Here is a 57341-nt window from a genome sequence, read left to right as displayed (position 1 = left end):
CACCAGCTCGCCGCGACGTTCACGACGATCCCCACCAGCGCCGTCACCAGCACGAGCGCGCCCTGCACCTGCGGCGGATCGATCAGCCGGGTCACCGCCTCGTAGAGGAACCACGCGGTCAGCAGCAGCAAGGTGATCCCGTTGGCCTGCGCGGACAGGATCTCCGCGCGTTTGAGCCCGTAGGTGAACCCACCCTTCGCCGGACGCGCGGCCAGCCGGATCGCGACGAGCGCGAGCACGATCGACGCGGCGTCGGTCAGCATGTGGCCCGCGTCGGTGATCAGCGCGAGCGACCCGGCGATCAGGCCGACGACCAGCTCGACGGCCATGAACCCGACGATCAGCACCAGCGCCCGCACCAGCCACTTGCGGTCCGCGCCCGCCGACACCCCGTGTCCGTGGCCGTGCCCCGTGTTGTGCTCGCTCACCCCGCACCGTCCCTGACATATAGTGAAACGTGCATACATTGTCGCGCACGCTCCGGCGGACGTCCACCGAGGGTCACCCGCCCGGCTCGATCCGCACGCCGAGCCCCCGCAGCCAGCGCAGCGGATCGGTCTTGCGCTCCCCCTCCGTCCACACTTCGAAGTGCAGATGCGGCCCGGTCGACCGCCCCCGGTTGGCCCACCTCGGCGATCACCTGCCCGGCCACCACCCGCTGCCCGGCGGTGACCGAGTAGCGATTGAGATGGCCGTACACCGTGACGGTCCCGTCCTCGTGCCGGACGCGCACCCACAACCCGAAGCCGCTCGCCGGACCGGCCTCGATGACCGTCCCGGCGAGCGGCGTCCGGACCGGAGTGCCGATGGCGTTCGCGACGTCCAGGCCGTAGTGGGTCGTTCCCCACCGCGAGCCGTAGTTCGAGGTGATCGTACCGGTCACCGGCGCGTAGGCACGGGGTTTTTCGGCTTCCTGACGGGCTTTCTCTCGCGCTTGTTCGTCACGCTCAAGCCGGTCGTCGCGGACTTTGACCGCGGACTTCAGCACCGCGAGTTCCCTCTCCGGCGGACGCGCGACCGTCGGCAGCACCTCATGCCCGGTACCCGTCGGAGGCTCGTTCGCCCGCTCCGCCGGAGCAGCCCGCGCCGCGGCCGCGAACGCCGCCCCGCCCGCGAACCCGGCCAGGACGAGCCCCGCGCCCAACCCGCCGCGAGCACCAGCGGAAACCCGGCTCGAACGCCGCCTGCGGGCACCCGCCATGGTGTTCCTCTCGCCGAACCTCGGGACCAAGTACTACGCCGTATAGTAGATGAGGCCGGTGTCAGTACGCGGTGAGCCCGCCGTCCACGACCAGTTCGGTGCCGGTGACGAATGAGGATTCGTCGCTGGCCAGGAAAAGCATCGCGTGCGCGATCTCGGCGGGGCTGCCCGCGCGGCGCATCGGCGTGCGGACGATGTCGGGCTGCTGGTCGCCCTGGTCGTCGAGCAGGTCCTGAATCATCGGCGTGGCGATGACGCCCGGATGCACCGAATTGACCCGGACCCCGCGAGTCGCGTACTCGACGGCGGCCGTCTTGGTCAGCAACCGCACCGCGCCTTTGGACGCCTGGTACGCGGCAGCCGCACCGCTGCCCACCAGGCCCAGCACCGAGGAAGTGTTCACGACCGATCCGTTGCCGGAGGCGCGCAGCAGCGGCATCGCGGTCTTCATCCCGAGCCAGGTTCCGGTCTGGTTGACCGCGATCACCCGATCCCAGCTCTCCGGCGCGGTGTCCTCGATGCCCGGCCAGTCCACGATCCCCGCGATGTTGACCAGGACATCAAGACGGCCGAAGCGCTGCCGGGTCCGTTCGACGGTTTCGCGCCAGTTTTCCGGCGAGGAGACGTCCAGCCGGTCGGCCAGCACGTCGGTCTCCAGTCGCGCCGCGAGCTTCTCCACGGCCTCCCGGTCGACGTCGGTGACGACCAGGCTGGCTCCCTCGCGGGCGAACAATTCCGCCGTGGCCTGTCCGATTCCGCCGGTCGCTCCGGTGAGCAACGCGACCTTGCCGCTGAGTCGCATGGGATATTCCTTTCTGCGTAAAGAAATCAGGCCGCGGTGTAGCCGCCGTCGGCGGCGACGACCGCACCGGTGACGAACGCGGACCGCGGAGAAGCCAGAAAGCCGATCACCTCAGCGATCTCTTCGGGCTGCGCGACCCGGCCGAGCGGATGGGCGTCGCCGAAGGACCGCAGGTAGGCCCGGCTGTCGGCGCGGAAAGTGTCGAGCAGATCGGTCTCGATCACGCCCGGAGCGACGACATTCGCGCGAATTCCGTGCGGACCGCCTTCCAGCGCGAGCACCTTCGTCAATTGCGCCAGCGCTCCTTTGGACGCGCTGTACGCCGCCGCTTCGACCAGCCCGACCGTGCTGGCGAACGAGCCGACCGTGACGATCGCTCCCCCGCCGTTGTCGCGCATCACCCGAAACGCCTCTCGCGCGTGCAAAAACGCACCGCGAGCGTTGACGGACATCACCTCGTCCCAGTCCGCCGCGGTCGTCTCGGTGACCGGCTTGTTCACCGAACGACCGGCGTTGGCGACCAGGATGTCGAGCCCGCCGAACCGCTCGAGCGCCGCAGCCGCCGACCGCACCGCGACGTCCTCTTCGGACACGTCGCCGACCAGCGCGGCCACGCCGTTCTCGTCGGCCAACTGCTCCACCTCGGACCGGATGTCCGTGGCCAGCACTCGTGCCCCGCGGGCGTGCAGCCAGGCGACCGTCGCCGCACCGACCCCGCGCGCGGCACCCGTGACCAGCGCGACCTTTCCTGCCAGTTCTTTCGTCATGCCGACCAGTCTCAGCGGCTGCGGGTCTCGTTGACAGGACGTGCCACACCCACCCAGCCGCCGCCTACCCTGATCCGCATGGGCAGTACGGAACTGGGCGACTTCCTGCGGGCACGCCGCGCACAACGCTCCCCGGAGGACGCCGACGTGCGCTACTCCGGCCGGCGGAAGGTCAAAGGACTGCGCCGCGAGGAAGTCGCCGTGCTCGCCGGAGTGAACGTCGACTATTACGCACGCTTGGAACAGGGCCGCGAAACCCGCCCGTCCTCGCAGATGCTCGACGCCCTCAGCCGCGCACTGGACCTGGACCCCGACGCCCGCGAACACCTGTACCGCCTCGCCGGCGCCGCCCCGCCCGACGTGATGTCCCCCACGCCCCAGACCGTGAGCCCCGAACTGCGGCAGCTCATGGACAGCCACCCGCACGCGCCCGCGTTCGTGCTCAACCGCGTCCTGGACATCCTGGCCGCCAACACCCTCGCCGACGCACTGTTCTCCCCGTTCAGCACCGCCGACAACCTGGCTCGAATGACCTTCCTAGACCCGGCGGGGCGGCAGTTCTACGCTCGCTGGGACTGGACTGCCCAGGCCACTGTGGCGAATCTGCGCGCAGCCGCCGCCTCGTCCGAACCCGGCCTGCCGCAACTGGTAGCGGAACTCAGCGAGGGCAGCGAGCAGTTCCGGGCGCTGTGGGAAACCCATCAGGTCCGCGGGAAAACCCGAGAGCCCAAACATCTCGTGCATCCGGCAGTCGGGCCGCTGACGCTGACCTATCAGGCGTTCGACGTGCGCAGCGCGCCTGGGCAGCAGCTGATCGTCTATCAGGCCGAGCCGGGGAGTGCCAGTGCTGACGCGCTGTCGTTGTTGCGGAGTGTTCCGTTGCGGGTGCGCCGATAGCCGGACATCATCACCGGGAAAGCCGCGCGACGAGCACGTCCAGGTGCGGCCGGAAAGCCGAGAACCAGATCTGGTAGCCGAGCGAGTTCACGTGCGTGAAGTCGGCGGCGAACACGTCGAACCGGCGGGCGGTGCGGAACGCGCGGGCGAAATCCGCGTGCGCGACCTTCGCCCCGTCCGCGACCTCGGCGAGCGCTTGTTGATACGGCTTGCTTCCCCGCTGCAATGGCACGTCGGACAGAATCGTCCGGTCCGCCGGAACGCGCTCGACGAGTTCGCGCACGTTCGCCCGGAATTGGCCGAGCGGCACGCGGGCGATGGCATCCGCGGAACCCGCCACGACGATCACCGCGTCGGCATTGGCCAGATCGGCCCGATGCAACTGTTCCAGGACGGTGGCGACCCGGCCGCCGCCGGTCGAGAAGTTCGTCAGGTGCACCGGCCGTCCGGTGCGCTCGGCGAGGTATTCCCCGATCCGGGCGACCAGGCATTCCGCCGGCCGTCGCGCACCGATGCCCATGGCTGCCGAATCGCCGAACGCGACCACTCGCAACGCGTTGGGTGCCAATGGCTCTGCGGCGCGGGCGGCCCAGTATCGCGGATACGTTCCGGTCTGCCGCCACAGCGCCAGCAACCTGACGATCTCGGCGAAGACCAGCGCACCGACGGCTGCTCCAGCGAGCCTACGGCGACGGCGACTCGCCTGATTACCTTCAGGTGAGGTCGGCTTCATCACTGCGCAATTCCCGCGAACGCGCCGCGCTGCCGCGGGATTTCTTCGCGGTATTCCATCGAACCGCCCCCATTCGCACGCGGCCGAGCACAACGACGGCGGCGAACAGACTTCGCCGCGTCACCGTCGGTTCCCAGCGCGTTTTCGACTCTACTCGCGAAACGCACCGGCTAGACAGCCAGCGAACTTGCGCTCGAATCTCCGCCTGCTCGCTATGGGTAGCCCGCGTGCAGGGCTAGCGTTCTCGGTCCTCAAGGCTAGCGGGCGGCACGGACTTGCCTGCACTTCCGCGAAACAGTCCGCGTCAGCGCTCTCGCCCTCATGGCAAAGCGCGCGGCACAAACCTGTCTCACTCACGCGAAACAGTCTGCCTCCGCGTCCTCCGCCCTCGCAGGAGGCGCGCGGCTCAACCCTGCCCGCGCTCCCGCGAAACAGTGATCCACCCTCACGGCAAAGGTGCGCAGCGCAAACCTGCCGCACTCGCGCGAAGCGGTCTGCGTCATTGCTCTCGTCCGCACGGCAAGACGTGCGGCGCAAACGAGCCCGCACCCGTGCGAAACACTCCGCCTCAGCGGTCTTCGGCGCGCGGCGCAAACGGGCTCGCACTCAGGCGAAACACTCCGCGCCAATGCTCTCGCCCTCGCGGCAAGGCGTGCGGCGCAAACGGGCCCGTGTTCCCACAAAGCAGGCCCGTCCGCTCCGCACGCCGGCCGCCGGGGCGCGCGTGCGGTGCCCGAGCGCACTTTCGCGCGCGCGTGCACCGGCGGCCGCCGGCAGGGGCGCGTCGCCCGGGGGAAAGCGACGCGGCCCCGGCCGGGGCCTCAGCGAGGGTTACTTCGTGACGATCTTCTGGCCGACCAGGATCAGGTTAGCGTCCGGGATGAACTTCTGGTTCAGCTGCTGCAGGTGCTGCCAGCCGCCGTCCACGTTGAGGTTCTTCGCGATGCCGGACAGGGTGTCGCCGGCGGCGACGGTGTAGCTGCCGTCCGGGTTCGAGGTCGGCGCGGCGTGCTTCGGCGCGGACTTGACCTTCGTCTCGGCCTTGACCTCGACCTTCGGCTTCGCAGCCGCCGCCTCGACCTCGGCGGAGCCGCCGGAGGTGTCGCCGCCGAAGTCCGCGTAGCTGCCCGGGCCGGAGCCGCCGCGGCACTGCCACGGGGCCGAGCCCTGCTTCGCGTAGATCCGGTCCGCGACGGTCTGCTGCTGCGCGGGGGTGGCCTTGTCGGCCGTCGGGGCGAACTGGCCGCCGCCGTTCGCGAGCCAGGTCTTCGTGACGATCTGGAACAGGCCGGCGGGGCGGCCCGCGCGCTGGCCGGCCGCGGTGTTGTTGACCGCGGTCGGGTTGCCGCTGCTCTCGCACTTGACGATGCCGGCCTGCCCCGGGAAGGCGTTGGCCGTGCCCGCCCCGGCGAGGCCGATGCCGCCGAGGGTGGCGCCCGCGAGAGCCGCGGTCGCGCCGGTGCGCTGGAGGACTGTCTTCGTCTTGCTGGGTTTGCTGTGCCGTCCCACGGGGGGTCCTTCGCTGTCTCACCGCGCAGCCGTCCTCGTGCCTTGACCAGGCAGCGAGCAGCGACGGTTCGCGGCGGCTTCGGGTCGCTGATCCTCGGGGTAGATCGCAGGTCACCGCAAAAGCTCGAGAAGATTACGAAACGGAAACAGCAGGTGTACAGAGGCAGTGGGATCGGCCACAGATCGCCTCGGGGCGTAGCAGTCAGGCGACGGTGCGTCATGTCCACCGCACACTACCTAGTTAATCAATCACCGCTCAACGGCAACATTCTTGCCGCTACACCACCACATAAATCCCTCGAATCAGCCTCGTTGGCAAATTTCGAACCATCAGACCAGTTAGACTCTTAACTACTATCCCGGCGTTACGTTCAGGATGAACGCCGCTTTGCCGACCGCGTTCACTCCGCGCTACGACACCCGGCCGGGCGGCGCGCGCCCCGCCGGACCAGGCCCGCCTCCCCCGGACGCGCACTCGACTGCCCTCCGCCATGGTCTAAACCAGTCGAACGGCGGTCTGGACCACTGGCCTGGTCTGCACCACCTCACCGGCAGTCCCACCCGCACCACCGCCGAAACCGCAGTCCGACACCCGTCCTCCGCGGAAAACAGCACCCGCAACCGGACGCGGATGGTTAAACCGCCGAAACAACCCGGCGACCTCGACAATTCTCCCAGCCGACATATCCCCGAACGCCTTCGGCAACCCTCCCGAAAACATCCCGCCATGCGGTCCGCCTCCCCCGATTCACACGCCGGAAACGGAGCGTGAATATTCACGTTTCGTTTCACGGGTCCGCGAACACCGTTGCCGTTTCAGTCGTTCAGCCCAGTACAGCGAACTCCGCGAAATCGCCGCCTTCACTCGCCTGGCGCATTGCCTTGCCTAATCTTGGCCGATTCTTTTCTTTCCGGAGCCGGACGCGGCGCGCCCGCCGCCGACGCGCCGGTGCGGCACAACCGGCTGCGCTACGCTGTGCCCCGCGGTATTCCAGTGAGGTCAACCGAGGGAGGGCTGCGCCCGGCGCGGCCCTCCCTCGGTCTGCCCGCGAAAAACCGTTTCCTTCCTCGCCGGCCGTTTTTCGGCGGCCCGCGAATCCCTGCGAAAAGGAGGAGGAGTGCATGACGGACGCGCCGCGCGACGTCGACAGCTCACATCCGAGGGCCGGACCCGAGTCGATCCGTCCCGGGGAAGGCAGCACAATACCGCGGCGCCCGAGAGAACGGCTGCTCCGTTTATTCGCGGAGAAGCTCCCCCGGCACTTCTCCGCGAACACCGGGCAAGAACAGGCCGCCCCGAACACATTTGCCCATTGCGGACCCAGAAATAACGGACCGAACGCTGCGCGCCGGAGCGGTCATCCCGCGGCCAGGCTGGGCCGTGCCACCACCACTGTCAGGGGAGAACAGGCAAGATGACCATCCTCGAGCACCCCTCGCCGCTCACCGGACCCGCCGTCTACTGCGATCTGCCCGGTCCGCGCTCGGCCGAGTACCTCGCCCGGCAGGACCGCCGCGAGCCGGTCCCCCGCGGCGGCCCGCGGCGGCTGCCGATCGCGATCACCGAGGGTTCGGGCAGCTTCGTGCGCGACGCCGACGGCAACGTCTTCATCGACTTCCTCGCCGGCGCGGGCGTGCTCTCCCTCGGGCACAACCATCCCGAACTGGTCGCGGCCATGACCGCGCAGCTGAGCAAGCTGACCCACGCGCTCGACTTCGCGAGCCCGGTCAAGGACGAGTTCTCCGAGGCCCAGCTCGCGATGCTGCCCGAGGCCCTGCGCTCGCGGATGAAACTGCACTTCTGCGGGCCGGCCGGGACCAACGCGGTCGAAGCCGCGCTGAAGCTGTGCAAGACCGCGACCGGACGCGGCGGCGTCGTGTCGTTCCAGGGCCGGTTCCACGGCAGCGCGCACGCCGCGCTGGGCCTGACCGGGCTGGCCGGCCAGCGGCGGTCGGTCGCGAATCCGCTGCCCGGCGCGCAGTACCTCCCGTACTCCTCGTGCCCGGCCGGGCACGAGCCGGCCGCCTGCGCCGCGGACTGCCCGGACCAGCTCGAACACTCCCTGCACGATGCCGACGGCGGACTCCCGCTGCCCGCGGCGGTGGTGCTCGAACTGGTGCAGGGCGAGGGCGGCGTGGTCCCCGCGCGGGCGGACTTCGTGCACCGGGTGCGCGAGCTGACCCGCGAACTGGGCATCCCGCTGATCGTCGACGAACTGCAGACCGGCTGCGGACGGACCGGCACCTGGTTCGCCTTCGAGCGCTACGGGATCGAACCCGACGTGATCGTCGCGTCGAAAGCGCTCAGCGGAATCGGCTCGCCGGTCTCGCTGATCATCTACGACGAGCGCCTCGACAACTGGGCTCCCCGCACGCACACCGGCGCGTACCGCGGCAATCAGCTCGCGTTCGCCGCGGGCGCGCGGGCGATCGAGGTCGTCAACCGCGACAGCGTGCTGGACAACGTCGTCGAGCGGGGAGACCAATTCGAAGAACTGCTCTCCCCGCTGGCCAGCCATCCGTGGGTGACGGACGTGCGCGGCGCCGGGCTGATGTGGGGCATCGAACTCGCCGACCCGCGCACCGGAGCGCCGGCCTCGGAACTCGCGCTCGCCGTGCAGAATCACGCGTTGCGCCGCGGGCTCATCGTCGAACTGGGCGGACGCGGCGACAGCGTGGTGCGGTTGCTGCCGGCGCTCAACGTCACCGCGGAAGTCGTGCGCACGGCCGCCGGGATCCTGCTGGCCGCGCTCGACACCGCGACCCGGGAGGCTCGCTGACCGCCGAATGACCGTGCCTGCGCCACCGCCTCGGTTCTGGCAGTGGCGCAGGCGCGGTCAGCTCTACTGTCAGTACGGATTTCGGGCGGACGGCGGCCAAAGTCGTGTTCTGAGTAGGTTTTCGATCACCGAACCGATTGGTCCGGCCGCAATTCCGCTTCCCCCGCGCTCTCCCATTCTACTGACCGTAGGCTGAGAATTCGCACTGCGCGGGAATGGAAAACGCCGCGGTGTCCCCGAGTGCACAGAGTGACCTCCCCCAGCAAGGGGAGCCGTGGATCTTGCTCCGCCCGCTCCCGGGATTGCGGCGTCTACCTGCGCACCGCTCCCCGGCTCAACGACCAAGATCACCGTCTGTCACTCACTCGAACGGGGAGTAGGGAAATCATGATCTAGTGCTCGTTGTCACTATTTGCCAGACTGGGAACAACGCACCGTTTCGCCGGTGATTAATCGCTGATCGCGAACGTACGCACCGTTTCCGGGAGGCCTCGTCATGAGGTGTGGCAGCACGGCCGAAATGCAGGCGAGCCAAGCGGCTTGCTGGGCCGTGCGCGCCCTGTTCACGGTGGGCGCGGTCGCGGGCGGACTGCTTCTGAGCTGGCTGATTTCGACCTCTTCCGCGGCGGCGGAGCCGATGCCGCCGACTCCGGACATTCCTTCCCTGCTCGCGGACACCGGCGTTCAGCCCATTGTGGACAGTGTGCCACGACCCGACGTGACCGCGGTCGGCAAGGAAATCGTTGGCACAGTGGAGAAAACCGTCTCCCGACTGACGCGACCGGTGACACCGACACCAACACCAGTCATTGCTCAACCTCACCAACCCGTCACCCAGCCGAAGAGACCAGCGACCGCCGGACAACCGGCAAAGTCGACAGCGCGCACAGCGGAAACAGCCAAAGCATCGTCGATCTCCGTCAAGCGACCGACACACGTATCGAGTGCTCCTGCACCGCAAGCCGCCACTCCGGTCAAATCGACAGCTCGGCACCCGATCCACCGGGCCTCCGCGCCCGAACACCGCAACCTCGCGCCGAAAACCAAGCGCGCACCCGCCCCGACGATTCCGACGTCGCCCGGCGTATTCCTCTGGCAGAACGGTTCGGCGCAGGGCGGATTGCAGTCGCCAGCACGGTTGACCGAGCCGACACCGGTCGCGATTCCGGCTCGGCCTGGCGACACGTCCTGCCCGGCAAGCACGAACGCCCGCCCCGGATACGACCCGGACTAGCGCGCCCCGTTCTCCCCAGTCTCACGACAGCAAACCCGTTTCTTCGCGGGCTGCTGCAGTCATGCCCGAAATATCCGTACGTCATTGCGAACAAGGGAATTTGTCATGCACATCTGGGTCAAACGCGGTATGCAGACGGCATTGATCTCGGGCGGCTTGTTCGTCCTGGGCACCGGGATCGCCTCGGCCGCCGACAACACCAGTCCGGACAAGCCGGCGAATCCGATCGACGCCGGGGTCACCGTGCCGATCGACATCGGCGACAACGTCCTCGGCACCCCGCTCGGGCAAACGAAACTGCCCGGGTACCAGGGCGAAGTGTCCACGAAAACGCTCACCAATCCGCTCCAGCAGGCCGTGAAGCCGAAGACCGGCAGTGCGTCGAAGCCAGCCGCCGCGAAACCGACGCAAACCGCAGCGGCCAAGGCCGCGCCGAGCAAAGCCGCCCACACCCAGGCCGCGCCGCCGAGCGATCCCCTGCGCGGCAACCGGGCGAACGCCGACCTGGCGGTACCGGTCCAGATCGCCGGCAACGCGTTCGCGGCGGGCGGTCCCGCCGAGGTCGACGGATCGAACCACCACCAGACCTACCAGGACAACCACGACATCACCACGAGCGGTGCCGGCACCCCGCTGGGCGGAAACGTGGTCGACGCGCGCTGGGCGGTGCCGGTGCAGTTCGCGAACAACGCGATCTCCTGGGCCGGTGCCGCGCGCACGAAGGGCGGCCGCGCCGAGCAGACCACCTCGACGACCGGGAGCGACACCACCGACGGCCGCGGCGGCGCCGGTTCCGGCAACGTTCTGGCCGGGCAGTGGGCGACACCGCTGCAGGTCACCGGCAACGCGGCGTCCTGGGGAGGTTCGGCCCAGACGACCGACTCGCAAGCGCGCAACACCACCTCCTCCGGCGGCCCGATTTCGAGCGCCGGAAAGGACGGCACGCTCGCGGGCAACGTCGGCGCGGCGCCGCTGGCGCTTCCCCTCGAATTCAACGGAAACGCGCCCACCTGGGGCGGAGTGTCCACAGTAGACTCCTCGAACACCACCGACACGGTGACCGCAGGCGGCACCAAGGAAGGGATCAACCACATCCCGTCCTACGTGCAGACCAACGGCGACCGCGGGACCGGATCCGGCAACATCGTGCAGCCGCAAGGCGCGGGCATCGCGAACGTGGCGAGCGTCGCGGCCGCGTGGGCGGGCAAGTCGAGCACCGGCGGCGTGCACGGCAGCCCGCTGGCGGACCCGCTTCCGCTGCCCGGCTACCCGTTCCCGACCGGCAACCCGCTGACCGGCGGGATCGACCCGTCCGCGCCGGCCCCGACCGGTCAGCCGACCCGTCCGGACGGTTCGCCGCTCTGGCCGGTCCCGATCCCGAGCCCGCAGCCGGTGTCCCCGGCGCACGCGCCGAAGTCGGCGTCCAGCTCGAAATCGACCGTCACGTCCGGCGGCTTCTCCTCGACGTCCGCGCAGGACGGCACCGGCTCGGGCAACATCGCCGACGCACCGCTGGCAGTACCGGCCGAGGTGTTCGGCGTCGCCGGGAACTGGGGCTTGGAGTCGTATGCCGGGCACGACAACACGTCCGACGTGAAGGCGGGCAGCGGCACCTACTCGAACGGCAACGGCGGGAAGCTGTCCGGCAACCTCGCGTCCGCGCCGGTCGCGGCCAGCCCGGACGTCTTCGGCTCCGGCTCCTCGTGGATCGGCAACAGCTACGGCCAGGCCACCAACGCCAAGAACGTGCAGGCCGGCGGCTACGACGGCACGCAGGGCAACAATTCGGAGGCGTCCGGCAACATCGTCACCGCACCGGCCGCACTGCCCGCCGAGGTGTTCGGCGTCGGCGGTTCCTGGATCGGCCAGGGCGTCGGGGTCGCCGACGAGCACAAGAAGGTCACCGCGGGCGGTGACGGAAACACCAACGACGACAACGGAAAGCTGTCCTCGAATGTCGTCGCGGCCCCGCTTTCCGCGCCGACGCAGGTCTTCGGCGTCGGGGCCGCGTGGATCGGCCGGGGCATCGGAGAAGCGAGCAACCACACCGATTCGAAGGCAGGCGGCAACTACCACGGCACCGGCGCGCTCGGCACCGTGGCCGGAAACATCGCGCAGGCCCCGATTTCGCAAGTCACCCAGGTCGACGGAACCGGCGCCGCGTGGGGCGGATACGGACAGGGCGTGTCCGACAACACCACCAATTCCCGTGCAGGAGGCAAGAACCTCGCCGACGGTACCGGCGGCACCCTCGCGGGCAACGTGGTCAACGCGCCGTCCGCCGGCACCGCGGGCGTGTTCGGATTGGCCCCGGCGTGGATCGGCCGAGTGACCGGCGACGCGACGAACAACGTCACCTCCACCGCGGGCGGCGACACCCGCACCGCAGGCGACCGCGGCCAGCTGGCCGGCGACGTCGTCTCGGCCGAGGCACTGCCGATCGCCCAGGTCTTCGGCGATTCGGCGGCCTGGATCGGAATGGTCGACGGCAGCGCGGTGAACCACACCAGTAACACCGCGGGCGGCGACATCACCAGCTCCGGCACCGGCACGTCCGGGGTCGTGCAGGATGTGCCGATCTCGGAGGTCGCGCAGGTCTTCGGCGACTCGGCGGTGTGGGGCGGCGTCGCGAACGCGTACGGCGACAACGTCACGCGCGGCAATTCCGGTGGCACCGTCACCACGACCGGCCAGCACAACCAGACGCCGGTCGGCGCGGTCGGGCAGGTGTACGGGCTGAGCCCGGCGCTGCTCGGGCAGGCGACGTCCATCGTGCCGGAGAACGTGACGCAGGTCGTGGACGGCGACACTCCGGCGCAGCTGGATCTACCGCTCAGCCCGTCGGCGTTGCCTGCCAACGGAATTCCGACTCTGCCGGGACTGCCCGGCTGAGCCTCGCGGGGTGCCCGGGAGCGCCACCCGGGCACCCCGCCTACCCGGTCAGAAGCTGAACCACTGCGAACTCGCCAGCACCAGCCCCAGCGAACACACCGCGACCACCACCAATCCCAGCGCCGCCACCACCAGCGGCCGCAGCCCGCTGCGCGCCATCTGCCGGAGGTCGAAGTTCAGCCCCACCCCGGCGAAGCACAGCAGAAAGGCCCATTTCGACAGATTCCCGAGGTTCGTGACCTCAGCCTTGGTGAACACATGCGCAGTCGCCAACGCGGAAACCGCAATGAACCCCAGCACGAACTTCGGGAAGGTGCGCCACACAAACCCAGCACGCCCTGCCAACCCGCCAGCGACGGCCTTGCCGCCGCGAGTCGACCAGTACGCCGCATACCCGAGCACGACGAGACCGATCAGCGCGTTCCGCGTGCTCTTCACCGCCACCGCAACGTCCTGCGCGTGCGGCGAGTACGCCGCGCCAGTCGCAGTGGTCTCCGCAGTGTTGTCCACCGCGAGCCCCGCCCATAGACCGAATTCGGTGTCGGTCAGGTTCAGCGCATGCCCAATAGCTGGGAACGTGAACAGCGCGACCGCACCCAACGCGAGGATCGCAGCGATGGCGTAGCCGGAATCCTCGTCGTCAGCGTCGATCGCGCCGCGGCCAGCGATGATCGCCGACACACCACAGATCGACGTGCCGATCGCCAGCAGTGACGACAGCTTCCCGCCGAGGCCGAAAGCCTTGCCCACCAACAGGATCACCGTCGTCGCGACAGCCATGTCGACCAGGATGAGCCCCAGGCTGAACCCGCCGAGCTTGGCCAGGTCGCCCAGCACGAACCGGGCGCCGAGCAGGACGATGCCGGTCTTCAGCCAGAACTCGTAGGTCCCGACGCCGGGCCGGAACAGCGCGGGGATGCCGATCGTGTTGCGGATGACCAGTCCGAGGACGATCGCCCACAACACGTACTCGATGTCCGGCAGCGCGGTCCCGGTCGCGTGGCCGAGGCCGCGCACCCCGTTCTGCGCCAGCGTTCCCGCAATTCCGACCGCTGCGAGCAACAGAAGGCCCGGCAGATATCTCACGACCGCGGGCACGGCGCGGCGGCCTTCCAGCGCGGCGGTCATTTGACGAGGAACGGAATCGTCGGCAGCACGCCGAACGCGGCCAGCACCACCAGAACGGCCGCGACCAGCACCGCGGCCCAGTCGGCGCTGATCCGCGCAGCGCCTCGCGGCTTCGAATCGGAACTCATGACCGCAGGACTGTAGGCGGACCGGCCGCGCCAGTCCCCAGCGTCCACCAGCTGAGAAACCTCCTTTGTGGACACCGGTGGAACAACACCGTCCGGCCGCCCACATCCTGAGCACCAGCGCGGCCCGCCCCGGATTCCGGCTACCTCTGGCACAACCGAATTGAGGGGGCAGCGCCCGCATGAGTTCGTTGAAAACCTTGCACCTCGCGGTCGAACTCGACAGCGAGGGAGCGCCGCCGACGCGGTGGTCGAGGCGGGCACCGCCGGGTTCCATCTGGCCAGCCAGTCGCAGGACGCGCTGGAGGAGTACCGGCCGATCTTCGAGTCCCGGCTGGCGTTGCAGCGCAAGCTCGGTCAGGAGACGGTTTTCCCGACGCTGGAGGATTTCGCCGAGCGCAGCTCCGCGTTGATCGGCAGCCCTGCTCAGGTCACCGAGAAGGTGTTGAGATACCACGAACAGTGCGGCCACGGCGTAACGCATCTGTCCGCCGACCGCGACGGCCGGACGCCATCGGAACGCCGTGCGGCGCTGGAGCTGTTCCAGGCTGAGGTGGCGCCAGCGCTGCGGCGTGCGATACCTGGACCGCCCTGGCCGTCGAACAGCCGAGCAGACTGATATCTCTGTCTCCCAGTACCTCAGCCCGTTAACATCTCTGGCCCGCTCCGGCCGGACTCGCGCAGCGGCGGCTCGGATATTCGCTGGACAGGGCTCGTGGCGGCGCGCAAGATCAAGAGACGTGACCGACTTCGCCGCTTTGCCCCTCGCCGACGCCCAGCTGTCCGAAGCCCAAGCCTCCGACGCCGCCGAACTCCTCGTGCTGCAACGGTGCTGCTGGGTCCCGCAGGCGATCGTCAACGACACCTTCGACGTGCCCGCCCTGCACGAGGACTTGGACACCGTCCGCGGCTGGATCGAAGCCACCCGCGTGTGGACGGTCCGGATCGGCGGACGGCTCGTCGCCGCCGTACGCGCCCACCTCGAAGAGGACCGCTGGGAGATCGGCCGCTTGATGGTGGCACCCGATCTTGCCGGTCAGGGCGTCGGCCGGTGGTTGCTCAGCTATGCCGAGCGGCAGGCGCCGCCGCGGGCGACGAGTCTGGTGCTCTACACCGGGTCGGGCAGCGAGCGGAACCTGACGATGTACCGGCGCGCCGGGTACCAGGTCGCCGAGCCGCCCGCGAACACGCTCGGGAAGCACATCCGCGGAGCGGTCTACCTGACGAAGAGCATCTAACGCTTTCCCTTACGCAGCAACGCAAACGCACCAACACAGATCAGCGCGACCGCGTCCACTCCGATCGCGGTCCGGATGGCGTCCAGCTCACCGGTCGTGACCGTCGTGAAGACCGCGCTCAGCAACGGAATCCCGATCGCCATGCCGATCTGCTGGCTCTGCGTGGCCATCCCGGTCGCGAGGCCCTGGGTGTCCGCGTCCGCCGCCGAAGTGGCGAGCACCAGGAACGACAGCATCGCCAGCATCGAGAAGACCGCGTTCACGAACTCGGCCGCGACCAGGACCGCCAGCCAGCCGTTCGTCGCGGCCAGCCACAGGCCGGGCAGCATGAACGCGCCCTGGCCGACCAGCGCCGCGCCGAGCATCGTGCGCGGCGGGACCTTCGCGAGAAGCCTCGGCCCGATGCTGCCCCCGAGGATCTGGCCGACCCCGATTCCCACCAGCACGAACCCGGCGACCAGCGACGAATGGCCTAGGACGTTCTGGACGTATAGGCCGGTGAAGAAGATCAGCGCAGTCTCGCCGCCGAAGAGGAACAAGGCGGCCAGGTTCCCGTAGGCGACGTCCGGGTGCCGGAGCATCGCGACAGGCACGAGCGGGTCGGCGGTCCGGCTCTCCACAAGCACGAACGCGATCAGCAGGACAACCGCCAGTGCCAGCGAAAAGAGCGCCGTGGAGTCCACACCGGACTCGGCGGTGCGGCTAATCCCATAAATCCCGGCGAACAACCCGGTGGTGATGAGCACCGCACCAGGCACGTCAAGCTTGCGGTGGGTTTCCGCGCGGCTTTCCGGGACCACAAGCGGCACGACCACGAGCGCGGCGAGCGCGACCGGCAGGTTGAGGAAGAACGCCCAACGCCAGGACAGCAGGTCGGTGAGCAGTCCGCCGAGGATCGAGCCGACGGTGAAACCGGAACTCATCATCACCCCGTTGAGTCCCAATGCCTTGGTGCGCAAGGAAGGTTCGGGAAACGCGACGGTGAGCATCGCGAGCGCGGCCGGGGTGACCGCGGCGGTGGCCAGGCCCTGCAACGTCCGGGCGACGAGCAGCACCGCGGGCGAACCAGCGAGGCCGCCGACCGCCGACGCGACCGCGAGCACAGCCATCCCGACAACGAAAATCCGGCGGCGCCCCAGATAGTCGCCGACGCGGCCGAACACCAGGGTGCAGCCCGCCGCGCACAGCGCGAACATAGTGGTGATCCATTGCAGATCGCCGGAGAGAAAGCCGAGGTCGGCCCCGACCCGCGGGAGCGCGACGTTCAGCACGGAGAAATCCGCCGCCAGCATGAACTGCGCGGCCAGCAGGACCACGAGCACCACCACGCGGCGGCCGGTCAGGCGGACGTGAGCCGTATCGGTCGTCATGCGGCCAACATTCGGGCCCGCAGCGGGAAACAGCCAGATCCCTGCTGTGACTAGCACTGCCAGTGGCAGGTTGTGCTTCAGCTCAGGCGACGAGTTCGGTTCCGTGTCAGGCCTGCGGCGGGATAGCCAGCCCCCTGCCGTGGCTAGCCATTGCCACGGCAGGCTGTAGCCAGCTCAGACGACGAGTCCGGTTCCGCGCGGCAGGCCCGCGGCGGGAAACAGCCAAACCACTGCCGTGACTAGCCATCGCCAGTGGCAGCCTGCGATCGGCCCAGCTCGGCGGCGAGAAGCTTCACCGCCGCCTCGCGCTCGGTTCCACGTGACCGGTAGGCAGCCGAGCCCTGCCGTGGCTAGCTCTGCCATCGCCACGCAGCGGTCAACTCAGATCTGTGGCAAGAAGACTCGCCCCCGCAGGCTGTGCTCAGCTCAAATCAGTGGCGAGGAGCTTCACCGCCGCCTCGTGCGGAGAACCCGGCTCCGCGTGATATATCTTCAAGATCGTCCCGTCGCCCAACTCGGCGGATTGATACATCAGGTCGAACTGCCCGACCATCGGATGCCGGAACGTCTTCGTCCCGGCCGTGCAATTCCCGACCGTCTGGCCGACCCACAGATTCGCGAATTCCTCGCTGCCCATGGACAACTCGCCGATCAGCTCGGCCAGCCGCGGGTCGTGCCGGTGGTCTCCGGCGATGTACCGCAGGTAGGAGACGTTCTGCTGCGCCTCCGACGGCCAGTCCGCATACAGCGCGCGCACGTTGTCGTCGAGGAAGTTCAACTTGATCACATTCGGCCGGTTCCCGTCCGGTGCGGCGAAATCGAGGTGTGCGGCGAACAGTTTGTGGAACAGCGAATTCCACGCCAGAATGTCGCAGCGGAAATTCAGCACCGCGACCACCGCGTCGCCGAGGGTGTTGACCAGCATCCGGGTCTGCGGGGTCAGTTCGTCGGTCGTGGCCGGCCGCACCGGCCGGGCGGGTGCGGTGGTGCCGATCTTGAGCAGATGCGCTTCTTCGGCCACGCTCAGGTCCAGCGCGCGGGCGATCGCGGACAGCACCTCCGGCGACGCGTGCGCGGTCTGCGCCTGCTCAAGCCGAGTGTAGTAGGTCGAGCTGACCCCGGCGAGCGCGGCGACCTCCTCTCGCCGGAGACCGGGCACCCGCCGGGAACCGCGGGTAGCCAGGCCGATTTCGGCGGGCTGGAGTCGCTCGCGCATTCGTCGCAGGTAGCTTCCGAGGTCGGTGTTCACAGGCTCTGGCACGGGTTCCATCCAAGATCGCCAGGGCGGCACCGTCAAGCGGCAGGGAAGCCGCGTCGACGCGCAAGCAGGACGACCGCCAGCACCGGTGCCATCAAGACCAGCACGGTCCACGGGAAGGAACCGCTGCCTGCCACGTCGAGCAGTACGCCGCCGACGACACCGCCGGCCGCCATCGCGGCGTTCCACAGCGTCACGAGCATCGCTTGGACCGTGTCCGCGGACTCGCCGCCCGCGTCCCCGGCCGCGGTCTGCAGCAAGGTCGGCACCCCGCCCCAGCCGAGCCCCCACAGCGCGGCGGCCAGGTAAACGAGCGCGGGTTCGGTCGCGAGCAGCGCCGCGGCGACCGCGACCAGCAGCGCGCTGACGATCATCAGCAACCGCAGCCGCCGGTGGATCTGCGCGCCGACGATCCAGATGCTCGCGATCGAGGCCAGGCCGAAGGTCAGCAGGACCAGGTCGGTGTCGCCGCCCATGCCGAGGCCGGTGAGGAAGGTGGCGAGGTAGGCGTACAGCACGGTGTGCGCCAGCACGAACACCAGCGTGACGAACAGGACCGCCGCAACTCCCGGGATGCGCAGCGCAGGCAGCATCTTCGGACGCGCTCCCCCAGCCTGACCGGGGAAATCGGGCACCGCCGCGCCGATCCACGCCAGCAGCACCAGGGTGAGCACGGTCATGGCGAGGAACGCAGTACGCCAGCCGGTGAGCTGGCCGACGAAGGTTCCGGCAGGGACGCCCAGGCACAGCGCGACTGGGATACCAGCCATGGCAATTGCCATGGCACGACCCTGCTGTGCAGGAGCGACCAGGCGTCGGGCATAACCGGCCAGCAGTGCCCACGCGAGACCAGCCGCGACGCCTGCGATGAAGCGCGCGACCATCGTCAGGCTGTACTCCGACGACACGGCGGTGACGGTGTTGGCCACGGCGAATCCGGCCATCGCGGCCAGGAGCAACCGTTTGCGTCGCCAGCCAGCGGTGATGGTGGACAGCGGGATCGCGGTCAGAACGGTGCCCAGCGCGTAGACCGTGACGGTCTGGCCGGTCGCGGATTCGCTGACGCCGAGCGAGCCGCTCATCGCGGGCAGCAACCCGGCGGGCAGCGTCTCCGTGAGGCTGGTGATGAACACTGCGGTGGCGAGGGACAACAGCGCGAAAAGCGGAAGCCGCTGGGTGGGAGCGACGGCGACTGAGGTGGGGCTCATGCGCCCACTGTGCGGACCTGGCCTTCGGGAATGCTTACGATCACCTGACGGTGACCTGACGGTGCGACGGGAGCAAGGCGATGCGGTTCGGGATGCTCGGCCCGCTCGCGGCGTGGGACGAGACAAGCGCGCTGCTCCGTGTAATGGCCCTGGTGGCGACCTGATGGCACAACCGGAACCACGCCTGCAGTTCGGGACACTCGGCCCGCTCGCGATGTGGGACGGGACACTCGTCCTGCTCCGCGTAAAGACCCTGGCGGTACCCAGATGACGCAGCAGGAGCCACGCCTGCGGTTCGGGATGCTCGGACCGCTCGCAGCATGGGACGGGACCCTCGTCCTGCTCCAGGTAAAGACCCTGGCGGTAACCAGATGACCCAGCAGGAGCCACGCCTGCGGTTCGGGATACTCGGCCCGCTCGCAGTGTGGGACGAGACCGGCGCGCCGGTCACCGTGCCCGAGGCGAAGGTGCGGGCGCTGCTCGCGACGCTGCTGGCGCACGACGGCGGACCAGTCACCGCGGACCGGCTCATCCAGGATCTCTGGGGCGACCACCCGCCAGGCAAACCGGCCGGTGCGCTGCAGGCCAAGGTCTCGCAACTGCGCCGGATCGTCGGCCGAGACGGCGTCGAGCGGCAACCGGCGGGCTACCGGCTGCGGATCGAGCACTCCGACGCCGCGCAGTTCCGCGATCTCGTCATCCAGGCTCGCGCGACGGCGGATCCCCGAGCCCGAGCGACGCGCTTCGCCGAAGCCTTGCACCTGTGGCGCGGCGAGGCGTTCGCCGACTTCGCTGACGAAGAGTTCGCGCGATCGGCCGCACATCGGCTGTCCGAGTTACGGCTGGCCGCAGTGGAAGAACAAGCCAAAGCCCAGGTCGAAGCGGGCGACTACTCCGCCGCGGACGATTTGGCGGACGTCATCGCGCGGCATCCGCTCCGAGAAGGCTTGCGGGCAGCACAGATGCGCGCGCTGTATTCGCGCGGGCGGCAGAGCGAAGCCGTTGCCTCCTATACAGATCTCCGCACCCGGCTCGCCGAGGAACTGGGCGTCGACCCGAGCCCGGACCTGCGCGCGCTGTACGAATCGCTGCTCCGGCAGGACTCCGGACTGGCTGCTGAGCCGCGCGGCAACTTCCCCCGCCCGCTGACGCCGTTGATCGGCCGGGAGGAGGCGCTCGCGCAGCTTGCCGGGCTATCAAGCAGGCTGGTGACGCTGACCGGGCCTGGCGGGGTCGGCAAGTCACGGCTGGCGGTGGAACTCGTGAGTGCCTATCCCGGTTCTAACCGGGATAAACACTCACGAGACGAGTTTCGAGACGGCTGCTGGCTGGTCGAACTCGCGGGCGTCCGCGGCACCGCCGCCGACCTCGCCGAAACAGTCGCCGCCGTACTCGGGATCCGCGACTCGATCGACACCGCCTCCCCTGCCCAGCGACTCGCCACCGCCCTGCGCGACCGGCGGATGCTGCTCGTCCTGGACAACTGCGAACACGTCGTCGAAGCCGTCGCCGAACTCGTCGAATCGCTCCTCCGCAACACCCGTGACCTGCGCATCCTCACCACCAGCCAGGAACCGCTCGGACTGCCGGGCGAAACCGTGTTCGCAGTGGAACCCCTGCCACCCGCGGACGCCGTGCGGTTGTTCACCGAACGCGCCATCGCGTCCGCCCCGGATTTCGCGGGCGATCTCGACACGATCACCGAGATCTGCCGCCGTCTGGACGGTCTCCCTCTCGCGCTGGAACTCGCGGCCACCCGCGTGCGCGGTTTGGGCGTGCGGGAACTGGCGGCCCGGCTCAACGACCGGTTCGCCGTCCTGACCCGAGGCTCGCGCGGCGCTCCCGCGCGGCAGCAAACATTGCGCGCCGTACTTGACTGGAGCTGGGAACTGCTCAGCGAACCGGAACGGACTGTCCTAAGCAGACTGGCCGTCCACCGTGACAGTTTCGATCTCGCCGCCGCCGAAGCCGTGTGCGCGGGAGACGGCGACGTACTCGATCTGGTGCTCCGACTAGTCGACCGGTCGCTGGTGGCCGTCACGAACGGACCGGCCGGGATCCGGTACCGGCTGCTGGAATCCGTCGCCGCCTATGCCGTCGAACGGCTGGCGGATCCGGCCGCCACGCGCGCACGGCACCTGCGCCATTACCTGGAAATCGCCGAGAGCGCCCAATTGCACGGTACCGAGCAGCGGGCTTGGCTCACTCGGCTGGACGTCGAAGCGGGCAATCTGCGCGCAGCCCTGGACGAGGCGATCTGCCGAGCACCGAGCGAGGCGGTGCGCCTAGCGACAGCATTGTCCTGGTGGTGGCTGCTGCGCGGCAGACTCACCGAAGGCCGCCGGATGCTGTCGGCAGTTTTGCTTGTCGCCGCACCGGATCCGGACCTCACTGTCCTCAATGGATCGTTCGCCCTCCTGACCGGCGAACAAGCCCCACCCGATTCCCCGGACAGCGCCCGTGCATTGTGGCTGCGCGCCTACAGCCTGTTCAGCGTCGGCGACCTCGCCGCCAGTCACGAGGTGAACGCGCGCGCCCTCGCGACCGCCGGAGACGACGAATGGGGCGTCGCCGCCGCGCTGGGCCTGCGGGCCATGCTCAGCCTGGTCCGCGGAGATCTCGCCGGCCTCGGCCGGGACGGTCTGCGCAGCGCCGAACTCTTCCGCCGCCTCGGTGACCGGTGGGGTGAAATGCAAACCATCCCGCCGCTGGCCGCGCTCGCCGAAATCAAGGGCGACTACGCCGAAGCCGCGCGCCGCCAGCACGAAGGACTCGCCATCGCGCGCGAACTGGACTTGCAAGCGGAAGTCTCGGCGAGGTTGTCCGGCCTGGGCCGTCTGGCCTTGCTCGAACGCGACTGGCCACGAGCCCGCGACCTACACGAACAAGCCCTCCGAATCGCAGCCGACCACGGCTACACGTACGGCCGGATCCACGCCGAAATGGGCCTGGCGCTGGGTGCCCGCCGCTCCGGCGACCTCGACGCCGCCGAACACCACCTGACCCACATCCGCGACGAGTACCGCGGCCTGTCCTCGACCGCAGGCGACCACCTGCTGTACGCGGAACTCGGTTTCGTCGCCGAACTCCGGGGCGATGCGGTCCAGGCGAAGACTTATCACCTGCAGGGCTTGGAGTACGCGCGGATGCTCGATGAGCCGCGGGCTTTCGCGCTGTCATTGGAAGGTCTGGCGGGCGCGGCAGCTCCGCAATCCGCCGCACTGCTGCTCGGTGCCGCCGACGCCGCGCGGCGCAGTGTCAATGCCCCGCTCCCTGCCGCCGAGCGAGGCGACGTGGACCGGATTACCGAAGCGGCCCAAGGAGTTCTCGGCTCCGGCTTCGCCCGCGTGTTCGAGCAAGGTGCCCGGTTGTCCGTTGAGGATGCGGTAAGAGTGGCCTGCGGGGACTCGCATCATCGCCGACCAGACCACCGACCGGCTCCTCGGCACCATGGAGCTGCAGCGCCGCCCGGCTGAGGAACTTCCCGATCAGCCGGTGCTCGTGGCGACGCAGACAGCCAACAAATGCTCGCTGAAGCTCGCCGCCCGGCTGGATTTCGAGCCGGTCAGCACCTTCCGTCAATACGACGCTGACCACCCCCTCGCCGCCGTCAGCCTGCACAAATGCCTACAGAGGATCCCGTAGACAGGCGACGCCGTCACCAGCACCACCACCGCCTAGCTCCCCGGCCCCGGCCGGCCGCACCCTGGCAGCAGAGCCGCACCCCCGCGGCCGGACTGGAGCAACCCTCGTGAAAGCACTGCACATCACCGCCTTCGGCACCGAAGCCATTCTCACCGACTTCCCCGCGCCAACCCCCGCACCGGGGCAAGTCGTGGTCGACGTCGCGGCCGCATCGATCAACCCGCTCGACCTCAAGATCGCCTCCGGCGCCATGCACGACTTCTTCCCCGTCACCCTCCCCTATGTCCTGGGCACCGACTTCTCCGGCAGAATCGCCACGCCGGGCCCCGGCTGGCACATCGGCGACCCGGTCATCGGCCGCCTCGACCCCGGCACCGGCGGGGCCTTCTCCGAGCAGCTCGTGGTCGACGCGGCACAACTGGCTCCCGCACCGTCCCGCCTCGGCCTGGAAGCTGCGGCGGGAATCCCCACCGCAGCCGCAACCGCCTGGCAGGCGCTGGTCGAAGTCGCTAATGTCCAAAGTGGGCAGACAGTTCTCGTGCACGCCGCAGGCGGGGGCGTCGGCAGCTTCGCGGTCCAGATCGCTCGACGGCTCGGCGCCCGGGTCATCGCGACCGCGTCCGGTTCAGGCGTGGCCATCGCGGAGAAGCTCGGTGCCGATCAGGTCCTCGACTACCGGCAGGTCGCCTTCGAGAGCCGGCTCCAGGGAATCGACGTCGTGCTCGACACAGTCGGCGGCGAGGTCGGGACCCGGTCGCGGCAGGTGCTCACCCCCGGCGGGCGGCTCGTGACCACTCCCGGCCCGGCCGAGGGGGCCGAGTTCGTGTTCCACACCTCGGACGCGGCCCGGCGGGCGAAGGTGGCGGAGCTGGACCTCGAAGTGCTCGTCGACCGCACCTACCCGCTGACGGACGGCGCGGAAGCACTCGGCTTCCTCGCCGAAGGCCACGCCCGGGGCAAAGTCCTGCTCAGCGTCGCCTGAGTGGTGCTGACGACGCCTGGCTGCGGCCGGTCCCGCCGAGGCATAGTGGCGGCATGGACCTGCGCGAACTAGGCGGCTACCTCAAATCGCGGCGCGACCGGATAAGCCCGGCGGACGTCGGCCTCTCCGCCGGGCCGCGCCGCCGGGTGGCCGGGTTGCGCCGCGACGAGGTGGCCGCCCTGGCGCGCGCCTCGGTGGACTACTACGGGCAACTGGAGCAGGGCCGCGGCGCCCAGCCGTCCGAGCAGATGCTCGCCGCGCTGGCCCGCGCGCTGCGGCTGACCAGCGACGAACGCGACCACCTCTACCACCTGGCGGGCCGTCCGCTGCCGCCCGCGTCGAGCGGCAACGCGCACGTCCAGCCCGCCCTGCTCAACCTCCTCGAACAGCTGTCCGCGACACCGGCGCAGGTGATGACCGACCTCAGCGTCCCGCTCGTGCAGAACCGGCTCGCCGAGGCGCTGCTGGGCGCCCCGGCACCCGGCGACGGCGTCCAGGCCAGTTTCGTCTACCAGTGGTTCACCGACCCCGTCGCGCGCGAGCGGTACCACCCCGACGAACACCAGCACCAGTCACGCGTCTTCGTCGCCGACCTGCGCGCCGCGATCGCCCAACGCGGCCGCGACGCCCTGGGCGACGACCTGCTCACCACGCTCCTCGCCAGCAGCGAGGAATTCGCGCAGCTCTGGGAACAGCGCGAGGTCGCCGTCCGCCGCACCGGCCGCAAACGGCTCGTGCACCCGACGCTCGGCGTCCTCGAACTCGACTGCATGAACCTGCTCAGCGAGGACGGCAGGCAGCGCCTCCTCTGGTTCACCGCACCGCCCGGCAGCGATCACCTGGAACTGCTGGCCGCCATCGGAATCCAGGACCTGGCGCCGCGTTAGTCCATTATGGACATACCGGCAGCGTGAAGACAACATCCTGAGTCCACTATGGACGAACAGTCAGAATGAGCTTCCCCATCGCCTTCCGGTTCTCGATGACCTCCAACGCCTCCCGCACCTCCGCCAGCGGGTAGCTCCCGCCCAGCGGCGGCACGATCGCCCCGGCCGCGAGCTTCGGCAGCAACTCCGCCCACTGCCCCTGCAGGTACCCCGGCCGCGGCAGCGCATACGCGCCCCACCCGACGCCCACGACGTCCAAATTGTTGAGCAGCAACCGGTTCACCTTCACCTCCGGGATCGACCCGCCGGTGAACCCGATGACCAGCATCCGCCCGTCCGCGGCCAAGCAGCGCAGCGAATCGGTGAACCGGTCGCCGCCCACGACGTCCGCGATCACATCGACGCCCCGGCCGCCGGTCGACGCTTTCACCGCGTCCTTGAAACCGTCCGCCAGCACATACTCGTCCGCCCCGGCCGCGACCGCAGCCTCGCCCTTCTCCGGCGTCGACACCACCCCGAGCACCTTGCCCGCGCCGAACGCCTTCGCCACCTGGATGACCGCCGTCCCGACCCCGCCGGCCGCGCCGTGCACCAGCACGGTCTCCCCGGCCGCCATCCGACCGCGCCGGCACAGCGCGAAATGCGCGGTCAGATAGTTGAACGGAATCGCCGCCGCCTGCTCAAAACCCAGTCCGTCCGGAATCGGGAACACCGCATCCACCGCGCACGCGACCTGCCCCGCGAACCCGCCCAAGAACGGCAGCGCCGCGACCCGGTCCCCGGCCTTGACCGCCGCGCCTTCCGGAGCTTCCGCCACGACCCCGGCGACCTCGGCGCCCGGAATGAACGGCAACTCCGGCTTCACCTGGTACAACCCGCGCGTCTGCAACAGGTCCGGGAACGACACCCCGGCCGCGTGCACGTCGATCAGCACCTGGTCGCCACCGCGCGAAGGAGCATCGGCCTCGACCACGGAGACGGTCGACGGGCCTTCGAGATTCCTGATATGTACGGCTTTCATGCGTTTCTCCTGGTTCACAGCGCGGAGAGGATGTCGTTGACGCGGTCTTTGGCGTCGCCGAAGAGCATCGCGGAGTTGTCGCGGAAGAACAGCGGGTTCTGCACGCCCGCGTACCCGGAGGCCATGGAGCGTTTGAACACGATGACGTTCTCGGCTTCCCACACGGTCAGTACCGGCATGCCCGCGATCGGGCTGCCCGGGTCCTCGGCCGCGGCCGGGTTCACCGTGTCGTTCGCGCCGATCACCAAAACGACGTCGGTGTCGGCGAAGTCGTCGTTGATCTCGTCCAGTTCCAGCACGATGTCATAGGGGACCTTGGCTTCGGCGAGGAGGACGTTCATGTGCCCGGGCAGGCGTCCGGCGACGGGGTGGATGCCGAAGCGGACCTCGATGCCCTTGTCCCGCAGTTTCCGGGTCAGCTCCGCGACCCCGTACTGGGCTTGCGCGACCGCCATCCCGTAGCCCGGGGTGATGATCACCCGGGATGCTCCGGTGAGCAGTTCCGCCGCGCCTTCCGCGGTGATTTCCCGGTGCTCGCCGTAATCCTTGTCCCCGCTCGGCCCCGCCTCGATCCCGAAACCGCCCGCGATGACGGAGATGAACGACCGGTTCATCGCCTTGCACATGATGTAAGACAGATACGCACCCGAGGAGCCCACCAAAGCGCCGGTGATGATCAAAAGGTCGTTCTCCAGCAGGAACCCCGAGGCCGCCGCGGCCCACCCGCTGTAGCTGTTCAGCATGGACACGACCACCGGCATGTCCCCGCCGCCGATCGACGCCACGAGATGCCAGCCGAGCGCGAGGGCGAGGACGGTGACGACGATCAGCAGCCACAGGTGCGGACTCGCCACGAACCAGGCGGTGAACGCCACGAACAGCACCAGCGCACCCAAGTTCAGGAAGTTCTTGCCGGGCAGCATCAACGGCGCGGACTTCATCCGCGCCGAGAGTTTCAGGTTCGCCACGATCGACCCGGTGAACGTCACCGCCCCGATGAACACGCCGATGAACACCTCGGCGTGGTGGATCCCCAACGTGCCCAACGTTTCGAGGTGGCGGGATTCGGGCCCGGCGGGGTCGCATTCGACCTGGAGGTAGCCGTTCCAGCCCACCAACACGGCGGCGAGACCGACGAACGAATGCAGCAGGGCGATCAGCTCGGGCATCCCGGTCATCTCGACCACCGCCGCCCGCCGCAACCCGATCCCCGCGCCGACGGCCATCGCGACGATCATCAACGCGATCGACGTCCCGGTGATCTCCCCGGTCACCGCTTGGGCGATCGTCGCGATCAACGCGACGACCATCCCGGCCATCCCGAAATAGTTCCCGACCCGCGCCGTTTCGTGCCGGGACAGCCCGGCGAGGGCGAGAATGAACAACAGCCCGGCCACGATGTAGGCGGCCTGGCTCGCAGTGTGCACAGTCATCAGAACAAGAGGCCTTCCGGGTCAGCTGCGGGAGAACATGGCGAGCATCCGGCGCGTCACCGCGAACCCGCCGAAAATGTTGATCGTCGCCAGCAAGGTCGCCACCCCAGCCAGCACCACGACCACCGTGTTCCCGCTGACCAGATTCAGCAGGGCGCCCACGACGATGATCCCGGAAATCGCGTTCGTCACCGACATCAACGGCGTGTGCAACGCGTGATGCACGTGCCCGATCACGTAATAGCCGATCACGATCGCCAGCGCGAACACCGTCAGATGCGGCAACAACGCCGCCGGAGCCAACGCCGCCAGCACCAGCACCACCGCCGCGATCCCCAACACCACTCCCAGCCGACGCCCCGAGGACATCGGCTGCTTCTCCGGCTCCTTCACCGGCGCTGCCGCGGGTTTCTGCGGCGCGGCGGAGACCTGAACCGGCGGGGGCGGCCACGTCAGTTCGCCGTTTTTCACGACCGTGATCGACCGGACCACCACATCGTCGAAATCGACCACCAACCGGCCGTCTTTCTCCGGCGTCATCAGCTTCATCAAGTTGACCAGGTTGGTGCCGTAGAGCTGCGATGCCTGTGCCGGGAGACGGCCCGCGAGGTCGGTGTAGCCGAGAATCGTGACGCCGTTGTCGGTGACGATCTTCTCGCCCGCGACCGAGCCCTCGACGTTGCCGCCGTTCGCCGCGGCCATGTCCACGATCACCGAACCGGCCTTCATCGACGCCACCATCTCGCCGGTGATGATCCGCGGCGCCGGACGGCCCGGGATCAACGCCGTCGTCACGATGATGTCCACCTCGCGACACTGCGACGCGTACAGCTCCCGCTCGCGCGCCTTGTAGTCCTCGCCCATCTCCTTGGCATAACCCGTCGCCGACACCTCGGCGCTCGGGTCCTCGATGGACAAATACTCACCGCCGAGACTCTTCACCTGATCCGCGACTTCCGGCCGCGGGTCCGTCGCCCGCACGATCGCACCGAGGCTCCCGGCCGCGCCGATCGCCGCCAGCCCCGCGACACCCGCGCCGACCACGAGCACCTTGGCCGGGTTGACCTTGCCCGCCGCGGTCACCTGACCGGTGAAGAACCGCCCGAACGCATGCGCGGCCTCCACCACCGCCCGGTACCCGGCGATGTTCGCCATCGACGACAGCACGTCCAGCGACTGCGCCCGCGAGATCCGCGGCACCGCGTCCATCGCCAACGCCGTGATCGGCCGCTTCGCCAAATCCTCCACCAGCTCCGGCTTCAACGCCGGAGCCAGCAAGCTCACCACTGTCGCGCCCGACTTCACCGCGTCCAACTGCCCGGACGAGGGCGCGTTCACCCCGAACACGACGTCCGCCTCGGCAACCGGCCCGGACGTCGCTCCCGCGTCCGCGTACGCCTGGTCAAAGAACCCCGACGCCAAACCAGCGCCCGGCTCCACCGCCACGTCATAACCCAGCCCGCGCAGCTTGCCCACCGTTTCCGGAGTCGCCGCGACGCGCGTCTCCCCCGGTTGTGCCTCCTTGAGCACCCCGATCAGCATGCTGTCTCCTTCCCGCTCGTTCGCGGAAGATCCGCCGGCCGGGCCTGACGGCGTTTTGGGTCGCCACCTGGTCCGACTTCGCCCGCTTCAGGTACAGATGCGCTGGATACTCCCATGCCGCCGGGCCCGCGGCAGCCAACCGGAGGCCCTTTTTCGGCGGCAACCGCGACGAGATCACGGTCATAGCCCCGGGCTGTCTCAACGGCCGGGAAGAGCCGAGCCCCCGCACCGCGGCGACTCCCGGGTGCGGCCGAGCCGGGAAACCGCCGACTACCCGCCTGAACCGCTCCCGCCGGTTTCCTCCTCCGCCGTCCGCCGCTCCGCCTCGGCCGTGCTCGCGGAATCGATCGCCTGATCGATCACGACGCCCGCAGTGATGTCCGCCACTTGACAACCGACGTCCCGGTGTCCGCCGACTCAACGGCGCAACCCGCTGCTCCGCTCGGAGCCAGCCGTCGCGTACCGGGTCAGCAGGGTCACCAGCTCGTCCTCGAACGCGGGCAGATCGAGCGGCTCCGGCCCGGCGATCAGCTTGTGCACGAGCAGTTCCACGGCATTCACCACGATCCGTGCCGCCATGTCCACATTGGACACACTGGTTTCCGGATACCGCTCGAGCAGACCGCGCACCTCGGCGATCCGCTCCTCCTCGTACCGGGCGACCTGCTCCAGCAGTTCGGGGGCGCGCGGGGCCTGCTCGGCCATCACGCGCAGCAACTGCGGATCGTCGAGATGGTTCTGGATCGCCACGTGCACGAGTTCGCGGAGCGCACCGTCCAGCGTCTCCGGCGGCCCAGCGGTTTCCCGGTGGCGGCGCGGGCTTTCCGCGCGGGTATCGAGATGCCGAGCTGCCAGCGCGACGAGGATGGCATCTTTGTTCGGGTAGTACTGATACAGCGACCCGATCGACACCCGAGCCCGCTCCGCGATGCGGTTCGTAGTGCCCGCGGCATAACCCATCTCAGCGAACACCCGCGCGGCGGCCGTGAGGATCCGCTGGCGGGTCAACTCGCCGCGCACCTGCTGGGGTTCCTTGCGCGGCTGCAGGCGCTTTCCGGGCATTGCTGACCTCCTCCGCCGGGGTGAGCTTTTGCTCATAATAGGCCAGTGAGCAGGGTTGACTCGGTTCCCGCTGGACGGGACGGCGGGCGAGTTGCGGGCTTCCTGCGCCGACGAGGACCGGTTCCGTCGCGAGGGCTGTCCCGTCCGCGCGGCCCGCTGATCCCGTGAATCTCCTGCTGCGCACGGGCGAATTCCGCCAAACTCTGCCGCGCCAGCCCCAGCGCCGACTTGGCCCGGCACTTGGCGGAATCCCCGGCCCAACGCCGTCGCGACGCGCTCCGGGCGAACTGCTCCTTGAAGCGGCCCGGCCTTCGAGCAGAACCAGCCGCCTGACTGATCCCCGCTCCGCTCAGCACCTATCTGGCCAAACTCGGGCCTGTGGCGGAATCCGGCACTCGCCTACCGTCTCTGCCCAACGCCGCCGCGACCGGTGAGCAGTTCCTCCCACCAGCCAGACCTTCCAGCAGAACCAGCCGCCTAACCGGTCTCACCGAGCGCCTGCTCCCCAGGCCCAGCACCGAACTAGCCGAGCTTCGGAATCCAACGCCCCCAATAGCCCCCGCCGAACGCCATCGCTCCCCCAACTGGCCAGACTTTCCGGCGCATCCCCCTCACCCGAAGCCGACCTCGGCCCGGTCCTCGCAAAGAACCGGGCCGAGGTTGCGGTCAGTCGCGGCCGAGGCCGGGCAGCGGAGCCGTCCCCTCTTCCCGCACCGCCTCCAGCGCACGCGGATCCAGGTTCAGCAGCCGGAGGATCGTCGGCGCGATCTGTGTCGTCTCGACCGTCGCCGGGATCCGCACCCCGCGTCCGCCGCTGACCACCAGCGGAACCGCGCGGTCGTCTGAAGCCGCGCCGCCGTGTTCGGCGATTTTCGAGTGCCCGCCGGTGTACACGACGCCATGCTGGGCAACGCCGATCAGGTCCGGCACCCGCGGGTCGCCGGGGCGCACATGGAAGTAGCGGGCAGCGTCCGCTCCGGCGTAGGCCGCCGTCAAGCCTGCGTGCGTAAACGGTTTCGGCGCACCGGTGCTGCCGTTTCCGGTACCGGACTGGGCCAGCAAGTACTGCCGGGCGAACGCGGCGGCCGACGGCGAGTGGTCGGTGAACCACAGCAGCATCGCGTCGTCGTCGGTGGACTGAGCGACCAGGTCGGGCGCGCCGGGGTGCGCGGCCCGCCAAGCGGTGTTCAGGCCGGTGAGCAGCGGGGCGTCGTCGATGCGGGTCAGCGCGGACGGGTCGATCGGCGACTGGCCGTGTTTCGCGGAGAGGACCACGGCGGTCGAGCGGTCGAGGTGTTGTTTCCGCAGTTCGGCGGTGAACGCGCCTACCTGCCGGTCCACGAAGTCCAAAGCGGACTGCAGCACCGGACCGGGCGTGCCGTCGGCGCGGTAGCCGCCGGGCTGGCCGCCGGAGAGCGGGAGCTTTTGCGCGGTCGAGACGGACTGGAAGTTCATGCCGAACACCCCGGGCGTACCCGCGCGGGTCTGTCCACTGTGGTCGAAGCCGTCGATCTCGTTCAGGACGGCTTTGGCCTTGTAGCCGTCATAACGCTGGGTCGCGGCGTTGTCCTTCGTCCAGTCGCCGGAACTGGGGGCCTTGCTGTTGATCTCCGGCGTGAAGAGGTCTTCGATGCCAGTACCGGACGGCCCGCTGAGCATTTCGTACGCTGGGTGCTTGTCCGACCACGCGGTGCGCAATCCAGCCTGCCGGGCGACCTCGAACACGGTGTTCACCCGCAGATACTGGTGCGGATAAACAGGTTTGCACGTCTTCGGGTCGACGGGCAGCGCGGCCGGGTTGATCAGCGAGCCCGGGTTTCCGGTCATGGAGAGGACGCCGTCGGGCAAGTTCGGCAGGCCCTGTCCGGCGTCGATGGCGTCCTTGTTCCGGTCGAGATCCTCGGTGTAGTCCACTGTGGATCCGGGCTTCGCGCCAGCGCAGGACGTCGTGCCCGCCGGGAGCAAAGCCCGGTTGTAGGTGGCGTCGTAGTAGATCCCGGTGGTCGCCGGGTTGCCGCCGGTCACCTGGGCGACCATGCCGGGGAACGAATCCGACGGAACCGGCGTGTTCGCGTGCGTGTATTCGGTGCCGTGCGCCGTGAGCGCGGCCAGCGCGGACCCCGGATGGGTGCGCGTGTACCACTCCAGGTCCGATTGGTGGAGACCGTCGACCGAAAGCAGCAGCACGTGTTCGGTGCGCACCGGCGCGGCCAGCGCGGGCACTGCCGCCGCGACGGCACCGGCCGCCGCCATCGCCATGGCGGCACGCCAACGAATTCTCGACACGGGTGTCCTCCTCGTCTCTGCCGCCGACACGGCGACCGGCGTATTCCAGGCCGCGCACAAAGACGTGGGAAAACCGCCGGAGAAACACAAGATGAACGCTCTCGCCGGACCACGGCGCAGATTTCCGTACGGGGAAGGAAACCGTTCTTTGGCGCAGCGGGAGCAATTCGCCTGATTCGTTCATCGGAGTGGATATCCGGCGTCCGCCCGCTGCCGGGCACCCCGAGTGCTTGCATCTTGCCAGCACTTGTGGTCTCCTGAAAGTGCTTGCAAATCAAAATCACTACGGGAGGACCAGCCATGATCAGCCGAGTGCTCGCCCAGTGCACCGTCTCCGACCTCGCGCGGGCCGAGGACTGGTACACCGCCCTGTTAGACCGCGGTCCGGACGCCCGCCCGATGCCCGGCCTGCTCGAGTGGCATCTCGGCGACACCTTCGGGCTGCAGGTGTGGTCCGAACCCGACCGGGCCGGGCGGTCGACGGTCGTCCTCGAGGAGACGGATCTCGACGCGGCCGCGGCCCACGCGACGAAAGCCGGGGCCGCCCACGACGGGCCGCAGCCCGGGGGCGGCGCACGCATCCTGCCGCTCACCGATCCGGACGGAAACCGCGTGGTCTTCATCGGGAAGTGATCCCTGCCGGGTTCGGCGCGCATTCGTCTCGACGAGCCGTCGGGTTGACCGGCGGCCCCGGACCGGCCTAGTCTCGCGATTAGAGCGATCACTCTAGTCGCGAGACTCGAGGGAGGTCCGATGCCGCGCGTGGAGCTGTCCGCCGGGCCGATCGAGTACACCGACACCGGCGGCCCCGGTCCGGCACTGGTGTTCGGGCACGGGTTTCCGATGTCCGGCACGCAATGGCGCAAGGTCGTCCCGCTGTTGAGCGGTTACCGCTGCGTCCTGCCCACGTTGCCGCTCGGCGCCCACCAGGTCCCGATGCGGCCCGACGCGGACCTGACTCAGTTCGGCGTCGCCCGGCTGCTCGGCGAATTCCTCGCCGCACTCGACCTCCACGACGCGACCATCGTGCTCAACGACTGGGGCGGCGGCCAATTCCTCGTCGCCGACGGGATGGCGCCGGCCGAACACGTCGCCCGGGTGGGACGGCTCGCGCTGGTCGCCTGTGAGGCGTTCGACAACTTCCCGCCCAAGCCCGCGCGCCCGGCCGTCAAGCTGCTCCGGCTCCCCGGCGGGCCGTGGCTGCAAGCCCAAGCCACGCGGACGTCGTTCTACCGGCACGCCAAAGCGGCGTACGGAGGAATGTGCGAAAGCCGCATTCCGGACGATATTCTCGACGGCTGGTTCTCACCGGCGTTGCGAGACAAGGCAATCCGCCGGGACATGGTCAAATTCACCACCGGAACCCCGCCGCGGCGCGAACTGCTCGAATGGACGCAGCGGCTGCGGACGTTCGACCGGCCGGTCCTCGTCGTATGGGCGGGCAAGGACCGGATGATGCCCGCCGGCCACGGGCGGCGGCTCGCCGAGCTTTTCCCGGACGGCCGGTTGGTCGAGATCTCCGACAGCGGCACGCTGATTCCGGAGGATCAGCCGGAACTGCTGGCCAAGGAACTGACCGCGTTCCTGACCGAAACCGGAGCCGCGGCAGCGGACACCGGCGCACTGCCGAAATAGAACTCACGCCGAAACAGTCAACGGAAAACGCACCCCGGTCAGCTCCTCGGAGACCGTCCACAAGCGACGAGCAACCTCCTCGTCCCACGCTTTCGCTGACCGGCCAACGAGTTTCGGCGCACCCCGATTCTGCAGGAAGCCGCGCGGGCCCGCGTAGCTGTTGCCGGGAAGGTCCGCCAGCGCGGCATAAAGCGTCGGCCGCGCGCCCTCCTCCGAGGTTTGCGCCACCAGGCGAGTACCGGCTTTCGCCAGCGACGACAGCACCGGCGTCTCGACCTTCAGCAGGTTCGTCGCCGCAGTCCCGGGGTGCGCCGCAGTCGCCAGCACCGGAGAACCGACCTCAGTCAGCCGCCGCTGGAGTTCCGCGGTGAACAGCAGGTTCGCGAGTTTCGACTGCCCGTAAGCCGCCGCCGCCCGGTACCGCTTGCGTTCCCAGTTCAGGTCGGCGAAATCGATCGAACCGACCCGGTGCCCGTTCGACGAAACCGTCACCACCCGGCCCCGGATCCGCGGCAAAAGCAGGTTCGTGAGCGCGAAATGGCCGAGATGATTGGTCCCGAACTGCGATTCGAAGCCGTCCTTCGTGCGCGACAGCGGCGGGATCATGATGCCCGCGTTGTTGATCAGCAGGTCGATCGGCTCGGTGAACTCCGCGGCGAACGCGCGGACCGACTCCAGGTCGGCGAGGTCGAGCTGCCGGACTTCGACGTCGCCGGACAGTTCGGCCGCGGCCTCGCGACCGCTGCGCAGGTTCCGCACCGCGAGCACCACCCGCGCGCCCTTGGCTGCCAGCGCCGCGGCTGTCGCGCGGCCTAATCCGCTGTTGGCACCGGTGATCACGGCGGTGCGGCCGGTCTGGTTTTCCGGGAGAAGGTCCATGTCCCCAAAGTAGGCACCGGCAACAATGTTGTCAACGGAAACATGCTGCTAGACTGACCGGGTGCCCGACCAGTCCGACGACCGCCCCTACCACCACGGCAGCCTCCGCACCGCCTTGCTCGACGCGGCCGAACGCGGGTTGCGCGCGCACGGGGCCGATCAGCTGTCGCTGCGCGACCTCGCCCGGGAGATCGGCGTCAGCCACGCCGCGCCGCGCCGGCATTTCCCGGATCGACAGGCGTTGCTCGACGCTCTCGCCGAAGCCGGATTCGCCCGCCTGGACAGCGCGTTGCGCACGGCGTTGAAGACCGCGGACGACTTTCCGGGTCGCGTGCACGCGGCGGCGACGGCGTACACCCGCTTCGCCACCGAGAATTCGGCGCTGCTGGAACTGATGTACACCAGCAAGCACCGCCCCGGCGCGTCCCGGATCGTGCAAGCCGCCGAAGCGCCGTTCCGCCTGATGAACGACCTCATCGTCGAGGGCCAGGAGCAGGGCGCGCTGCAGGACGGCCCGCCGCAGCGGATCGGAGTCGTGCTGTTCGCGACGCTGCAAGGAATCGCGACCATCGGCAACGGCAACCTCGTTCCGCCGGAATTGCTCGACGGGCTCGTGGACACCGCCGTCGAACAGTTCCTGCGCGGCGCTCGTCCATAACAAAACCGGTCGGCCCGGCGAATGCGGCGCCCGATTGGATACCGTGGTCGGCATGGCTGACCAACGACCGCTCGGCTTGCGAGAACGCAAGAAGCTCGACACGCGCAAAGCGCTGAGCGACGCCGCCGTGGCGCTCATGTACGAGAGAGGTCCAGACAACGTTGTCCGCGAGGACATCGCGGAGCGCGCCGGGGTGTCGCTGCGGACGTTCAGCAACTACTTCGCCACGAAATACGACGCGGTCGCCTACCGGCAGGAGCACCGGATCCGGCTCAGCGCCGAGCTGCTGCGGGCGCGTCCGGCGGACGAGCCGCTGTGGACCGCGCTCGCCGAAGCGCTCATCGAACCGTTGCGCGCCGACGGAGTGCCTTATGGGCAGCCAGCATCCGACCAGCTCAGCGCGGTGCAGGCGTGGAGCGCGACGCCGGAGATGCGGACCGCGCTGGCAAAAGTGCAGACCGGCGAGCTGGTCAAGGCGATCGCCGCGCGCACCGGCACGCGGGTCGGCGAGCTGTATCCGCAATTGGTGTCCGACGTCGCGATCGCGGCGATGACGACTGTGCTGAACCGGTTCCTGGACGACAGCCTCGAGAAGACGGTGCCGGCGACGCTGCGCGAGGTGTTCGCCGCCGTGTCCCGGGGCCTGCCGCCTCAGTAGTCAGCGCCGGGACGCCGCGGGAAGCGAGTTTTCCCGGCCGTGTGCGACGAATTCCGCTCGCAGCTTGTGCCGGTCCTCCGGAGTGAGCAGCCGGTACGGGCTGGTCCGGCGCGGCGCGTACCAGACTCGGTCGTCCTCCCAGCCCTGCGCGCGCAACGGCGCTTTGTCGACCTTGCCGCTGCCGGTGACCGGAGCCTCGTCGAGGATCCGGACGAACGTCGGTCGCCATTTCGTACCAAGATCTGGTTGTGCAGCAAGGAATTCGTCGAAGTCGACTGGATCGAACGCGGCATCCTCGGCGAGGATGACGGACGCCATCAGCAGGTCTCCGGTCTTCGGATCGGGCACGCCGTAGCAGTGCGCCACTGCGAACGCCGGGTAGCGGCCCAGAATCCGCTCGACCGGGGCGGTGCCGAAGTTCTCGCCGTCCACGCGAAGCCAGTCCGCGGCCCGGCCGGCGAAGTACAGGTAGCCGTCGCGGTCGCGGTAGCCGAGGTCGCCGGTCCAGAAGTCCTCGCCGCCGAATTTGAGCCGTTCGGCCATCGCGGCGGGGTTGTCGTAGTAGCCCTCGAATGTTTTCCCGCGCCCCACCGCGACGATCTCGCCGGTCGCCTCCTCTGCGTTCAGCAGCAGGCCGTTCTCGTCGAATTCCGCGAGCGGGCATTCCCGGTTGTCCTGATCGCGGATTTCCGCGCGCATTCCGGGCGCGGGGCGGCCCAGTGCGTTCGGCGGCGCGTCCGGTTCCGGCACGATGCGGAGTCCGCCCTCGCTGGAACCGTAGCCTTCCCGCACTTCGCAGCCGAATCGACGGCGGAATTCGGCGGATTCGCCCGGTGCGGCTTCCGAACCGAAGGCGACTTCCAGCCGGTTGTCGGCGTCGGTCGGCTGCTCCGGCTGCGCGACGACGTAGCTGAGCACCCGGCCGACGTAGTTGAAGTAGGTCACGCCGTGCGCGCGGAGGTCCGGGATGAACTGCGACGCGGAGAACTTCCGCACCAGCACGATCGTCGCGCCGACCTTCGCCGCGGCGGCGAGGTTCATCATGATCGCGTGGCCGTGGAACATCGGCAGGCACAGGTAGGTGACCGAATCGCGGTGCAGCGAGACGCGTTCGGCCAGCGCGTCGGTCAACCGGCCGAGGCGGCCGTTGCTGCAGATCACCGCCTTGGGCGTGCCGGTCGAGCCGGAACTGAACAGCAGCAGGAAGATCGCCGCCGGGTCCGGGAGGTGCGGAGGCAGGTCCGCGCCCGCGTGCGCGGCGAGAAGGTCCTGGTACTCCGCCGATTCCACGTCGAGGACACGGCGGACGGTCGGCAGCTCAAGGCTCGCGATCTCTTCGGCGTACAACGGTTCGGTGAGCAGGAGGTCGACGTGCGTGTGGCTGATGTCCGCCGCCAGCTCCGCGCCGCGCCGGGTGGAGTTGATGCCGACCAGGACGTCGCCGGTCACCGCGGCGGCGAGGATCCAGAACACGAAATCCGGCAGGTTCTGCAGCAGCACCCCGACGTGCCGCTGCGTCCGGCCGGGTCCCGGCTCGAAGGTGCGCAGCAGGGACGCCCGCACCGCGGCCTCGTGGACGATTCCGTCCCACGTCCAGCTTCGGCCCTCGAACCGCAGCCCCTCGTGCGCGTCCCCGCGCCGGGACCGGACGACTTCCGCGAAGGTCTCCATCAGCGGTCCGCCGCGAGCACGAGCGCGGAATGCGGTACCGGAGACCCGCCGGTGACAAGCACGTGCTCCAGCGCTTTCGCGGGCTGGTTCACCGAGCTGCCGCGAATCAGCCGGACGCCCTCGGCGATCCCGTTGACCCCGTGGATGTAGCCCTCCCCCAGCTGACCGCCGTGGGTGTTGACCGGCAGCCGTCCGTCGAGTTCGAGCGCACCGCTGGCGATGAAGTCCTTCGCTTCGCCACGGCCGCAGAATCCGTATTCTTCCAGCTGCAGCAACACCATCGGCGTGAAAGCATCGTACAGAATCGCGGCGTCGATGCCTTCCGGACCCACGCCCGCTTGCGCCCACAACTGTTCGGCGACCAGCTGCACCTCGGGCATTTCGTCGATGTCTTCCCGGTAGTAGCTGCTCATCGAAATCTGTTGCGGCCCAACGCCTTGCGCTGCTCCGGCAATCACCGCGGGCGGATGCGGCAGGTCGCGCGCCCGCTCCGCGCTCACGATGACCAACGCTTGGCCGCCGTCGCTTTCCTGGCAACAGTCGAGCAGCCGCAACGGATCGGCGATCATCTTCGACGACTGGTGGTCTTCGAGAGTGATCGGACGTCCGTGAAACCAGGCTCGCGGGTTCACCGCCGCGTGTTTGCGCGAGAGCACCGAAACGCGGCCGAAGTCTTCGCTCGTCGCCCCGTATTTGTGCATGTATCGCCGTGCCAGAAAGGCTTCCTGCTGCGCGGGAGTGAGCAGGCCGTACGGGTTGATCCAGTTCCGGTATTCCTGATCGGTATTCGCGGTGTAGGCGAACGGCGGCGGTCCGGCTCCGAAGCGGTGGCCGGAACGCTCGTTGAATGCCCGGTACACCACGACGACGTCCGCCACGCCGGAGCTGACCGCGAGCGCCGCCTGCTGCACCGGCGCGCACGCCCCGCCGCCGCCGTGCGGGATGCGGCTGAAGAACTTCAACTGCGGAATCCCCAATGCCCGGGCGACCGCGATCTCCGGGTTGGTTTCCATGGTGAACAACGCGAATCCGTCGACTTCCTCGACGGGGATCTGCGCGTCGGCGAGGGCGGCGAGGACGCATTCACAGGCGAGTTGCCATTCGCTGCGGCCGGAATTCTTGCTGAACTCGGTCGCGCCGATCCCGGCGATCGCGGCCTGCCGCGCGAACCCGCTCATGCCGCCACCTCCGCAACGAGTTGCACGCCGGTCAATCGGGAGGTATCGGCATGAACCGCAACGATTCGCTCGCAAGCCGCACTCATGCCGACACCGTCACTCGAGCCGTCACGTGCACACCACGGTCATGACTTCCGGTGACCTTGATCGTCACCGCGTCCTCGGTCACTTCGATGACTTCGCTCGCGAATGTCAGCGTGTCACCGGGAAACAGCGGTAATCCGAGCCGCAGCGAGACTTTGCGGATCCGGGTCCCCGGGCCGCAGACGTCGGTGACGTAGCGGTCGATGAACCCGTTGGTGGCGTTGATGCTGATGAAGATGTCCGGCATTCCGCGGTCCCGCGCCTTGCCCGGGTCGTGGTGTACGTCCTCGAAATCCTGCGACGCGATCGCGGTCGCGACGATCGTGGTGCGGTCGAACGGGATCGCCAGCTCCGGCAGACGGTCTCCGAGAGCCAGGGTCATCGGGTGTGCTCCTTCGGGTCTCGCGGCCGCAGCTGCGGGAGGATTTCGCCGTGCGCGTGCTCGCTGAAGCCGACCTGCAAAGGCAAACCGACTTCGAGCCGGTCGTGGTCCACCCCCGCAAGGTCCGCGACCAGCCGGATGCCCTCTTCCAGATCGGCGAGGCCGACGGCGAGCGGGTAGTCGAACGCGGGATCCTTCGGGTGATACAGCACTGTCCAGCTGTGCAATATCGCGCGCCCGCTGGCGACGACCGTGTCCCACGCGAAGCTCCGGCACACCGGACACGCTGGTCCCGGCGGGTGCCGGAGAGCGCCGCAATCGGTGCAGCGCTGGATCTCGAGCCGTCCTTCGCGGGCGGCGTCGAAGAAGAACTGGTTGTCCTGGGTGATCGTGAGCCGCGGGACCGCGGTGTGCTCTCCCATCACGCGCTCCGTTCGGCCGGGCGGAACCGGAGGATGCGGAAACGTTCGTCGACCAGCAGTTCGCCCGCTTCGTCGACGTAGTGCTTGCGCAGCGTGACGAAATGGCCGTAACCGAGCGCGGTGCGTTTTCCCTCCGAGACGGCTTCGATGGTGAAGTGGCAGGTCACGTGCGTGCCCGGGGTGATCTCGCGGACGTACTCCTGCTCGACGTCGGTCGCCACCACCGAGGTGTAGCCAGCCGCGTCGAGGACGCTCATCAGCCGGGAGTACGCGAAGTCCTCCACCGTGCCCTCGCGGCGCAGCTCCTGGATCTCGCGGTAGCGCCGGTACCCGGCCATGATCCAGGTCGAGCACATCGCGGGCGGCGCGATGACGCCGGGGCGGCCGGTCGCCTTCGCCGCGGCCTCGTCGACGTACACCGGATTGCGGTCGTCGACCGCCTCGACCCAGTTGCGGATCATCGCCTCGTTCACCGCATACCGGGCCACCCTCGGCGGCTCGGCCTGCTGGCCGGTGAACTCGGCGAAGTCCGTCCGGAGACCGGTCATCACCCCTCCTTGAGCAAGCGTTTGGTGCGACGGTAGGAGCGCGGGGAAGGCCGGGCAACCGAGAGTCCCGGTGGGCGGACGGCCTCGTGAGCGGCAAACCCGGTTCTAACCGGCATAAACACTCACGAGGCCCTTACTCCCACCGCACCAGCCGCCGGACCACCTTCCCCGTCGCGTTGCGCGGCAGCGGATCCCGGGTCAGGAACCAGGCCGTCGGAACCTTGTACCGGGCAAGCCGGTCAGCGAGATAACCACGAAGGCCCTCAGCGTCCACTTCGGACTCAACACGAAGCACGACCTTCGCGGCGACAATCTGGCCGTAGTCCGAATCCGGCAGCCCAGCGACGATGCACTCGGCGACGCCGGGGTGTCCGGCGAGCTGTTCCTCCACCTCGGCCGGGTAGATGTTCTCCGCCCCGCGCAGGATCAGGTCGCTGCGCCGGCTCAGCACGGTCAGCGCACCGTCGCGCAACTGGCCGAGATCACCGGTCCGGAACCAGCCGTCCTCGGTGAACGCGGCTGCCGTCGCTGCCGGATCGTTGAAATAGCCGAGCATGACCTGCGGGCCGCGGAGGTGGATCTCGCCGTCGGTGCCATCCGGGACCGGACGGCCTTCGGTGTCGCGGATCTGCACTTCCATGTTCGGCACGGGACGGCCCGCGGTGTCCGGGTCGGCGAGAAGCTCAGCCGGGGTCGCGAGGGTAGCCGCGGTGGACGACTCGGTCAGGCCGTAGTTCGTGCTCAGCGAGGCGGCCGCGCCTGGCAACGCGCCCCGCAGCTGGTCTTTCAGCTCGGCGGTCGACGGCGCGCTGCTGACCGAGACCGTCTTGAGCGTGCTCAGGTCGTAGCTGGACAGGTCGGCTTCCACCAGGCGAGACAGCATCGTCGGGACCGCGCCCCAGTTGGTGACCCGCTCGGCCTGCACGAGATCCAGCACCCGGTGGATGTCGAATTTCCCTTGGTGCAACACGGCAGTGTCGCCCACGGCGAGCCGCACGATCGCGAGGTTGTGCAAGGCGGCGATGTGGAACAACGGCGTGGCCAGCAGAAACCGGCGATCCCGTGCCGGACGGCCGAATTCCGCGGCGAGCGCGTCGTTGAACAGGTGGAACCAGACCGCGGCGAGCACGTTGCGGTGCGAGTGCGTCGCGCCCTTCGGATGACCGGAAGTGCCGCTCGTGAAGAGGATGACGGCCGGGTCGTCCTCGTCGACCGGCTCCGGCTTCAGCGGAGCGCCTTGGTGGCGGTCGAGGAGTTCCCGATACTCGCGGCTGCCGAACTCCAGCACCGGATACCGGCCCGCGACCAGCGGTTTTCGCGCCGAGTCGGTCAGCACGGCCTTCGGCGTGGTCAGGTCGAGGCCGTGCGCGACCTCCGGCGCGGCCCACATCGAGTTCATCCCGACCGCGACCGCGCCGAGCGACACCGCGGCCCAGAAGCCGACAATCCACTCTGGACAGTTCGCCGCGCACAACGCGACCCGGTCCCCGCGTCCGACGCCGTACTCCGTCCGCAGCACCGCGGCCAGCGCGGCAACTTGTTCGTAGTGCTGGGAAAACGTGAGCCGACTGTCCACAGTGACCAGATACTCCCGGTCGCCGAACTCGCGCGAGGCCTCCAGCAATTCGGTCAGGCACCGATGCCGCCGCGCGAACACCTTCGCCGGGCGGCCCGCGACCGGTTCCGGCCGGATCTCGAACTCCGCGCCCGGCGCGGTCAGCCGCGCGATGATGTCGTCCCGATCGGTCATCGGTCGCCTCCCGTAATGCTCATCGGATTGTCAGCTGCCCGCCGTCGACGTTCCAGCACTGCCCGGTGACCCAGCCCGCCTCGGCGCTGGCCAGGAACACCGCGGCCGCCGCGATGTCTGCGGGCTCGCCGACCCGCCGCAACGGCACCTGCGCGCGAACGTACTCGGCCCACGATGCCGGGTCCACGTCGTCCAACCGGCTCGTGCCGACGACGCCGGGGCACAGCGCGTTCACCCGGATCCCGTGCCCGCCCAGCTCTTTGGCCGTCGAAGAGGTCAGCGACTGCAGCGCGGCTTTCGACGCGGAGTAGGCGGCCGATCCGGCGCCGGACAGCTTCCCGCCGATCGAGGAGATGTTCACGAACACCCCGCCGTCGCCCTGCTCGACCAGCCGCCTGCCGAACGCGCGGGTCATCAGGAACGGCCCGCGCAGGTTCACCGCGAGGACCCGGTCCCAGGTCTCGACGTCGAGGTCCAGCACCGGCAGGCGATCGGGTCCGCGCGCGGCCGCGGCGTTGTTGACGACGATGTCCACGCGGCCGAAAGTGTCGAGGACGGTCGCCAGCAGCTGGTCGACCTGCGCCGGGTCGGCGACGTCGCTCACCGCCGGCAGGGCCTCGCCGCCGGACTGGCGGATCTCGTCGGCCACGGACTGGATGTCCCGCCAGCCCGCCGCCTGTTCTTCCGGCGGGAACTTCTCGCGCGGACGGCCGCTGCCGGTCACCGCGACCGCGCACCCGGCCTTCGCCAGTTCGACCGCGATCGCCCGGCCGATCGACCGCATCCGGCCCGCGCCGGTCACCACCGCGACCTTGCCGTCGAAACCGCTCAGCGGATACATCTCAGAGCCGCTCCACGATCGCCGCCGTCGCCTGCGCCCCGCCGGCGCAGATCGCCACCAGGCCGAGCGTCCGGTCGCGGCGCTCCAACTCGTCGACGATCTCCGCGAGCAGCCGGATCCCGGTCGCCCCGACCGGATGGCCGATCGCGATGGCGCCACCGTTGACGTTCAGCCGGTCCTCGTCGACGCCGAGCGTGCGGGCGAACGACAGCGGGACCGCCGCGAACGCCTCGTTGACCTCGAACAAATCGATGTCCGCGACGGTCATCCCGGCCCTGCCGAGGACGCGTTCGGCAGCGCGGATCGGGCCGTCCAGCAGGTACTTCGGCTCGGCGCCGACGATGGTCTGCGCGACCAGCCTGGCGCGCGGACGCAGCCCGAAGGTCTGGTCGGCGTCGACCAGGAGCGCGGCCGACGCGCCGTCTGAGATCTGTGACGCGGTGCCTGCGGTGTGCAGGCCGGTGGCCTCGATCGGGGCGAGTCCGGCGAGGGCTTCGGTGCTGGTGTCGCGCAGGCCTTGGTCGCGGTCGAACTGGCCGTCCTCGACCGGGACCGGCAGGATCGAACGGCCGAATCGGCCCTCGTCCCAGGCGCGGCGGGCGCGTTGCTGCGAGCGGAGGCCGAACGCGTCCAGGTCCGCGCGGGTGAGTCCGCGACGTGCGGCGATCCGGTCGGCAGCTTCGTACTGGGCGGGAAGGTCGACCTTCCAGGACTCCGGACGCGGACGGCCCGCGTCGCCGAGGTTGCTCAGCAGCGGCACCCGGCTCATCGACTCGACGCCGCACGCCATGCCGACGTCCACCAGCCCGGCCGCGATCTGCGCGGCGATCAGGTGCACGGCCTGTTGCGCGGAGCCGCATTGCGCGTCGATCGTGGTGGTCGCGGTCTCCTCGGGGAGCCCGGCGTGCAGCCAGGCGAACCGGCCGACGTTGTTCGACTGCTCCCCCGCCTGCGTGACGCATCCGGCTACGACATCCGTGACCAGCGCGGGATCGATGCCGGTGCGCTCGAGGATTCCGCGCTGCACGTGGCCGAGGAGTTCGACCGCGTGGATGCCGGACAGCGCGCCGCGTCGCTTGCCGAACGGGGTCCGGATCGCGTCCACAATGACCGGATTACCCATCATGCACCTCCTGAAGTCGTGCGGGCCCAGGCATCGGTGAGGACCGCCGCGTTGTCGCGTTCGGGGCAGGTCACGCTTAGGGAGAAGCCGTTTTCCTGCTGCCACAACGCGATTCGCAGAGTCTCGCCGGGGATTACCGGGCCTGCGAACCGTGCGCCCAGTTCGCGGAGCCGTGCGGGACGGCCGTCGAGGAAGTGATCCACGATTGCCTTGGCGACCAGGCCGTAGGACGCGAGACCGTGCAGGATCGGCGCGCCGAAGCCTGCTGCGGCGGCGAACTCGGGGTCTGCGTGGAGCGGGTTGAGGTCGCCGTTCAACCGGTAAAGCAGGGCCTGGTCGGGCGTGGTGGCGACGTCGAGCACATGCGTCGGGTCGCCTTCCGGCTTGCGTGGTCCGGCTGTTGTGCCCGGATCTCCTCCGAAGCCGCCCTCGCCGCGTGCCCAGATGGACATCTTCGAGGTCCACAGTGGACCGTCCGCGTCCGCGACCTCGTGGGCCAGCACGATGACCGCGGCCTTGCCCTTGTCCTGGACTTCCGCGATCCGGGTGGTTCGTTCCGCCGAGCCGGACGTCGGCAGCCGGTCGCGGTGGAGCGTGACAACCTGTCCGGCGTGCAGCAGCCTCGCCAGATCGACGTCGACGCCGGGCAGCGTCAAGCCTTCCGCGGGGCGGTCTCCGGTGGAAATGCCTTGTCCGGCAACGAGAGCGAAGGTCGGGAGGACTTCCAGGTCCCCTTCGTAGCTGTACCGGAGTTCGGTGCCGGAGCCGAGGGAAAGGTGGTACAGCAGCACGTCCCGGGTGGTCCAGGCGAGCTGTTGCGTGCGCGGCGGGGCGTTGAGCGCTTTGTCGACGTCGATGGGCACGGGAGCCTCCTAGGCCGGGGCACCGATCGGGGGCGCGGACGGCAACCGGTCCCCGAGTTCGGCGGCGAGTGCGTCGGCGGTGCCGAGGGTGAATGCGACCTGACGGCCCCAGAGGAAGTAGCGGTGGATCGGGTAGTCGACGTCCGCGCCGATGCCGCCGTGCAGGTGCTGCGTCGCGTGCACGACTCGCAGTCCACCGCGCGACGCCCACCATTTTGCTACTAGGGCGGCGATTTCTGCTTCGTCCTCACGGCCCTCGTCCAGCAGCCAAGCGGCGCGTTGCGTACAGACTCGGATTGCCTCGGTGTCGAGGTAGGCGTCCGCGGCCCGCACAGCGACAGCTTGATTTGTCGACAGTGGACGTCCGAATTGGACTCGTTCGGAGGTGTATTTCGCGGTGGTCGCCAATGCCTCGGCACACACGCCGACGCTGACCGCTGCCAGGGCGACCCGGAGTCGGCGGAGTGTCCACTGCAGAGCGTTGTCCCCGGAGGCCAGAATGTCCTGCGGGGTGACCACTGCTCCGTCGAAGGCGATTGACGCGTGGCTTTCGCAGCTGGTGACTTCGACGGGGGTCACGCTGAGGTTGACCGCCGGCACGAGTACTAAGTGGACCTGATCATCTTCGTTGACCGGCACTAGGACCAGGTCGGCCTGGGCGCCAGCGGGAACCGAAACGACTTCGCCGGTGAGTTCGAGGTCGTCGCCGCACCGGGTCGCGGTCACCGATACCGTGTCGTCGAACGCGCCGACCAGCAGCGTCGAACCGTCCAGCACTCGCGGCAGGATCCGGTTCCGCTGGTCCTCGGAGCCGAATTGCGCGACCGGCAGCAATCCGCCCGCGAGAACATTCCACAAAGGAATCGGAGCGACGCGGCGGCCGACTTCTTCGAGCAGTACTGCCAATCCGGACATCCCTAGGCCTGCTCCACCGTCCCTTTCGGACAGACAGATGCCCAGGAGGTCCGCTTCGGCGAGCACTCGCCAGAGGTCGGCGTCGAAGCCGCCTTGCTTCTCGACGGCCGCTACCCGCTCGACGGTCGCGCGGTCGGCGAAGATCTTGGCGGCCAGCTCGCGGACCGCGCCCAAGTCGTCGTTGAGGTCGAAATCCATGTCAGCTCCTGGCCTTTTCCGGACGACGGCGCGCGGACAGCGTCATGCCGAGGGTTTTCGCGGCGACGATCTCGCGCAGCACCTCGTTGGTGCCGCCGCCGAAGGTGTTGTTCTGCGCTCGCCGGGCGAGCGTCTCGACGCGTCCGTTCACCGCCGCGCCGGGCGAATCGGGCCGCAGCAGGCCGCGAGCGCCGAGCACTTCCTGGAGCCTGCTGTACGCGGTCACCACCGCTTCGGTGCCGAATACCTTGGCCGCAGCGGAATCCCCGCCGCCGAGGGTGCCGGCCGCGACGTCCGCGACCAGGCGCAGGTTGATCAGGTCGGTGGCACTGAGCAGCGCGTACACCTCGGCCAGCGTGTGCCGGACCCACGGCAGGTCGTACACCGTTCCCGGCCCGAACGGCTCTTCCTGTGCCCACTTGAGGACCGCGTCGTACATCTGGTTCGCGATGCCGCCGCGCGCGGCGAGTGCGACGCGTTCGTGGTTGAGCTGGCTGGTGATGAGCCGCCAGCCATTGTTCAGTTCGCCGACCACATTGGACAGTGGAATTCTGACGTCCGCATAGTATGTCGCCGACGTGCTGATCCCGCCCACCGTATGGATTTCGGTGGCGGAGAAACCCGGGGTGTCGGTCGGCACGAGCACGACGGAGATGCCTCGGTGCGGGGGCGCGTCCGGATCGGTCCGCACCGCCAGCCAGATCCAGTCGGCGAAGATGCCGGCGCTGGTGAAGATCTTGTTGCCGTTGACGACGAGCGAGTCGCCGTCGATCTTCGCCCGCGTCTGCAGCGACGCCAGGTCAGTGCCCGCGCCGGGTTCGGTGTAGCCGATGGCGAACATCAGCTCGCCGCGCAGGATCGGCGGCAGGAAGAACTTCTTCTGTTCCTCGGTGCCGTGATGCATCAACGCCGGCGCGACGGTGTTCAGCGTGACCAGCGACAGCGGCGCACCGGCGCGCAATACCTCGTCGTAGAACACGAAAAGCGCTTCCGGATCCTCGCCGCGGCCGCCGTACTCCTCCGGCCAGCCGAGGCCGAGCCAGCCGTCCGCGCCCATCCGGCGCAGGATCCGGTCGAACACCGGCCCGCCCTCGGTCTGCTCGACCAGCGCGCGGCGGTCGTCCTCGTCGATGATGCGGGCGAAGTACTCGCGCAGCTCGGCGCGGAGCCTTCGCGAGCGCTCCGACAGCTCCGGATGCATGCGTTTTCTCCTCAGATCGGGGTCAGCGGGGCAGGCCGAGGACACGTTGAGCGATAGCAGTGTTTTCTCCGCCCCGGTCAGGGCCAGCACGGCCGCGGGTCACCGGGGCAGTCCCAAGACGCGTTGAGCGATGACAGTGAGCTGGATTTCGATCGTCCCGCCGCCGAAGAGCACGGCGGGCAGGCCGAGATGGTCGACGACGTGCCCGTCCTCCGCGCTCGCGGAATCGGGGCCGAGCAGAGCGATCACCTCGCGCGACCCCTCCTGCTGGGCCAGCGCGCTGAACACCTTCCGCACGCTGACCTCAGCTCCCAGGTCCAGTCCGGCGAGCCGGGCCAGCACGCCGCGAAGGCCGAGCGTCGCAAGCGTGAGTTCCCGCGACACGCACCGGCCGAGCGCGGACAATGCTTCGGGATCGTCCGGATTCTCGCGGAGCAACTGGCGGATCCGGTCCGACGAACCGTGCGCGAGCGTCGCGCCCATGTTGTGCCGCTCGTTGGCCAGAGTGGTCGTCGCGAGCCGCCAGCCGCTGTTCGGCTCGCCGACCAGGTCGCGGTCCGGGACGAAGACGTCGTCCAGGAAGACCTCGTTGAACTCCGAGCGTCCGGTGGCCTGCTTGATCGGCCGGACGGTGACGCCTTCCGCGGCCAGGTCGACGAGGAAGTACGAAATTCCCCGATGGCGCGGCGCGTCCGGATCGGTCCGGGCGAGGCAGACGCCCCAGTGCGCTTCGTGGGCCAGCGACGTCCAGACCTTCTGTCCGTTGATCCGCCAGCCACCGTCCACTTTGGTCGCTCGAGTGGTGAGCGAGGCGAGGTCGGAACCCGCTCCTGGTTCGCTGAACAGCTGACACCAGCGGACGTCTCCGCGCAGCGTTGGCATGACGAATCGCTCGCGCTGTTCCGGGGAGCCGTGCACGAGCAGGGTCGGCAGGACCCATTCGCCGATTACCGTAGTGGGCTGGGGAATTCCGCGTCGCTCGAACTCCTCGGCGATGACGGCTTGTTCGAGCGGTCCGGCGTCCAGGCCGTACGGCTTCGGGTAATGCGGGGCGGCTAGACCGGCGTCGGCGAGCACGCGGACGGACGGTTCGGTGGCCATCCGGTCGAGGACGGGCGCGATCTGGCTTCGCAGTTCCGGACAGTCGTCGGGCCTCGCGAGGGTCAGGTCGCGGGTGATGGTCCGGGCGCGTTCGCCGAGGTTTCGGGCGGCTGGTCGGCCGAGGGATCCGGACAGCGCGACGGCGCGTCGCCAGTAGAGATGCGCGTCGTGTTCCCAGGTGAAGCCGATCGCGCCGAGGAGCCGAACACAGGCCACCGATGCGTCCACCGCGGCGGGGAGCGCGGCGTGCCGGGCCTGGGCGGCGGCAAGTGCCTGCTGCGCAAGGGAATGCTGCTCGGCGCGGGCTGCGTCCCAGGCTGCCGCCGTGGCGATCTCCCGGTACAGGAGGATTCCCGCAGCTTGGTGCTGGACGGCTTGGAAGGAACCGATCGGACGGCCGAACTGGACGCGGGTGCGAGCGTGGTCGACGGCGCAGTCCAGTGCCCAGCTACACAGTCCAGCCGCTTCCGCCGCCGCTGGGACTGCAAGGGCCAGCTCCGCGCGCTCTGGACTGATCTCAATGAGGTTGTGCTGAGATACCAGGAAGTTCTCCAGTTTAAGGCGCGCCGCGGATCTGGTCAGATCAACGGCTTCGACTGGGATCAGCTGGCTTGGCTCTGGCCGTAGCACGAACCAGATCTGGTGAGCGCGGACGACCACGATCTCCGCGTCTGCGAGCCCGAGTGCCGGACAGCTGGTGCCGTTGATATACCAACCTTCGGCGGTGTTGGTCGCACGGAGGCCGTCAAGTACGACAGCTCCGGTCGCTCCGGCGGCGAACGCGGCCAACGCTTCCGCCGGTCCGGTCGATTCGGTCGGTTCGGACGGTTCGGACGGTTCGGACGGTTCGGCTGCGGCGAGGACGGCGCTGGCGGTGACAGTCGGCAGGAACGGACCGGGCACCAGATGACGACCGAACTGCTCGGTTACCACGGCGAGTTCGAGCAGCCCAGCGCCTTGGCCCCCGACGGACTCCGGCAGGTGCAGGGAGTGCCAGCCTTGTTCGGTGAGGGCCTTCCAGAAGTCCGACCGCCCAGGTTCGGCGCGAGTCTCGACGGCCGACCCGTGCCGGACCGCAGACTCGGCCGAGTCGCGGCGTTCCTCAGCCGGGGCTGGGCCAAAGCCCGGCTGATCGCCTGGCTCGACAATCGGCGCATGTCGGACCGCAGACTCGGCCAGATCGCCGTGCTCGTCGGACAGGACCTTCCCAGAACCCGGCTGGCTGTCTAGCCCGGCACGGGTCTCGGCGATCGGCGCACGCCAGGCAGCGGAAGCGGCCAAGTCGCGGCGCTCCTCGGAAGAGACCGTCCCAGGCTCGTCACCGAGTCCAGCACGAGTCCCCGCGACCGGTGCACTCCGGGCGGCGGAAGCGGCCAGGTCGCCACGCTCCTCGGACAGGACCTTCCCAGAACCCGGCTGGCCGCCTAGTCCAGCACGGGTCTCCGCGACCGGTGCATGCCGGGCAGCCCACCCGGCGGCAGAAGCGGCCAAGTCGCGGTGTTCCTCGGACAGGGCGATGGGCATGGGTCAGATCCGTTCGACGAGCACGCAGCTGGTGGCGGCCGCGGCGCAGATCGCGATCAGCGCGAGGCTGGCGTCGCGGCGTTCGAGTTCCTCGACGGCCGTCGCGAGGAGGCGGATTCCGGTCGCGCCCGCCGGGTGGCCGAGCGCGATCGCGCCGCCGAGGACGTTGAGTTTGTCCTCCGGGAGGTCGTGCACCTGCGCGAAGGACAGCGGGACCGCAGCGAACGCTTCGTTGACCTCGAAAAGGTCGATGTCACCGATCGTCAGGCCGGTGCGGTCGAGGAGTTTCCGGGCCGCGGCGACCGGTCCGTCTAGGAGGTATTCCAGGTCGCCGCCGATGACGCACTGCGCGAGGAGCCGTGCTCTCGGCCGGAGTCCCAGTTCCTCGGCGCGGTGCCGGGCCAGGAACAGCGCGGCGCTCGCTCCGTCGGAAACCTGGGACGAGGTGCCTGCGGTGTGCAGGCCGTCGGGGACAGTGGTGCGGAGACCGGCGAGTGCTTCCGTCGAGGTTTCGCGGAGGCCTTGGTCGCGGGTGATCGTTTGGCCGTCCGGCAGCGCCAGCGATAGGACTTGCCGGTCGAAAAGTCCGGCGTCCCAAGCCTTTCGCGCGTTGTGCTGGGAGCGGAGGCCGAACGCGTCGAGGTCCGCCCGGGTCAGTCCGCGCTTCCGGGCGATGCGGTCCGCCGCGGTGTACTGGTCGGGGGTGTTGAGATACCAATCGGCTGGTCTCGGCGTACCAGCGCCGGTCCCCTGCTTCGGAGTGAGCGGCACACGGGACATCAGCTCGACTCCGCACGCGACACCTGCGTCAACCGTTCCGTTCGCGATCTGTCCGGTGAGCAGGAAGGACGCTTGCATGGACGTGCTGCACTGGGCGTCGATGGTGGTGGCACCGGTCGCGGGCGGGAGGCCGCCGTAGAGCCAGGCGGTGCGGACGACGTGGCCGTACTGCTCGCCCAGCGGCGTGACGCAACCGCCGATCACCTGGTCGACCGCGTCCGGGTCGAGGCCGGTGCGATCGAGGACGCCGTGCTGGACGCGGCTGAGCAACTGGACGGCGTGCAGGGCGGAAACCCAGCCGTCGCGCTTGCCGAACGGCGTGCGGACCGCGTCGACGAGGACTGGCGTGGTGTCTTTCAAGCCCGGATCTCCTTCGCGAGGGGAAGGTCGGACCGGCCCCCCGGTAATCGAGCAAGCGTTTGGTTGGAGGTTAGCTTCGGCCCGGTGGGCGGGACAAGCGCGCGTACTGGTGAGCGGGAGTGGCCTGGTGGGCACGACCGGTTGTTCCGGGTGCGTGCCGCTGGCTGAACCGCTACGACCGGGCCACTCCGCGCGAGCTGAGCGGCCAGCGCTTACCTCGTGCGCGGAGTGGCCGGGCCGCCCAGTTCGTGTGTGTCATCAACTCCGCGCATGAGGTAGCCCCGTCGCCCAGCGCGCGTGCACCACGGCGAAGAACCGCCCAGCCAGCCTGCGGCACGCCTCCTCCACCGCGAGCCGCCGATGCCACTCACCGGGAGCAGCCGCACGTCTCAGGCCCGGGCATCGACACCATGGCGACATCTCGTCCCGGCATTGGAGGCCCCGTGTCCCACCCCAGCACCGCCCTGTCCGGCTGCACCGCCATCGTCACCGGGGCCGGCGCCGGGCTCGGCCGGGCCGAAGCGCTCGCGCTCGCCGCGGAGGGGGCGAATGTCGTGGTCAACGATGTGAGCGACGCCGGGGACAAGGTGGTCGCCGAGATCGAAGCGCGCGGTGGCCGGGCGCTGGCGGTGCCGGGCGACATCGGCGACTGGCAGTACGCCGAAGACCTCGTCACCGCGGCGACCGAGCACTTCGGGTCGCTCGACATCGTCGTCAACAACGCCGGCATCACCCGCGACGCGATGCTCTTCAACCTCGACGAGAAGGACTGGGACGACGTCATCCGCGTCCACCTCAAGGGCCACGCGGCGCTGTCCCGCGCGGCGGCGCGACACTGGCGGCAGGTCAGCAAAAACACCGGCGAACCCACCTACGGACGCCTGATCAACACGTCCTCGGAAGCGTTCCTCCTCGGCGGTGCCGGGCAGCCGAACTACGCGGCGGCGAAGGCCGGGATTGCGGCGCTGACGTTGTCCTGCGCGCGAGGGTTGAGCCGCTACGGCGTCCGCGCGAACGCGATCTGCCCGCGCGCCCGGACAGCGATGACCGACGGGATCTTCGCCGCCGGACGCAGAGCGGGCGGCTTGGACATCCTCGCGCCGGAGCGGGTCGCGGCGTTCGTCGCATACCTCGGCTCCCCGGCGGCGGAGGCGGTGAACGGGCAGGTATTCGTCGTGTACGGAGACATGGTGGCGCTGCTCGCCCCGCCGACCGTCGAGCATCGCTTCGTGTCTCGGCAGGGCGCGTTTGATCCGGATGAGCTGGAGCGGACGATCACGCCGTACTTCGCTGGTCGGGACCCGAGGAAAACGTTTGCGGCCAGCGACATCGTGGGGCTGGACGACACGGAGACCTCGTGAGTGGCGATCCCGGTTAGAACCGGGATCGCCACTCACGACTCACCGCATCGCCGCGGCCATCTCCTCCAGCATCGGCCGCACGTCCCGGCGGCGGTAGCCGAGCAGCTCGGTCTCGCGAGCGTCCGGTTCGTACGAGATCGTCGCGCCGCGACCGGGGACCAGTACCCGGTCGGGCAGGAACGGGTGTTCCTCGTCGCGTTCCTCCAGCGTCCGGCCGGAGCCGGAGACGTCGAAGACCAGCTGGAAGTAGTCCCGGAAGCTGAGGTTTTCGTCGCCGACCAGGTACGCCGCGCCGGATTCCCCGCGCAGCAACGCGCCTTCGACAGCCTCGGCCAGGCTCCGCACGGACAGGTAGTTCGTGCCGCCGACCGGCGCGAAATCCGGTACCTTGCCGACCAGTTCCCCGTCAGCCCAGGCCAGCATCTTCGCGAACTGCCGCGTCGACCGGCCGGGAGCCATTCCGACGATCGACGGCGGGTTCAGCGTGCACACCGTGAACCCGTCGTCGGCCAGGGCGCGCGCTCCTTCGTCGGCCAGGCGGCGGGCGTCCACATACGGGTTCGTCTCGGCGAGATCCGGCCGAACCTGGTGGTAATAGCTGCCGATCTGAACGAAACGCCCGACGCCCGCCCGTTTCGCCCGGGCCGCGATCGCCGTCACGCCGTCGATTTGGTACGTCCGCCAGAATTCCTCGTCGCCCCAGCCCGAGACGTGCCGGATGTCCTGTCCGGCGGCGAAAACCACGGCCTCGAATGGGGCGAGCGCGGCCTCGTCGAAACCGTCGTGGGCGTAGTCGCCGAGCAGCACCGGAAAGCCCGCGACCAGTGAATCGGCGTCGGGTTCGTGCCGTCCGGCGACCGTCACAGCGTGGCCCGAGGCGCTCAAGTGCGCGGCGGTGTTCGAGCCGATCATGCCGGTGCCGCCGATGACCAAGACCTTCATGCGCATTCCTCTATCCGAAGTGGACACATCCGCCGTCGACCACCGGACCGCGTTCCGACGTGATCCGAAGCCCGCCGTCGGACCAGCCTTCGACCTGCAGTTGCTCGCCCGGGAAGACCGGCGCGGCGAAGCGGCCTTCCAGCGATGTCAGGTCCGCCGGGTGCGCGCCGACCTGTCGGGCCGCAACCAGCGCGCCTGCGCCGAGGGTCGCCAAGCCGTGCAGGATCGGGCGTGGCTGGCCGATTCCGGCTGCTGCCGCAGGGTCGACGTGGATGTGGTGACGGTCCCCTAGCAGCCGGTAGAGCAGGGCTTGATTGTCCGCAGTGGACAGTGGGGCAGTCCAGTTTGGACTGTCCAATGCGGGCGGACGACCGGGGCCGCGGTCGCCACCGAAACCACCGATGCCGGGACAGAACAACGACCAGGTCGCAACAAAGTAGTCCGATTCGACGGCCACCTCGTACACTGCCGCGCTGCCTTTGTCCCACACCTCGGGCACCCGCGCCTGCATGGAAATCTCGCCCGCAGGCGGCAGCGGCTTCAAGACTTGCAGTCGTTGCGAACCGTGCACCGCGTTGCCGACCTCGAACGCCCCGGCCGAGCCCAGGACGTCCGGAGCCCATTGGGCGAGCGTCAGCGCGAACGGCGGCAGCACCCGCAGTCGGTCCTCGAAGACCAAGTCGAGTTCGTCCGGCCGGGCGCCGAGGGCGAGCGCGTAGAGGATCGGGTCGCGGTCGGTGTAGGCGACGGTGCGCTCGCCGAGGACCCGGCCTTTCCAGTCCGCGGGGCTGTTCACTGCGCTCCGTAAACCGGTTCGGGCGCGGGTGCTTCCTTCAGGAGTTCGCGCACGGCCGGACCCGCTTCGGCCGCCGTCCAGCGCCGGTCCAGTTCGCGGGACGGGCCGTGGCTCCAGCCGTTCTCGACGCAGATCCGGCCGCCCTCGACCTCGATCACGCGGCCGGTGACGTCCGCGGCGTCCTCGCTGGCGAGCCACGCGACGATCGGCGACACGTTGCCCGGGTGCATCGCGTCGAACCCCTCGTCCGGCGCGGCCATCTGGGCCGCGAACGGACCCTCGGTCATCCGGGTGCGCGCGGCCGGGGCCAGCGCGTTCACCGTGATGCCGTACCGGGCGAGTTCCGCGGCCCCGACCAGCGTCAACGCGGCGATTCCGGCCTTGGCGGCGCTGTAGCTGCCCTGTCCGATGCTGCCCTGCAGACCCGCGCCGGAGGTGGTGTTGATGATCCGCGCCGACCGCGTGCGCCCGGCCTTCGCCTCCGCGCGCCAGTAACCCGCGGCGTGGTGCATCAGCGCGAAATGCCCCTTGAGGTGCACCGCGACGACTGCGTCCCACTCCTGTTCGCTGGTGGTCACGATCATCCGGTCGCGCACGAAGCCGGCGTTGTTCACGACGATGTCGAGCCCGCCGAACTCGTCGACTGCCTGCCGTACCAACGCTTCCGTCGCCGCGAAGTCCGCGACGTCGGCACCGTTGGCCACCGCTTCGCCGCCCAGCGCGCGGATCGCGTCGACCACCTCGCCGGCCGGACCGCCGGACGCTCCTTCGCCCGCGCCCGACGTGCCGAGGTCGTTCACCACCACGCGCGCGCCCTGGCGGGCGAGTTCCAGCGCGTGCTCGCGGCCGAGTCCGCGGCCGGCCCCGGTCACGATCGCGACCCGGCCCTCCAAGATCCCGCTCACATCTCCTCCGTTCGTCAACCGGCCCGGCGAGGCGGTTCCCCGCAAACCAAGCAAGTGTTAGGCTACCAAGCAATCGCTAGGTTAGGAACGCACGTGACGATTTCCACGCAGCTCCACGACAACGGCACCTTCGTGGTCACCATGGACTACCCGCCGGTGAACGCCCTGCCGGTCGCCGGATGGTTCCGCCTCGCCGAAACCGTGCGGGAGGCGGGCGAGGACCCGGCGGTGCACGTCGTCCTGCTCCGCGCCGAGGGCCGCGGCTTCAACGCCGGCGTCGACATCAAGGAAATGCAGCGCACCACCGGTTTCGACGCCCTCGTCGGCGCGAACCGCGGCTGTTACCTGGCATTCAAGGCGATCTACGAATGCGCCGTGCCGGTGATCGCCGCGGTGAACGGCTTCTGCCTCGGCGGCGGCGTCGGCCTGGTCGGCAACTGCGACACGATCATCGCCGCCGACGACGCGTACTTCGGCGTCCCCGAGGTAGACCGCGGTGCCCTCGGCGCGGCGACCCACCTCGCCCGGCTGGTCCCCCAGCACCTGATGCGCACGCTGTACTTCACCAGCCGCACCATCGCGGCGAAGGACCTGGTACAGCACGGATCGGTACTGGAAACCCTGCCAGCCGCCGATCTGCACGACGCCGCACTGGCCCTGGCCGCCGAGGTGGCCGCGAAGGACCCGCGCGTCATCCGGGCCGCCAAAGCCGCGCTGAACGGCATCGACCCGATCGACGTCAACCGCAGCTACCGTTACGAACAGGGCTACACCTTCGAACTCAACCTCATCGGAGCCGCCGACGAACACCGCGACGCCTTCGTCGCCACCGGCCGCCCGGCGAACGACTGACTCTCTCGAGGAGACCCGTGCCTCTCCGCACCCCGCTCACCGAGCTGACCGGCGTAACCCATCCGATCGTGCAAACCGGCATGGGATGGGTCGCCGGCCCGCGCCTGGTGTCCGCGACCGCCAATGCCGGTGCCTTGGGCATCCTCGCCTCCGCGACGATGACCTACGACGAGCTGGACCACGCCATCAAGGAAGTCAAACAGCGCACGGACAAACCCTTCGGCGTCAACCTGCGCGCCGACGCCGGGGACGCCACGGAACGCGCCGAACTGCTGATACAGCACGGCGTCAAAGTGGCATCTTTCGCCCTGGCCCCGAAAAAGGATCTGATCGCCCGCCTGAAGGACCACGGCCTGGTCGTGATGCCCACCGTCGGCGCCGCACGACACGCCGAAAAGGTCGCCTCCTGGGGCGCGGACCTGGTGATGATGCAAGGCGGCGAAGGCGGCGGCCACACCGGCCCGACCGCCACCACCCTGCTGCTGCCATCCGTACTGGACGCAGTTGATATCCCAGTAGTCGCCGCTGGAGGCTTCTTCGACGGCCGCGGCCTAGCCGCCGCATTGTCGTATGGTGCCGCCGGAATTGGGATGGGCACACGGTTCCTGCTCACCAGCGACAGTGCAGTGCCGGAGGAAATCAAGCGCACGTACCTGGGCTTCGGCCTGGACGGCACCGTCGTCACCACCAAGGCCGACGGCATGCCGCACCGGTTGCTGCGCACACCGTTCATCGAGGGCCTCACGAAGGAAGGCTTCGTGCAGCGAATGGCCCGAACCCTGCGCCGGACAACGGACTTCAAACGGTTGAGCGGCCAGTCCTGGCCGTCCCTGGTCGCCGACGGCCTGCGAATGAAACGCGGCAGCGACCGCTCGTGGACGCAAACGATGCTGGCCGCGAACACCCCCATGCTGCTCAAGGCCGGTCTGGTGGAAGGCGATACGCGCGCCGGGATGCTGGCGGCGGGGCAGGTAGTCGGGGTGATCGAGGACCTGCCGAGCTGCGCGGAACTGGTGACCCGAATCGTTGACAGTGCACAGGAGCGTCTGAAAGCGACGGCCGCGCTGCGGGATTAGCAGGTTGTCCCTGGATTCGCTCCAGGCATAGGTTCGGGGTCATGGTTGAGACTTTCCGGCTTCCCGGTCTGACCCTGGCGGACGCGGACCGGCTGGTGGCGGCCGCGCTCGAGGTGAGCGGCGAGCGCGGCTTCCCGCCGCTGGCGGTCGCGGTCCTCGACGTGAGCGGATCGGTGATCGCGTTGCGCCGGGCCGACGGCGGGATGCCGATGACCAGCCGGATCGCGGTGGCGAAGGCGCGGACTGCGCTGCTTTCGCTGCAACCGTCCGGCCGGCTCCAGTTGCCGGGCCCGATCGTCGACAGCATCCAGCACCTGCACGGCGGCGAATTCGTCCCGTACGCCGGGGGCATCCTGATCGCCGACCAGGGCGTGGTCCTAGGCGCCGCCGGAGCCTCCGGCGCGCATGCGAACGAGGACGAGGAAGCCGTCCTGATCGCCGCGGACCGGTGGCGCGAGAGCCGCGAAGGATGAGGACGCCGGGTCGTGAGTGGCAATCCCGGTTAGAACCGGGATTGCCACTCACGAGGGCTAAAGCCGCTCCAACACAGTCACGTTAGCCTGCCCCCCACCCTCACACATGACCTGCAACCCATACCGCCCCCCAGTCCGCTCCAGTTCATGCAGCAACGTAGTCAT

Annotated in this window: 51 protein-coding genes (1 of these 51 running past the window's edge); 17 read left to right on the top strand and 34 right to left on the bottom strand. The window is 69.1% G+C overall.

Going from position 1 to position 57341, the window contains the following annotated elements; genetic code table 11:
• From D0D37_RS16405 to D0D37_RS16390, 4 genes are all read right to left on the bottom strand, one after another.
• A protein-coding gene (locus D0D37_RS16405) for a cation diffusion facilitator family transporter (protein WP_244223534.1) crosses the window boundary here: on the bottom strand, positions 1-428 show its 5' end (the start). 520 nt of this gene lie to the left of the window's left edge; 428 of the gene's 948 nt are visible here — the first part of the coding sequence; its start codon is at positions 426-428; its stop codon lies beyond the left edge, outside the window.
• Positions 425-1201: a M23 family metallopeptidase gene (locus tag D0D37_RS16400; protein WP_341867986.1), complete on the bottom strand. Its 777-nt coding sequence runs from the start codon at positions 1199-1201 to the stop codon at positions 425-427. The genes D0D37_RS16405 and D0D37_RS16400 overlap by 4 nt, the downstream gene beginning before the upstream one ends.
• Positions 1202-1262: 61 nt before the next feature.
• Entirely contained in the window at positions 1263-2003 is a 741-nt protein-coding gene (locus tag D0D37_RS16395; RefSeq protein ID WP_116201412.1) for an SDR family NAD(P)-dependent oxidoreductase, read from the bottom strand.
• A gap of 26 nt (positions 2004-2029) precedes the next feature.
• Complete coding sequence (locus tag D0D37_RS16390; RefSeq protein WP_116201411.1) at positions 2030-2770, bottom strand: SDR family NAD(P)-dependent oxidoreductase; 741 nt, start codon at positions 2768-2770, stop codon at positions 2030-2032.
• Positions 2771-2848: 78 nt separating this feature from the next.
• On the opposite strand from D0D37_RS16390, the gene D0D37_RS16385 reads away from it, so the two are divergent.
• Positions 2849-3667, top strand: coding sequence for a helix-turn-helix transcriptional regulator (locus tag D0D37_RS16385; protein WP_116201410.1), 819 nt, complete (start codon positions 2849-2851; stop codon positions 3665-3667).
• Between the two features lie 10 nt (positions 3668-3677).
• Here the strand turns inward: D0D37_RS16385 and D0D37_RS16380 are convergent, their stop codons facing one another.
• The gene (locus D0D37_RS16380; RefSeq protein WP_116201409.1) at positions 3678-4400 is read right to left on the bottom strand and encodes an SGNH/GDSL hydrolase family protein; all 723 of its coding nucleotides are present in this window, start codon (positions 4398-4400) and stop codon (positions 3678-3680) included.
• Positions 4401-5231: 831 nt separating this feature from the next.
• Complete coding sequence (locus D0D37_RS16375) at positions 5232-5909, bottom strand: LysM peptidoglycan-binding domain-containing protein (RefSeq protein WP_116201408.1); 678 nt, start codon at positions 5907-5909, stop codon at positions 5232-5234.
• A 1415-nt stretch (positions 5910-7324) separates the two neighbouring features.
• Between D0D37_RS16375 and D0D37_RS16370 the strand changes: the two genes are divergently transcribed.
• On the top strand, positions 7325-8689 hold the full coding sequence (locus D0D37_RS16370; RefSeq protein WP_116201407.1) for an aspartate aminotransferase family protein: 1365 nt from the start codon (positions 7325-7327) through the stop codon (positions 8687-8689).
• A 1339-nt stretch (positions 8690-10028) separates the two neighbouring features.
• Positions 10029-12815, top strand: coding sequence for a beta strand repeat-containing protein (locus D0D37_RS16365; protein ID WP_116201406.1), 2787 nt, complete (start codon positions 10029-10031; stop codon positions 12813-12815).
• Between the two features lie 48 nt (positions 12816-12863).
• On the opposite strand, the gene D0D37_RS16360 is transcribed toward D0D37_RS16365, so the two are convergent.
• Together D0D37_RS16360 and D0D37_RS48475 are read right to left on the bottom strand one after the other, a co-directional pair.
• Positions 12864-13943 carry a YeiH family protein gene (locus tag D0D37_RS16360; protein WP_116201405.1) on the bottom strand — a complete coding sequence of 360 codons (1080 nt, stop codon included), beginning with the start codon at positions 13941-13943 and terminating at the stop codon, positions 12864-12866.
• Complete coding sequence (locus D0D37_RS48475) at positions 13940-14071, bottom strand: hypothetical protein (RefSeq protein WP_279630300.1); 132 nt, start codon at positions 14069-14071, stop codon at positions 13940-13942. The genes D0D37_RS16360 and D0D37_RS48475 overlap by 4 nt, the downstream gene beginning before the upstream one ends.
• Before the next feature lie 244 nt (positions 14072-14315).
• Between D0D37_RS48475 and D0D37_RS16350 the strand changes: the two genes are divergently transcribed.
• On the top strand, positions 14316-14687 hold the full coding sequence (locus D0D37_RS16350; protein WP_208719979.1) for an LLM class oxidoreductase: 372 nt from the start codon (positions 14316-14318) through the stop codon (positions 14685-14687).
• A gap of 121 nt (positions 14688-14808) precedes the next feature.
• Complete coding sequence (locus tag D0D37_RS16345; RefSeq protein ID WP_116201403.1) at positions 14809-15306, top strand: GNAT family N-acetyltransferase; 498 nt, start codon at positions 14809-14811, stop codon at positions 15304-15306.
• Here the strand turns inward: D0D37_RS16345 and D0D37_RS16340 are convergent.
• From D0D37_RS16340 to D0D37_RS16330, 3 genes are all read right to left on the bottom strand, one after another.
• Entirely contained in the window at positions 15303-16676 is a 1374-nt protein-coding gene (locus D0D37_RS16340) for an MFS transporter (protein WP_116201402.1), read from the bottom strand. The two genes, D0D37_RS16345 and D0D37_RS16340, sit on opposite strands and share 4 nt — an antisense overlap.
• A 421-nt stretch (positions 16677-17097) precedes the next feature.
• Positions 17098-17946, bottom strand: a complete 849-nt coding sequence (locus D0D37_RS16335; protein ID WP_116201401.1) for a helix-turn-helix transcriptional regulator — start codon at positions 17944-17946, stop codon at positions 17098-17100.
• Between the two features lie 23 nt (positions 17947-17969).
• Complete coding sequence (locus D0D37_RS16330; RefSeq protein WP_116201400.1) at positions 17970-19142, bottom strand: MFS transporter; 1173 nt, start codon at positions 19140-19142, stop codon at positions 17970-17972.
• A gap of 371 nt (positions 19143-19513) precedes the next feature.
• On the opposite strand from D0D37_RS16330, the gene D0D37_RS16325 reads away from it, so the two are divergent.
• From D0D37_RS16325 to D0D37_RS16310, 4 genes are all read left to right on the top strand, one after another.
• Positions 19514-22618: an AfsR/SARP family transcriptional regulator gene (locus D0D37_RS16325; RefSeq protein ID WP_244223533.1), complete on the top strand. Its 3105-nt coding sequence runs from the start codon at positions 19514-19516 to the stop codon at positions 22616-22618.
• Positions 22593-22787 carry an acetyltransferase gene (locus D0D37_RS16320; protein WP_116201399.1) on the top strand — a complete coding sequence of 65 codons (195 nt, stop codon included), beginning with the start codon at positions 22593-22595 and terminating at the stop codon, positions 22785-22787. Before D0D37_RS16325 ends, D0D37_RS16320 begins: the two co-directional genes overlap by 26 nt.
• A gap of 106 nt (positions 22788-22893) precedes the next feature.
• Positions 22894-23769: an NADP-dependent oxidoreductase gene (locus D0D37_RS16315; RefSeq protein ID WP_116201398.1), complete on the top strand. Its 876-nt coding sequence runs from the start codon at positions 22894-22896 to the stop codon at positions 23767-23769.
• Between the two features lie 53 nt (positions 23770-23822).
• On the top strand, positions 23823-24656 hold the full coding sequence (locus tag D0D37_RS16310; RefSeq protein WP_116201397.1) for a helix-turn-helix transcriptional regulator: 834 nt from the start codon (positions 23823-23825) through the stop codon (positions 24654-24656).
• A gap of 46 nt (positions 24657-24702) precedes the next feature.
• On the opposite strand, the gene D0D37_RS16305 is transcribed toward D0D37_RS16310, so the two are convergent.
• The 5 genes from D0D37_RS16305 to D0D37_RS16285 form a co-directional block, all read right to left on the bottom strand.
• Positions 24703-25677, bottom strand: coding sequence for an NADPH:quinone oxidoreductase family protein (locus D0D37_RS16305; protein WP_116201396.1), 975 nt, complete (start codon positions 25675-25677; stop codon positions 24703-24705).
• A 14-nt stretch (positions 25678-25691) separates the two neighbouring features.
• Positions 25692-27110 carry a Re/Si-specific NAD(P)(+) transhydrogenase subunit beta gene (pntB, locus tag D0D37_RS16300; protein WP_208719977.1) on the bottom strand — a complete coding sequence of 473 codons (1419 nt, stop codon included), beginning with the start codon at positions 27108-27110 and terminating at the stop codon, positions 25692-25694.
• A 21-nt stretch (positions 27111-27131) separates the two neighbouring features.
• Positions 27132-28652 carry a Re/Si-specific NAD(P)(+) transhydrogenase subunit alpha gene (locus D0D37_RS16295; RefSeq protein ID WP_116201394.1) on the bottom strand — a complete coding sequence of 507 codons (1521 nt, stop codon included), beginning with the start codon at positions 28650-28652 and terminating at the stop codon, positions 27132-27134.
• A 417-nt stretch (positions 28653-29069) separates the two neighbouring features.
• Positions 29070-29714, bottom strand: coding sequence for a TetR/AcrR family transcriptional regulator (locus D0D37_RS16290; RefSeq protein ID WP_116201393.1), 645 nt, complete (start codon positions 29712-29714; stop codon positions 29070-29072).
• A 666-nt stretch (positions 29715-30380) separates the two neighbouring features.
• The gene (locus D0D37_RS16285; protein WP_116201430.1) at positions 30381-31967 is read right to left on the bottom strand and encodes an alkaline phosphatase family protein; all 1587 of its coding nucleotides are present in this window, start codon (positions 31965-31967) and stop codon (positions 30381-30383) included.
• Between the two features lie 333 nt (positions 31968-32300).
• Between D0D37_RS16285 and D0D37_RS16275 the strand changes: the two genes are divergently transcribed.
• Together D0D37_RS16275 and D0D37_RS16270 are read left to right on the top strand one after the other, a co-directional pair.
• On the top strand, positions 32301-32633 hold the full coding sequence (locus D0D37_RS16275; protein WP_116201391.1) for a VOC family protein: 333 nt from the start codon (positions 32301-32303) through the stop codon (positions 32631-32633).
• Positions 32634-32753: 120 nt separating this feature from the next.
• Positions 32754-33635 (top strand): alpha/beta fold hydrolase, encoded by an 882-nt coding sequence (locus D0D37_RS16270; RefSeq protein ID WP_116201390.1) that lies wholly within the window; start codon positions 32754-32756, stop codon positions 33633-33635.
• A 3-nt stretch (positions 33636-33638) separates the two neighbouring features.
• Here D0D37_RS16270 and D0D37_RS16265 read toward each other — a convergent pair whose 3' ends face one another.
• On the bottom strand, positions 33639-34514 hold the full coding sequence (locus D0D37_RS16265; RefSeq protein WP_116201389.1) for an oxidoreductase: 876 nt from the start codon (positions 34512-34514) through the stop codon (positions 33639-33641).
• Positions 34515-34575: 61 nt separating this feature from the next.
• Between D0D37_RS16265 and D0D37_RS16260 the strand changes: the two genes are divergently transcribed.
• Both D0D37_RS16260 and D0D37_RS16255 read left to right on the top strand, forming a co-directional pair.
• Positions 34576-35172: a TetR/AcrR family transcriptional regulator gene (locus tag D0D37_RS16260; RefSeq protein ID WP_116201388.1), complete on the top strand. Its 597-nt coding sequence runs from the start codon at positions 34576-34578 to the stop codon at positions 35170-35172.
• A 52-nt stretch (positions 35173-35224) separates the two neighbouring features.
• Positions 35225-35830 (top strand): TetR/AcrR family transcriptional regulator, encoded by a 606-nt coding sequence (locus D0D37_RS16255; RefSeq protein WP_162834270.1) that lies wholly within the window; start codon positions 35225-35227, stop codon positions 35828-35830.
• Here D0D37_RS16255 and D0D37_RS16250 read toward each other — a convergent pair whose 3' ends face one another.
• The 13 genes from D0D37_RS16250 to D0D37_RS16190 all read right to left on the bottom strand — a co-directional run bounded on the left by D0D37_RS16250 (position 35831) and on the right by D0D37_RS16190 (position 50771).
• Complete coding sequence (locus D0D37_RS16250) at positions 35831-37501, bottom strand: AMP-binding protein (protein WP_116201386.1); 1671 nt, start codon at positions 37499-37501, stop codon at positions 35831-35833.
• Complete coding sequence (locus D0D37_RS16245; protein ID WP_116201385.1) at positions 37501-38679, bottom strand: lipid-transfer protein; 1179 nt, start codon at positions 38677-38679, stop codon at positions 37501-37503. The genes D0D37_RS16250 and D0D37_RS16245 overlap by 1 nt, the downstream gene beginning before the upstream one ends.
• A gap of 82 nt (positions 38680-38761) precedes the next feature.
• Positions 38762-39145 carry a hotdog family protein gene (locus tag D0D37_RS16240; protein WP_116201384.1) on the bottom strand — a complete coding sequence of 128 codons (384 nt, stop codon included), beginning with the start codon at positions 39143-39145 and terminating at the stop codon, positions 38762-38764.
• On the bottom strand, positions 39142-39567 hold the full coding sequence (locus D0D37_RS16235) for a Zn-ribbon domain-containing OB-fold protein (RefSeq protein WP_116201383.1): 426 nt from the start codon (positions 39565-39567) through the stop codon (positions 39142-39144). Before D0D37_RS16235 ends, D0D37_RS16240 begins: the two co-directional genes overlap by 4 nt.
• On the bottom strand, positions 39567-40115 hold the full coding sequence (locus tag D0D37_RS16230) for an FAS1-like dehydratase domain-containing protein (protein ID WP_116201382.1): 549 nt from the start codon (positions 40113-40115) through the stop codon (positions 39567-39569). Before D0D37_RS16230 ends, D0D37_RS16235 begins: the two co-directional genes overlap by 1 nt.
• 133 nt (positions 40116-40248) lie before the next feature.
• A complete protein-coding gene (locus tag D0D37_RS16225) occupies positions 40249-41865 on the bottom strand; it encodes a class I adenylate-forming enzyme family protein (protein WP_116201381.1) in 1617 nt (538 codons plus the stop codon).
• A 19-nt stretch (positions 41866-41884) separates the two neighbouring features.
• On the bottom strand, positions 41885-42706 hold the full coding sequence (locus D0D37_RS16220; RefSeq protein ID WP_116201380.1) for an SDR family NAD(P)-dependent oxidoreductase: 822 nt from the start codon (positions 42704-42706) through the stop codon (positions 41885-41887).
• Position 42707: 1 nt separating this feature from the next.
• Positions 42708-43829, bottom strand: a complete 1122-nt coding sequence (locus D0D37_RS16215; protein ID WP_116201379.1) for a steroid 3-ketoacyl-CoA thiolase — start codon at positions 43827-43829, stop codon at positions 42708-42710.
• The gene (locus D0D37_RS16210; protein ID WP_116201378.1) at positions 43829-44692 is read right to left on the bottom strand and encodes a MaoC/PaaZ C-terminal domain-containing protein; all 864 of its coding nucleotides are present in this window, start codon (positions 44690-44692) and stop codon (positions 43829-43831) included. The genes D0D37_RS16215 and D0D37_RS16210 overlap by 1 nt, the downstream gene beginning before the upstream one ends.
• A 9-nt stretch (positions 44693-44701) precedes the next feature.
• Positions 44702-45805: an acyl-CoA dehydrogenase family protein gene (locus D0D37_RS16205; RefSeq protein WP_116201377.1), complete on the bottom strand. Its 1104-nt coding sequence runs from the start codon at positions 45803-45805 to the stop codon at positions 44702-44704.
• Position 45806: 1 nt separating this feature from the next.
• Positions 45807-47006 (bottom strand): acyl-CoA dehydrogenase family protein, encoded by a 1200-nt coding sequence (locus D0D37_RS16200; RefSeq protein WP_116201376.1) that lies wholly within the window; start codon positions 47004-47006, stop codon positions 45807-45809.
• A 99-nt stretch (positions 47007-47105) separates the two neighbouring features.
• Positions 47106-49631: an acyl-CoA dehydrogenase family protein gene (locus D0D37_RS16195; RefSeq protein WP_116201375.1), complete on the bottom strand. Its 2526-nt coding sequence runs from the start codon at positions 49629-49631 to the stop codon at positions 47106-47108.
• Between the two features lie 3 nt (positions 49632-49634).
• The gene (locus D0D37_RS16190) at positions 49635-50771 is read right to left on the bottom strand and encodes a steroid 3-ketoacyl-CoA thiolase (protein ID WP_116201374.1); all 1137 of its coding nucleotides are present in this window, start codon (positions 50769-50771) and stop codon (positions 49635-49637) included.
• A gap of 443 nt (positions 50772-51214) precedes the next feature.
• Between D0D37_RS16190 and D0D37_RS16185 the strand changes: the two genes are divergently transcribed.
• A complete protein-coding gene (locus tag D0D37_RS16185) occupies positions 51215-52132 on the top strand; it encodes a 3-oxoacyl-ACP reductase (protein ID WP_244223532.1) in 918 nt (305 codons plus the stop codon).
• 39 nt (positions 52133-52171) lie between these two features.
• Here the strand turns inward: D0D37_RS16185 and D0D37_RS16180 are convergent, their stop codons facing one another.
• From D0D37_RS16180 to D0D37_RS16170, 3 genes are read right to left on the bottom strand one after another with little or no spacing between them, the layout of a single operon-like run.
• On the bottom strand, positions 52172-53074 hold the full coding sequence (locus D0D37_RS16180; protein ID WP_116201372.1) for an NAD-dependent epimerase/dehydratase family protein: 903 nt from the start codon (positions 53072-53074) through the stop codon (positions 52172-52174).
• Positions 53075-53084: 10 nt separating this feature from the next.
• Positions 53085-53870 (bottom strand): MaoC/PaaZ C-terminal domain-containing protein, encoded by a 786-nt coding sequence (locus tag D0D37_RS16175; protein WP_116201371.1) that lies wholly within the window; start codon positions 53868-53870, stop codon positions 53085-53087.
• Positions 53867-54775 carry an SDR family oxidoreductase gene (locus tag D0D37_RS16170; protein ID WP_116201370.1) on the bottom strand — a complete coding sequence of 303 codons (909 nt, stop codon included), beginning with the start codon at positions 54773-54775 and terminating at the stop codon, positions 53867-53869. Before D0D37_RS16170 ends, D0D37_RS16175 begins: the two co-directional genes overlap by 4 nt.
• A gap of 93 nt (positions 54776-54868) precedes the next feature.
• On the opposite strand from D0D37_RS16170, the gene D0D37_RS16165 reads away from it, so the two are divergent.
• From D0D37_RS16165 to D0D37_RS16155, 3 genes are read left to right on the top strand one after another with little or no spacing between them, the layout of a single operon-like run.
• Positions 54869-55627: an enoyl-CoA hydratase family protein gene (locus D0D37_RS16165; RefSeq protein WP_116201369.1), complete on the top strand. Its 759-nt coding sequence runs from the start codon at positions 54869-54871 to the stop codon at positions 55625-55627.
• A 17-nt stretch (positions 55628-55644) separates the two neighbouring features.
• Positions 55645-56703 (top strand): NAD(P)H-dependent flavin oxidoreductase, encoded by a 1059-nt coding sequence (locus tag D0D37_RS16160; protein WP_116201368.1) that lies wholly within the window; start codon positions 55645-55647, stop codon positions 56701-56703.
• 41 nt (positions 56704-56744) lie between these two features.
• Positions 56745-57176: a GlcG/HbpS family heme-binding protein gene (locus tag D0D37_RS16155; RefSeq protein ID WP_244223531.1), complete on the top strand. Its 432-nt coding sequence runs from the start codon at positions 56745-56747 to the stop codon at positions 57174-57176.
• A gap of 57 nt (positions 57177-57233) precedes the next feature.
• Here D0D37_RS16155 and D0D37_RS16150 read toward each other — a convergent pair.
• The coding region (locus D0D37_RS16150; RefSeq protein WP_162834269.1) for a hypothetical protein at positions 57234-57341 on the bottom strand (108 nt) is incomplete at its 5' end.

The sequence above is a fragment of the Amycolatopsis circi genome, from assembly GCF_003385235.1.
Taxonomy (GTDB): domain Bacteria; phylum Actinomycetota; class Actinomycetes; order Mycobacteriales; family Pseudonocardiaceae; genus Amycolatopsis; species Amycolatopsis circi.
This window is presented reverse-complemented; position numbering and strand designations above follow the sequence as displayed.

Bases quoted from the DNA above. Each gene is read 5' to 3' on its own strand.
- D0D37_RS48475 (WP_279630300.1), bottom strand. From the start codon at position 14,071: ATGAGTTCCGATTCGAAGCCGCGAGGCGCTGCGCGGATCAGCGCCGAC.
- D0D37_RS16335 (WP_116201401.1), bottom strand. From the start codon at position 17,946: ATGGAACCCGTGCCAGAGCCTGTGAACACCGACCTCGGAAGCTACCTG.
- D0D37_RS16370 (WP_116201407.1), top strand. From the start codon at position 7,325: ATGACCATCCTCGAGCACCCCTCGCCGCTCACCGGACCCGCCGTCTAC.
- D0D37_RS16330 (WP_116201400.1), bottom strand. From the start codon at position 19,142: ATGAGCCCCACCTCAGTCGCCGTCGCTCCCACCCAGCGGCTTCCGCTT.
- D0D37_RS16310 (WP_116201397.1), top strand. From the start codon at position 23,823: ATGGACCTGCGCGAACTAGGCGGCTACCTCAAATCGCGGCGCGACCGG.
- D0D37_RS16290 (WP_116201393.1), bottom strand. From the start codon at position 29,714: ATGCCCGGAAAGCGCCTGCAGCCGCGCAAGGAACCCCAGCAGGTGCGC.
- D0D37_RS16255 (WP_162834270.1), top strand. From the start codon at position 35,225: ATGGCTGACCAACGACCGCTCGGCTTGCGAGAACGCAAGAAGCTCGAC.
- D0D37_RS16320 (WP_116201399.1), top strand. From the start codon at position 22,593: ATGGAGCTGCAGCGCCGCCCGGCTGAGGAACTTCCCGATCAGCCGGTG.
- D0D37_RS16245 (WP_116201385.1), bottom strand. From the start codon at position 38,679: ATGAGCGGGTTCGCGCGGCAGGCCGCGATCGCCGGGATCGGCGCGACC.
- D0D37_RS16285 (WP_116201430.1), bottom strand. From the start codon at position 31,967: ATGGCGGCGGCCGGTGCCGTCGCGGCGGCAGTGCCCGCGCTGGCCGCG.
- D0D37_RS16220 (WP_116201380.1), bottom strand. From the start codon at position 42,706: ATGTATCCGCTGAGCGGTTTCGACGGCAAGGTCGCGGTGGTGACCGGC.
- pntB (WP_208719977.1), bottom strand. From the start codon at position 27,110: ATGACTGTGCACACTGCGAGCCAGGCCGCCTACATCGTGGCCGGGCTG.
- D0D37_RS16400 (WP_341867986.1), bottom strand. From the start codon at position 1,201: ATGGCGGGTGCCCGCAGGCGGCGTTCGAGCCGGGTTTCCGCTGGTGCT.
- D0D37_RS16295 (WP_116201394.1), bottom strand. From the start codon at position 28,652: ATGCTGATCGGGGTGCTCAAGGAGGCACAACCGGGGGAGACGCGCGTC.
- D0D37_RS16380 (WP_116201409.1), bottom strand. From the start codon at position 4,400: ATGAAGCCGACCTCACCTGAAGGTAATCAGGCGAGTCGCCGTCGCCGT.
- D0D37_RS16365 (WP_116201406.1), top strand. From the start codon at position 10,029: ATGCACATCTGGGTCAAACGCGGTATGCAGACGGCATTGATCTCGGGC.
- D0D37_RS16340 (WP_116201402.1), bottom strand. From the start codon at position 16,676: ATGACGACCGATACGGCTCACGTCCGCCTGACCGGCCGCCGCGTGGTG.
- D0D37_RS16180 (WP_116201372.1), bottom strand. From the start codon at position 53,074: ATGAAGGTCTTGGTCATCGGCGGCACCGGCATGATCGGCTCGAACACC.
- D0D37_RS16270 (WP_116201390.1), top strand. From the start codon at position 32,754: ATGCCGCGCGTGGAGCTGTCCGCCGGGCCGATCGAGTACACCGACACC.
- D0D37_RS16240 (WP_116201384.1), bottom strand. From the start codon at position 39,145: ATGACCCTGGCTCTCGGAGACCGTCTGCCGGAGCTGGCGATCCCGTTC.
- D0D37_RS16250 (WP_116201386.1), bottom strand. From the start codon at position 37,501: ATGGAGACCTTCGCGGAAGTCGTCCGGTCCCGGCGCGGGGACGCGCAC.
- D0D37_RS16265 (WP_116201389.1), bottom strand. From the start codon at position 34,514: ATGGACCTTCTCCCGGAAAACCAGACCGGCCGCACCGCCGTGATCACC.
- D0D37_RS16325 (WP_244223533.1), top strand. From the start codon at position 19,514: ATGACCCAGCAGGAGCCACGCCTGCGGTTCGGGATACTCGGCCCGCTC.
- D0D37_RS16235 (WP_116201383.1), bottom strand. From the start codon at position 39,567: ATGGGAGAGCACACCGCGGTCCCGCGGCTCACGATCACCCAGGACAAC.
- D0D37_RS16305 (WP_116201396.1), bottom strand. From the start codon at position 25,677: ATGAAAGCCGTACATATCAGGAATCTCGAAGGCCCGTCGACCGTCTCC.
- D0D37_RS16215 (WP_116201379.1), bottom strand. From the start codon at position 43,829: ATGGGTAATCCGGTCATTGTGGACGCGATCCGGACCCCGTTCGGCAAG.
- D0D37_RS16385 (WP_116201410.1), top strand. From the start codon at position 2,849: ATGGGCAGTACGGAACTGGGCGACTTCCTGCGGGCACGCCGCGCACAA.
- D0D37_RS16275 (WP_116201391.1), top strand. From the start codon at position 32,301: ATGATCAGCCGAGTGCTCGCCCAGTGCACCGTCTCCGACCTCGCGCGG.
- D0D37_RS16390 (WP_116201411.1), bottom strand. From the start codon at position 2,770: ATGACGAAAGAACTGGCAGGAAAGGTCGCGCTGGTCACGGGTGCCGCG.
- D0D37_RS16230 (WP_116201382.1), bottom strand. From the start codon at position 40,115: ATGACCGGTCTCCGGACGGACTTCGCCGAGTTCACCGGCCAGCAGGCC.
- D0D37_RS16225 (WP_116201381.1), bottom strand. From the start codon at position 41,865: ATGACCGATCGGGACGACATCATCGCGCGGCTGACCGCGCCGGGCGCG.
- D0D37_RS16395 (WP_116201412.1), bottom strand. From the start codon at position 2,003: ATGCGACTCAGCGGCAAGGTCGCGTTGCTCACCGGAGCGACCGGCGGA.
- D0D37_RS16155 (WP_244223531.1), top strand. From the start codon at position 56,745: ATGGTTGAGACTTTCCGGCTTCCCGGTCTGACCCTGGCGGACGCGGAC.
- D0D37_RS16200 (WP_116201376.1), bottom strand. From the start codon at position 47,006: ATGCATCCGGAGCTGTCGGAGCGCTCGCGAAGGCTCCGCGCCGAGCTG.
- D0D37_RS16195 (WP_116201375.1), bottom strand. From the start codon at position 49,631: ATGCCCATCGCCCTGTCCGAGGAACACCGCGACTTGGCCGCTTCTGCC.
- D0D37_RS16205 (WP_116201377.1), bottom strand. From the start codon at position 45,805: ATGGATTTCGACCTCAACGACGACTTGGGCGCGGTCCGCGAGCTGGCC.
- D0D37_RS16360 (WP_116201405.1), bottom strand. From the start codon at position 13,943: ATGACCGCCGCGCTGGAAGGCCGCCGCGCCGTGCCCGCGGTCGTGAGA.